The 57671-nt window shown below is 33.5% G+C and carries 53 protein-coding genes (1 of these 53 only partly in view); 34 read left to right on the forward strand and 19 right to left on the reverse strand.

The window, feature by feature from the left end; genetic code table 11:
• On the reverse strand, window positions 1-196 hold the beginning of the coding sequence (locus FNW38_RS06430; protein WP_143388449.1) for an HAD family hydrolase. It extends 407 nt beyond the left edge of the window; the window shows 196 of its 603 coding nt (coding positions 1-196); the start codon lies at window positions 194-196; its stop codon lies off the left edge, out of view.
• Complete coding sequence (ribD, locus tag FNW38_RS06435) at window positions 189-1265, reverse strand: bifunctional diaminohydroxyphosphoribosylaminopyrimidine deaminase/5-amino-6-(5-phosphoribosylamino)uracil reductase RibD (RefSeq protein WP_144064740.1); 1077 nt, start codon at window positions 1263-1265, stop codon at window positions 189-191. The genes FNW38_RS06430 and ribD overlap by 8 nt, the downstream gene beginning before the upstream one ends.
• Window positions 1266-1383: 118 nt before the next feature.
• Here ribD and FNW38_RS06440 point away from each other — a divergent pair, with 118 nt between their 5' ends.
• Entirely contained in the window at window positions 1384-1869 is a 486-nt protein-coding gene (locus FNW38_RS06440) for a GNAT family N-acetyltransferase (RefSeq protein ID WP_143388451.1), read from the forward strand.
• Between the two features lie 60 nt (window positions 1870-1929).
• On the forward strand, window positions 1930-2790 hold the full coding sequence (gene prmC, locus FNW38_RS06445) for a peptide chain release factor N(5)-glutamine methyltransferase (RefSeq protein WP_143388452.1): 861 nt from the start codon (window positions 1930-1932) through the stop codon (window positions 2788-2790).
• 74 nt (window positions 2791-2864) lie between these two features.
• Here prmC and FNW38_RS06450 read toward each other — a convergent pair whose 3' ends face one another.
• The gene (locus FNW38_RS06450) at window positions 2865-4109 is read right to left on the reverse strand and encodes an ABC transporter permease (protein WP_185963100.1); all 1245 of its coding nucleotides are present in this window, start codon (window positions 4107-4109) and stop codon (window positions 2865-2867) included.
• Window positions 4110-4404: 295 nt separating this feature from the next.
• Between FNW38_RS06450 and hisS the strand changes: the two genes are divergently transcribed.
• From hisS to FNW38_RS06500, 10 genes are all read left to right on the forward strand, one after another.
• Complete coding sequence (gene hisS / locus FNW38_RS06455) at window positions 4405-5775, forward strand: histidine--tRNA ligase (RefSeq protein WP_143388453.1); 1371 nt, start codon at window positions 4405-4407, stop codon at window positions 5773-5775.
• 303 nt (window positions 5776-6078) lie between these two features.
• On the forward strand, window positions 6079-6654 hold the full coding sequence (locus FNW38_RS06460) for a nucleotide exchange factor GrpE (RefSeq protein WP_143388454.1): 576 nt from the start codon (window positions 6079-6081) through the stop codon (window positions 6652-6654).
• Window positions 6655-6760: 106 nt separating this feature from the next.
• Complete coding sequence (dnaJ, locus tag FNW38_RS06465) at window positions 6761-7867, forward strand: molecular chaperone DnaJ (protein ID WP_143388455.1); 1107 nt, start codon at window positions 6761-6763, stop codon at window positions 7865-7867.
• A gap of 143 nt (window positions 7868-8010) precedes the next feature.
• Entirely contained in the window at window positions 8011-8931 is a 921-nt protein-coding gene (locus tag FNW38_RS06470; RefSeq protein ID WP_143388456.1) for an ABC transporter ATP-binding protein, read from the forward strand.
• A gap of 97 nt (window positions 8932-9028) precedes the next feature.
• A complete protein-coding gene (locus tag FNW38_RS06475; protein ID WP_143388457.1) occupies window positions 9029-10345 on the forward strand; it encodes an ABC transporter permease in 1317 nt (438 codons plus the stop codon).
• A gap of 140 nt (window positions 10346-10485) precedes the next feature.
• The gene (locus FNW38_RS06480; protein ID WP_143388458.1) at window positions 10486-11649 is read left to right on the forward strand and encodes a sigma-54-dependent transcriptional regulator; all 1164 of its coding nucleotides are present in this window, start codon (window positions 10486-10488) and stop codon (window positions 11647-11649) included.
• Between the two features lie 96 nt (window positions 11650-11745).
• Window positions 11746-12471 (forward strand): DEAD/DEAH box helicase, encoded by a 726-nt coding sequence (locus FNW38_RS06485; protein WP_143388459.1) that lies wholly within the window; start codon window positions 11746-11748, stop codon window positions 12469-12471.
• A 67-nt stretch (window positions 12472-12538) separates the two neighbouring features.
• Window positions 12539-13138 (forward strand): REP-associated tyrosine transposase, encoded by a 600-nt coding sequence (locus tag FNW38_RS06490; RefSeq protein WP_143388460.1) that lies wholly within the window; start codon window positions 12539-12541, stop codon window positions 13136-13138.
• Window positions 13139-13255: 117 nt separating this feature from the next.
• Window positions 13256-13474 (forward strand): DUF2007 domain-containing protein, encoded by a 219-nt coding sequence (locus FNW38_RS06495; RefSeq protein ID WP_143388461.1) that lies wholly within the window; start codon window positions 13256-13258, stop codon window positions 13472-13474.
• Window positions 13475-13497: 23 nt separating this feature from the next.
• A complete protein-coding gene (locus FNW38_RS06500; RefSeq protein WP_143388462.1) occupies window positions 13498-14295 on the forward strand; it encodes a Cof-type HAD-IIB family hydrolase in 798 nt (265 codons plus the stop codon).
• Between the two features lie 117 nt (window positions 14296-14412).
• Here FNW38_RS06500 and FNW38_RS06505 read toward each other — a convergent pair whose 3' ends face one another.
• Window positions 14413-16446 (reverse strand): S9 family peptidase, encoded by a 2034-nt coding sequence (locus tag FNW38_RS06505; protein WP_143388463.1) that lies wholly within the window; start codon window positions 16444-16446, stop codon window positions 14413-14415.
• A gap of 159 nt (window positions 16447-16605) precedes the next feature.
• Between FNW38_RS06505 and mtaB the strand changes: the two genes are divergently transcribed.
• The gene (gene mtaB / locus FNW38_RS06510) at window positions 16606-17934 is read left to right on the forward strand and encodes a tRNA (N(6)-L-threonylcarbamoyladenosine(37)-C(2))-methylthiotransferase MtaB (RefSeq protein WP_143388464.1); all 1329 of its coding nucleotides are present in this window, start codon (window positions 16606-16608) and stop codon (window positions 17932-17934) included.
• A 725-nt stretch (window positions 17935-18659) separates the two neighbouring features.
• Here mtaB and FNW38_RS06515 read toward each other — a convergent pair.
• Both FNW38_RS06515 and FNW38_RS06520 read right to left on the reverse strand, forming a co-directional pair.
• A complete protein-coding gene (locus FNW38_RS06515) occupies window positions 18660-19376 on the reverse strand; it encodes a 3-ketoacyl-ACP reductase (protein ID WP_143388465.1) in 717 nt (238 codons plus the stop codon).
• A gap of 2 nt (window positions 19377-19378) precedes the next feature.
• Window positions 19379-20215, reverse strand: a complete 837-nt coding sequence (locus FNW38_RS06520; protein ID WP_143388466.1) for a DUF6929 family protein — start codon at window positions 20213-20215, stop codon at window positions 19379-19381.
• A gap of 197 nt (window positions 20216-20412) precedes the next feature.
• On the opposite strand from FNW38_RS06520, the gene FNW38_RS06525 reads away from it, so the two are divergent.
• The 3 genes from FNW38_RS06525 to FNW38_RS06535 all read left to right on the forward strand — a co-directional run bounded on the left by FNW38_RS06525 (window position 20413) and on the right by FNW38_RS06535 (window position 24797).
• Window positions 20413-21294 (forward strand): PPK2 family polyphosphate kinase, encoded by an 882-nt coding sequence (locus FNW38_RS06525; RefSeq protein ID WP_143388467.1) that lies wholly within the window; start codon window positions 20413-20415, stop codon window positions 21292-21294.
• 182 nt (window positions 21295-21476) lie between these two features.
• Window positions 21477-22925, forward strand: a complete 1449-nt coding sequence (locus FNW38_RS06530) for a PhoX family protein (RefSeq protein WP_143388468.1) — start codon at window positions 21477-21479, stop codon at window positions 22923-22925.
• Window positions 22926-23018: 93 nt separating this feature from the next.
• Entirely contained in the window at window positions 23019-24797 is a 1779-nt protein-coding gene (locus FNW38_RS06535; RefSeq protein ID WP_143388469.1) for a cytochrome-c peroxidase, read from the forward strand.
• A 49-nt stretch (window positions 24798-24846) separates the two neighbouring features.
• On the opposite strand, the gene FNW38_RS06540 is transcribed toward FNW38_RS06535, so the two are convergent.
• On the reverse strand, window positions 24847-25317 hold the full coding sequence (locus FNW38_RS06540) for a hypothetical protein (protein ID WP_235890161.1): 471 nt from the start codon (window positions 25315-25317) through the stop codon (window positions 24847-24849).
• A 275-nt stretch (window positions 25318-25592) separates the two neighbouring features.
• Here FNW38_RS06540 and FNW38_RS06545 point away from each other — a divergent pair, with 275 nt between their 5' ends.
• The 4 genes from FNW38_RS06545 (at window position 25593) to FNW38_RS06560 (ending at window position 29441) form a co-directional block, all read left to right on the forward strand.
• Entirely contained in the window at window positions 25593-26975 is a 1383-nt protein-coding gene (locus FNW38_RS06545) for an MATE family efflux transporter (protein WP_143388471.1), read from the forward strand.
• A 68-nt stretch (window positions 26976-27043) separates the two neighbouring features.
• Window positions 27044-27952 carry a prohibitin family protein gene (locus FNW38_RS06550; RefSeq protein WP_143387714.1) on the forward strand — a complete coding sequence of 303 codons (909 nt, stop codon included), beginning with the start codon at window positions 27044-27046 and terminating at the stop codon, window positions 27950-27952.
• 81 nt (window positions 27953-28033) lie between these two features.
• Window positions 28034-28264 (forward strand): hypothetical protein, encoded by a 231-nt coding sequence (locus FNW38_RS06555; RefSeq protein WP_039110009.1) that lies wholly within the window; start codon window positions 28034-28036, stop codon window positions 28262-28264.
• 451 nt (window positions 28265-28715) lie between these two features.
• Window positions 28716-29441: a hypothetical protein gene (locus FNW38_RS06560; protein WP_143387716.1), complete on the forward strand. Its 726-nt coding sequence runs from the start codon at window positions 28716-28718 to the stop codon at window positions 29439-29441.
• A 34-nt stretch (window positions 29442-29475) separates the two neighbouring features.
• On the opposite strand, the gene meaB is transcribed toward FNW38_RS06560, so the two are convergent.
• The 3 genes from meaB to FNW38_RS06575 form a co-directional block, all read right to left on the reverse strand.
• Window positions 29476-30564, reverse strand: coding sequence for a methylmalonyl Co-A mutase-associated GTPase MeaB (gene meaB / locus FNW38_RS06565; protein ID WP_185963101.1), 1089 nt, complete (start codon window positions 30562-30564; stop codon window positions 29476-29478).
• A 96-nt stretch (window positions 30565-30660) separates the two neighbouring features.
• Entirely contained in the window at window positions 30661-31308 is a 648-nt protein-coding gene (locus FNW38_RS06570; RefSeq protein WP_143387718.1) for an NAD(P)-dependent oxidoreductase, read from the reverse strand.
• A gap of 57 nt (window positions 31309-31365) precedes the next feature.
• A complete protein-coding gene (locus tag FNW38_RS06575) occupies window positions 31366-31773 on the reverse strand; it encodes an RrF2 family transcriptional regulator (RefSeq protein ID WP_144064741.1) in 408 nt (135 codons plus the stop codon).
• Between the two features lie 145 nt (window positions 31774-31918).
• Here FNW38_RS06575 and FNW38_RS06580 point away from each other — a divergent pair, with 145 nt between their 5' ends.
• From FNW38_RS06580 to FNW38_RS06590, 3 genes are all read left to right on the forward strand, one after another.
• Complete coding sequence (locus tag FNW38_RS06580) at window positions 31919-32830, forward strand: AEC family transporter (protein ID WP_143387721.1); 912 nt, start codon at window positions 31919-31921, stop codon at window positions 32828-32830.
• Window positions 32831-32856: 26 nt separating this feature from the next.
• Complete coding sequence (locus FNW38_RS06585; RefSeq protein ID WP_144064742.1) at window positions 32857-34080, forward strand: MFS transporter; 1224 nt, start codon at window positions 32857-32859, stop codon at window positions 34078-34080.
• 82 nt (window positions 34081-34162) lie between these two features.
• A complete protein-coding gene (locus FNW38_RS06590) occupies window positions 34163-34801 on the forward strand; it encodes a peroxiredoxin (RefSeq protein WP_143387724.1) in 639 nt (212 codons plus the stop codon).
• A gap of 92 nt (window positions 34802-34893) precedes the next feature.
• Here FNW38_RS06590 and FNW38_RS06595 read toward each other — a convergent pair whose 3' ends face one another.
• From FNW38_RS06595 to FNW38_RS06620, 6 genes are all read right to left on the reverse strand, one after another.
• Window positions 34894-35775, reverse strand: coding sequence for a DMT family transporter (locus FNW38_RS06595; protein WP_143387726.1), 882 nt, complete (start codon window positions 35773-35775; stop codon window positions 34894-34896).
• 6 nt (window positions 35776-35781) lie between these two features.
• Window positions 35782-36363: a GDP-mannose pyrophosphatase NudK gene (gene nudK, locus FNW38_RS06600; RefSeq protein ID WP_143387728.1), complete on the reverse strand. Its 582-nt coding sequence runs from the start codon at window positions 36361-36363 to the stop codon at window positions 35782-35784.
• Between the two features lie 61 nt (window positions 36364-36424).
• On the reverse strand, window positions 36425-37696 hold the full coding sequence (locus FNW38_RS06605) for an adenylosuccinate synthase (protein ID WP_144064743.1): 1272 nt from the start codon (window positions 37694-37696) through the stop codon (window positions 36425-36427).
• A gap of 59 nt (window positions 37697-37755) precedes the next feature.
• Window positions 37756-38211, reverse strand: coding sequence for a Fur family transcriptional regulator (locus tag FNW38_RS06610; RefSeq protein ID WP_035670620.1), 456 nt, complete (start codon window positions 38209-38211; stop codon window positions 37756-37758).
• A 119-nt stretch (window positions 38212-38330) separates the two neighbouring features.
• On the reverse strand, window positions 38331-40553 hold the full coding sequence (locus FNW38_RS06615; protein ID WP_143387731.1) for a RelA/SpoT family protein: 2223 nt from the start codon (window positions 40551-40553) through the stop codon (window positions 38331-38333).
• A 219-nt stretch (window positions 40554-40772) separates the two neighbouring features.
• Window positions 40773-41558 carry a TrmH family RNA methyltransferase gene (locus tag FNW38_RS06620; RefSeq protein WP_143387733.1) on the reverse strand — a complete coding sequence of 262 codons (786 nt, stop codon included), beginning with the start codon at window positions 41556-41558 and terminating at the stop codon, window positions 40773-40775.
• 177 nt (window positions 41559-41735) lie between these two features.
• Here FNW38_RS06620 and FNW38_RS06625 point away from each other — a divergent pair, with 177 nt between their 5' ends.
• From FNW38_RS06625 to FNW38_RS06645, 5 genes are read left to right on the forward strand one after another with little or no spacing between them, the layout of a single operon-like run.
• Complete coding sequence (locus FNW38_RS06625; RefSeq protein WP_143387735.1) at window positions 41736-42338, forward strand: trimeric intracellular cation channel family protein; 603 nt, start codon at window positions 41736-41738, stop codon at window positions 42336-42338.
• 35 nt (window positions 42339-42373) lie between these two features.
• Window positions 42374-43324, forward strand: coding sequence for a GNAT family N-acetyltransferase (locus FNW38_RS06630; RefSeq protein ID WP_143387737.1), 951 nt, complete (start codon window positions 42374-42376; stop codon window positions 43322-43324).
• Window positions 43321-44433, forward strand: coding sequence for a DegT/DnrJ/EryC1/StrS family aminotransferase (locus FNW38_RS06635; RefSeq protein WP_143387738.1), 1113 nt, complete (start codon window positions 43321-43323; stop codon window positions 44431-44433). The genes FNW38_RS06630 and FNW38_RS06635 overlap by 4 nt, the downstream gene beginning before the upstream one ends.
• 3 nt (window positions 44434-44436) lie before the next feature.
• Window positions 44437-45924 (forward strand): oligosaccharide flippase family protein, encoded by a 1488-nt coding sequence (locus FNW38_RS06640; RefSeq protein WP_143387741.1) that lies wholly within the window; start codon window positions 44437-44439, stop codon window positions 45922-45924.
• Window positions 45917-46672, forward strand: coding sequence for an acyltransferase (locus tag FNW38_RS06645; RefSeq protein ID WP_144064744.1), 756 nt, complete (start codon window positions 45917-45919; stop codon window positions 46670-46672). Before FNW38_RS06640 ends, FNW38_RS06645 begins: the two co-directional genes overlap by 8 nt.
• Before the next feature lies 1 nt (window position 46673).
• Here the strand turns inward: FNW38_RS06645 and FNW38_RS06650 are convergent, their stop codons facing one another.
• The gene (locus FNW38_RS06650) at window positions 46674-47573 is read right to left on the reverse strand and encodes a glycosyltransferase family 2 protein (protein WP_143387743.1); all 900 of its coding nucleotides are present in this window, start codon (window positions 47571-47573) and stop codon (window positions 46674-46676) included.
• 45 nt (window positions 47574-47618) lie between these two features.
• Between FNW38_RS06650 and FNW38_RS06655 the strand changes: the two genes are divergently transcribed.
• Genes FNW38_RS06655 through FNW38_RS06665 form a run of 3 tightly spaced genes read left to right on the forward strand, consistent with a single transcriptional unit; the run spans window position 47619 to window position 50231 of the window.
• Window positions 47619-48725 (forward strand): glycosyltransferase, encoded by a 1107-nt coding sequence (locus tag FNW38_RS06655; RefSeq protein WP_143387744.1) that lies wholly within the window; start codon window positions 47619-47621, stop codon window positions 48723-48725.
• Window positions 48726-48729: 4 nt separating this feature from the next.
• Window positions 48730-49134 carry a sugar 3,4-ketoisomerase gene (locus FNW38_RS06660; protein ID WP_144064745.1) on the forward strand — a complete coding sequence of 135 codons (405 nt, stop codon included), beginning with the start codon at window positions 48730-48732 and terminating at the stop codon, window positions 49132-49134.
• A complete protein-coding gene (locus FNW38_RS06665) occupies window positions 49131-50231 on the forward strand; it encodes a glycosyltransferase family 4 protein (protein ID WP_143387746.1) in 1101 nt (366 codons plus the stop codon). Before FNW38_RS06660 ends, FNW38_RS06665 begins: the two co-directional genes overlap by 4 nt.
• A 5-nt stretch (window positions 50232-50236) precedes the next feature.
• On the opposite strand, the gene FNW38_RS06670 is transcribed toward FNW38_RS06665, so the two are convergent.
• On the reverse strand, window positions 50237-51118 hold the full coding sequence (locus FNW38_RS06670; RefSeq protein WP_144064746.1) for a glycosyltransferase family 2 protein: 882 nt from the start codon (window positions 51116-51118) through the stop codon (window positions 50237-50239).
• Window positions 51118-51801 carry a cell division ATP-binding protein FtsE gene (locus FNW38_RS06675; protein ID WP_143387748.1) on the reverse strand — a complete coding sequence of 228 codons (684 nt, stop codon included), beginning with the start codon at window positions 51799-51801 and terminating at the stop codon, window positions 51118-51120. Before FNW38_RS06675 ends, FNW38_RS06670 begins: the two co-directional genes overlap by 1 nt.
• A gap of 258 nt (window positions 51802-52059) precedes the next feature.
• Between FNW38_RS06675 and FNW38_RS06680 the strand changes: the two genes are divergently transcribed.
• The 3 genes from FNW38_RS06680 (at window position 52060) to FNW38_RS06690 (ending at window position 57570) form a co-directional block, all read left to right on the forward strand.
• Entirely contained in the window at window positions 52060-55074 is a 3015-nt protein-coding gene (locus FNW38_RS06680; RefSeq protein ID WP_144064747.1) for a tetratricopeptide repeat protein, read from the forward strand.
• Between the two features lie 91 nt (window positions 55075-55165).
• Entirely contained in the window at window positions 55166-56983 is a 1818-nt protein-coding gene (locus FNW38_RS06685; protein WP_185963102.1) for a TonB-dependent receptor, read from the forward strand.
• Between the two features lie 137 nt (window positions 56984-57120).
• A complete protein-coding gene (locus FNW38_RS06690; protein WP_143387750.1) occupies window positions 57121-57570 on the forward strand; it encodes a hypothetical protein in 450 nt (149 codons plus the stop codon).
• The last annotated feature ends 101 nt before the right edge of the window (window positions 57571-57671 follow it).

The raw sequence follows: 57671 nt of genomic DNA on the forward strand, positions 1-57671 counted from the left end.
AAGCATTTGGAACGTGCTTTTGAATGCCGAGAAGGAAATTTTCACGTGAGATTTGACCTGTTTCAAATTGAATATTCAAATGATCTAAGTCTTCATTCCACTCAGATAAGCCTAGTTTTTCTAAGGCATCCATAGTGGCTTGTTTATCTAAATTGATAAAAATATCCCCAAAATCAAAAATAATAGCATTAATCATGGTTTCTAGAAATTATAAGTTCATCATTGCTAATCGAATATTTTTCGAACGGTTTTTTATCTAGTATTGGGGCTTTTGTACCTGCAGTAAATTGAACGTTTCCAACAAAGATTCTTGCTTCGTCCCAAAGATTGGCATCAATAAAAGTCTGTACTGTTTGTCGTCCGCCTTCAATAATTACGGATTGAATTTGATGTTGATACAGCGCTTTTATTATTTGTTTTGCTATGTTTTGTTCAAAATCAATTACTTCAAAGATAGTGTTTTCTTTTTCAATTGTTGTTTTCGATTTCGAAAATAGGATAGTTTTAACCTGTTTGTCAAATATGTGACGGTCTTCCGGAATCCGATTATTTTGGTCTATAATCAATCGGATTGGATTTTTTCCAGACCAATCCCGTGCATTTAGTTTTGGATTGTCATCAATAACGGTTTGGGTTCCTACCAGAATAGCTTGCTCCTCGGTTCGCCATTTATGTACCAACTGTCTCGAATAGGAATTTGTAATCCAGAACGGTTTTTTTTCATTGTCATTCTGTCCTGAAGCTTCGGGATTACGAAGCGTCTCATCGGGTGCGATAAAACCATCCTGACTTTCGGCCCATTTTAGAATAATATAAGGTCTTTTCTTTTCGTGGAAAGTAAAAAAGCGTTTGTTCAGTTCATGACATTCCGCTTCCAGTATGCCAACCGTAACATGTATTCCGGCTTCAATTAATTTTTTGATGCCATTTCCAGCCACTTTCACATTAGGATCAACAGTACCAATTACCACATTTGGAATTTTATTTTTAATAATCAAATCGCAACAAGGCGGTGTTTTTCCAAAATGACTACACGGTTCTAAACTCACATAAATAGTCGCTTTTTTCAATAGCGATTTATCTTTTACGGAATTCACAGCATTTACTTCGGCGTGTGGTTCTCCTGCTTTTTTATGCCAGCCTTCGCCAATTATTTGGTCTTCATAAACAATTACACTGCCCACCAAAGGATTGGGATAGGTTGTTCCTAAACCATTTTTGGCTAACTGGATGCATCGTTTTATATATTTTTCATGTGTTTTCACAACACAAAAGTAGTTATTTTTGAGTTTAGCCCCGAAACTTCAGGATTAGTTTTGAAACTTTCGAAAATAACAATAAACAATTTCTACTTTTGTATGTAAAATTAGTTTCTGAAAGAAAATGGAAGATTATAGCATTAGAAAAATAAAAAAAGAAGACAATCAAGCAGTTGCACAACTAATACGAGCCGTTTTTGATGAATTGAACATTCCAAAAGTAGGAACTGCCTATGAAGATCCTTATTTGGATTTAATGTTTGAAGAGTATAATAAACCTAAATCAGTTTATTATGTTGTTGAAAAAAACGGGAAAATCATTGGTTCTGCCGGCGTTGCTCCACTTGAAAACGAAGCCGAAACTATTTGTGAATTGCAAAAAATGTATTTCCTTCCGGAAACTCGAGGCCTTGGAATTGGCAGTAAAATGATGGCTAAGTGTTTGCAGAGTGCAAAGGATTTTGGTTTTGAAAAATGTTACTTGGAAACCATGCCATTTATGCATGATGCCCAGAAATTATACAAAAAAGTAGGTTTCAAATATATTTGTTCTCCAATGGGAAGCACCGGTCATACAAGTTGTCCCGTTTGGATGTTGAAAGAGTTATAAGTTTTGAATTATGAGTTATGAATTGATAGCATTAATTCAGACAATCCAGATCCTATTAAAATGAAAATAAAAGAATACAGAACCCAATTTATTGAAGAACTCACTCCGATTTATGATGCGGGTGAAGCCGAGAGTTTTTTCTATCTGATTTTAGAGGAGAAACATCAATTAAAAAGAATTGACTTGGCGTTGCATCCTGATTTGGTTTTTTCGGAAGAGGAAATTGCGGTTTGGAATTCTATTTTGGAACCATTGCAACAGGAAATTCCAATTCAATACTTGTTGGGGAAAACCAGTTTTTATGGGTTAGATTTTGAAGTCAATGAAAACGTTTTGATTCCAAGACCGGAAACGGAAGAATTAGTCGAATGGATTATTAAAAGTAATTTAAAGATTGAAAAATTTAAAAATTTAAAGATTTTAGATATTGGAACCGGAAGCGGCTGCATTGCTATTTCATTGGCGAAAAATCTCCCCAATGCCCAAGTGTATGCAATTGATGTTTCCGAAAAGGCTTTGGCTACAGCCAAAAAAAATGCAGCAATCAACGAAGTGAATGTTACTTTTGTCAATCAAAATATTCTTGGAACCGAGGATTTGCAACAGCAATTTGATATTATCGTTTCCAATCCTCCTTATGTTCGGAATCTAGAAAAAGAGGAAATCAAGAAAAATGTTTTGGACAATGAACCGCATTTGGCTCTTTTTGTCGAAGATAATGATGCCTTGATTTTTTATAAAAAAATAGCCGAATTGGCTCAAAAAAATCTTTTGCCAAACGGACAATTGTATTTTGAAATCAATCAGTATTTAGGCAAAGAGATGGTTGATTTACTCGAAAAACTAAATTTCGCAACTATCGAATTACGAAAAGATATTTACGGAAATGACAGGATGATTAAAGGAAGTGATCAGTTCTAAGTATTCAGTATTTATAAATTGAAAACGAATCGCTGATTACTTTTTTTTAAGTTTTAGAGACTGACCACTGCAAACTACTCGTATCGCAACGCTTCAATAGGATCAAGTCTAGCTGCTTTTACCGCGGGATACAAACCAGAAACGATTGCCACGATAAAACTTGTAATAAAAGCTGCCATAATAGCGCCCCACGGAATTACAAACACAAAACTCATTGCGGTAGCGACTCCAAATCCAATTAAGATTCCAAAAATAATTCCGACCAATCCGCCTAATTGGCCGATAAGTAATGTTTCTATGAAAAACTGAAAAGCAATCGTAGTTTTTTTGGCTCCCAAGGCTTTTCGAACTCCAATTTCTCTAGTGCGTTCCGTTACCGAAACAATCATGATATTCATCAAAGCGATCGAAGAACCAAGAACGGTGATAATACCAATAAGCCAGGATGCAAGTCCAAGATATTTAGTAATTCCAAGGATTCTATTGATCAAGTCATCACTACGGACGACTCCAAAATTATTGTCTTTCACAGGACTTAATTTACGAACTCTGCGCATAGTGCTTGTTGCGTTGTCAATCGCCTGATCCAGTAATTCTTTTTTGGCAACCATAACGCTCATCGTGTAGTTTATGTCAGGTGTCGTAAACAAGGAACGAGCTACCTGAATGGGAATTAAAACCCGTAAATCCTGGCTGTTCCCAAAGGTGGATCCCTTTTCTTTCAGTACGCCGATAACTTTAAATTTAGCGCCACGAATAGAAATTATTTTATCAATAGGATTCACATCTTTCAACAATCCTTTTTCAAAATCAGACCCCACAACACAAACATAAGAATTGTTGTCGATATCAAATCCGGTAAAATTTCGTCCCAAATTGGTTTCTAAACCGGAATTAGTAATAAAATGCTGATCAACACCTAAGATGCTAATTTCGGGATCGGTTTCTGTGGCTTCATATTTCACTTCGGCAGTAGAAGTTGCCGTAAAAGAAACTGAGGTTTCGGTAAAAGGATAGTTGAATTTATTTTGGAAAGCAACAGCTTCGGGATAGGAAATGATTGGATTTATAATTTCACGTTCCTGTCCACCGCGATTTCTTATTTCGTTTTCATACTGATTGATATTAAAAGTATTGGCTCCCATCGAAGCAAAATCAGATGAAATAGTATTTTCTAAAGCAGAAACAACGGTTAGGATTCCGACTAAAGCGGTAATTCCAATCGCAATAATCAGCACTGTAAGTATGGTTCGTAACAATTGTGTTCTGATAGAACCAAATGCAATCCGAATATTTTCTTTGAATAATTTTAGCATCATACGAGTTTGACACGAAAATACAATTTTTGTTACAAGTTTTCTTTTCAAAAATTCTAATTTATTCCAATCTCTTTTTCCTTGGATCTATTTCCAGCTTTTCACTACAATCTGTCAGTAAAAACAATATTATTTTTACTTCTATATTTTCGCTTCACTGTGGGCTAGTCATTATGCAATAAAATGCGGGAATTTGTAAACAGATTTATTTTAAAAATAAGATATTTGCAAAGAATCAGAATTTGGAATTTTTCAACAATTCCTAAATCTGAAAATCTAAAAATCCAATAATCAAAAAATGGCATCAAAACCGAGCATTCCAAAAGGGACTAGAGATTTTTCACCAACTGAGGTGGCAAAACGTCAATATATCATTCAGATTATAAAAAGTAATTTCGAGAAATTTGGTTTCCAACCTATAGAAACGCCTTCATTCGAAAATTCCGAAACCTTAATGGGAAAATACGGAGAAGAAGGCGATCGATTGATTTTCAAAATATTAAATTCCGGAGATTATTTGGCGAAAGCCAATGCAACTCATTTAGAAAATAAAGATAGTACTAAATTGACGCCAAGTATTTCTGAAAAAGCCTTGCGTTATGATTTAACTGTTCCGTTTGCTCGTTATGTAGTACAACATCAAAATGAAATTGAATTTCCATTCAAAAGATACCAAATTCAACCCGTTTGGCGTGCAGACCGTCCACAAAAAGGACGTTTTAGAGAATTTTTTCAATGTGATGCTGATGTCGTGGGTTCAAAATCCTTGTGGCAGGAAGTAGAATTAGTTCAGTTGTATGATACTGTTTTTTCGGCTTTGGGTTTAAATGGAGTAACCATCAAAATCAATAACAGAAAAATTTTATCTGGGATTGCTGAAGTGATTGGCGCGTCAGATAAATTAATAGATTTCACTGTTGCGTTGGACAAACTAGATAAAATAGGTGAGGATGGCGTGAAAAAAGAAATGATGGAGAAAGGCATTTCTGAAAAAGCTATTGAAAAAGTACAACCGTTATTTAATTTCACTGGAACCATTTCGGAAAAAATAAGCCAACTTTCGGTTTTGCTTGCGGAATCCAGTGAAGGAATGAAAGGCGTGGAAGAGTTGCGTTTTATTTGTGACAACGTGATGAAACTTGGATTAAACACTTCCATTTTAGATTTGGATGTGACACTGGCGAGAGGTTTAAATTATTATACAGGAGCTATTTTTGAAGTGGCTCCGCCAAAATCAGTTGCCATGGGATCTATTGGCGGCGGTGGAAGATATGATGATTTGACTGGAATTTTCGGACTCAAAAACATGAGTGGAGTTGGAATTTCTTTTGGATTGGACCGAATCTATTTGGTTATCGAAGAATTGAATTTATTTCCTGAAACCGTAACAGCAACTTCCAAAGCGTTGTTTATTAATTATGGTGACACAGAAGCTTTTTATGGATTGCAAGCCATACAAAAATTAAGAGCTTCCGGAATAAAAGTTGAATTGTACCCGGATAATGCGAAGGTGGCCAAACAGTTTCAACATGCGGATAAACGAGGAATTCCTTTTGCTGTAATTGTAGGGGAGCAAGAAATGGATTCTAATTCTTTTTCGCTTAAAAATTTAGTGACAGGAGAACAGGTTTTGCTGGATTTTGGAGGTCTTAAAAACGCACTTTCATAAGTGAGATTTAAAACATAAAAAAAGCTTCGTTTTATAAAACGAAGCTTTTTTTAATATAGGGTAATATGAATTAATAATTTTTTAGTGGGCAACCTTTTGTGTTTTCTTCAAAAAAACATTAACAAATTTATGTAATTTATATCGAGATAGTCTTAAAATTATATTAAATTTTTAGCGCGACGCATTAAAATTATTTTGTTGTAATTAATTAAAAATAAAAGAGTGTTTCAATATTAAGATGACAATTTGACATTTTATAAGATTTGGCAGTACTTTTGCAGTCCAAAGAAAAGAATAAAAACGATGTTTAAGAATTTTTTTAAAAATACAAGTAATATGACTACTGAAAATACAGAAATCGATCAAGAAATAGACGAAGTAACATTAGAAAAAAATGCGAATGGTGAGCAGCTTATTATTGAGGAATTAAGTGTTGAAGAGCAATTAACTCAAGACTTAGCCAAAGAAAAAGATAAGTATTTACGATTATTTGCTGAATTTGAAAATTACAAACGAAGAACTTCTAAAGAACGTATTGAGTTGTTTAAAACAGCAAATCAAGAAGTTTTACTTGCGATGTTGCCTGTTTTAGATGATTTTGACAGAGCTATTGTGGAAATAAGCAAATCTGAAGATGAAATTTTATTGAAAGGGGTGGAGCTTATTCATGAGAAATTAAAAAACACATTAGTTTCTAAAGGATTAGAACAAGTTGAGGTTAAAGCTGGAGATCCTTTTGATGCGGATTTTGCCGAAGCAATAACTCAAATTCCTGCGCCGTCAGCCAAGATGAAAGGTAAAATTGTTGATGTTCTTGAAAAAGGATACAAATTGGGAGACAAAATCATTCGTTTTCCAAAAGTTGTTATTGGACAATAAAGACGCGATTTATCATGTCTTAAGTTTAGGAAAGAAGCAATCTACCGCGTCTTAATATAGGGCAGTTACGCGATTTATCACGTGTCTGTTTCATAAAAAATTAAAAATGAAAAAAGATTTTTACGAAATATTAGGCATTTCAAAAAATGCTGATGCAGCCGAAATTAAAAAAGCATATAGAAAACAAGCAATAGCACATCATCCTGACAAAAATCCTGGAGACAAATCGGCAGAAGAAAAATTTAAATTAGCAGCCGAGGCATACGAAATACTAAGTGATCCTCAGAAAAAAGCCAAATACGATCAATACGGTCATCAAGCTTTTGATGGTTCAGGCGGTTTTGGTGGAGGCGGTCACGGCGGAATGAATATGGATGATATTTTCAGTCAGTTTGGTGATATTTTCGGAGGCGGTTTTGGTGGTTTCGGAGGTGGCGGAGTTCGTCGTGCTAAAGGAAGCAACCTTCGTATCAAAGTAAAATTGACATTGGAAGAAATTGCTAATGGAGTAGAGAAAAAAGTAAAAGTAAAACGTAAGGTTCAAGCACCTGGAGTTACTTATAAAACATGTTCTACCTGTAATGGTCAAGGACAGGTAATGCGTGTTACCAATACGATTTTAGGTAGAATGCAATCCGCTTCAACTTGTCCAACTTGTAGTGGTTCAGGTCAAATTTTAGATAAAAAACCAGCAAATGCGGATTCACAAGGGATGATTCTTGAAGACGAAACCGTTTCAATAAAAATACCTGCAGGTGTAGTTGACGGAATGCAATTAAAAGTTTCCAATAAAGGGAATGATGCTCCGGGGAATAGTATTCCAGGAGATTTAATTGTAGCTATTGAAGAGATTGAGCATGAATTTTTGAAACGTGAAGGGGAGAATTTGCATTATGATTTATACATCAGTTTTGCTGAAGCAGTATTAGGAATTTCAAAAGATATTGAAGCCATAAACGGAAAAGTCAGAATTAAACTGGAAGAAGGAATTCAGTCGGGTAAAATTCTAAGACTTAAAGGAAAAGGAATTCCGAGTTTAAACGGATATGGTAACGGAGATTTACTGGTACATGTTAATGTTTGGACACCGAAAATACTAAACAAAGACCAAAAACAGTTTTTTGAAAAAAATCTTACCGATGAGAATTTTATTCCAAATCCTGAAAAATCAGACAAATCATTTTTCGAGAAAGTAAAAGATATGTTTTCATAATAAAACACGTAGAGATGCGATTTATCGCGTCTGATTAAGAAATATAATCCCCATCCTTGTTAAAATAAGGATGGGTTTTTTATGAAACAATTCTAAGTATTTCGGTACTAATTATTTACTTTTACACAAATTAAAAAATGAGCATGAGTAACATACTTGAAGTTAATAAAGTCGTGAAGCAATACGGTGATTATGTGGCGCTTAACGAAGTTTCATTAACTGTTCCTAAAGGGAGTATCTACGGGCTTTTAGGTCCAAATGGAGCAGGAAAAACATCACTTATCCGAATAATAAATCAAATTACTTTACCTGATAGTGGCGAAATTATTCTGGACGGTGAAAAACTGCAACCCAAACATGTTCAATACATAGGTTATTTACCCGAAGAAAGAGGATTGTACAACACGATGAAAGTGGGTGAACAATGCTTGTATTTGGCTCAAATGAAAGGACTTTCTAAGGCTGAAGCCAAGAAACAACTCGAATATTGGTTTGATAGATTAGAAATTCAAGGGTGGTGGAACAAGAAAATTCAGGAACTTTCTAAAGGAATGGCACAGAAAATTCAGTTTGTAGTTTGTGTTTTGCACAAACCAAAACTGTTGATCTTTGACGAACCATTTTCGGGTTTTGATCCTGTAAATGCTACTATTATCAAAGATGAAATTCTGGCGTTAAGAGAAGAAGGAGCTACTATAATTTTCTCGACACACCGCATGGAAAGTGTAGAAGAATTATGTGATCATATTGCGCTGATCCATAAATCGAATAAACTGATTGAAGGAAAACTGGACGATGTCAAAAGACAATTTAAAGCCAATAGTTTTGAAGTGGGCATTTTATCGGATAATGTAGAAGGTTTGATGTATGCTATTACACAAAAATTCACTGTTGGACCGGCTAATTTTAAATCACTGAACAACGAATTAAAACTGGAAATTCAACTCGGAAATGCCACGCCAAATGAGTTGTTGAATATCCTTACACAACGTGGACAAGTAACGCACTTTGTAGAAAAAATACCAAGTGTAAATGATATTTTCATCCAAACAGTAACACAATAGATTGTTAGACTTCTTAGATTGTTAGGCTTTTTTGTAATCTTCTAATCTAATTGTTCTAAATAATCTAAGTAATCTAAAAATCTAAGCAGTCTAAAAAATGAGCATCATTTCATTAATCATAAAAAGAGAATTTATTGCCAAGGTGCGTAATAAATCTTTTATTGTTATGACTTTTTTAAGTCCGTTACTATTTGTGGGAATAGCAGCGTTTGTAGGTTATTTAAGCTCTATGAAAGCCGATACCAAACGAATAGCCATCCATGATGAATCGGGTTTGTTTGTCAAAGAATTTACTTCTAAAAATGATGTAAAAAGCGAGTACAAATACCTTGATTTGTCTTTAATAGATTTAAAATTCCTGAAAGACAGTATTGCAAACGAAAGTTATCAAGGATTGCTATATATCCCAAAAGCCAACAGCACGAAGGATTTTGAAAATAAAATCCAATTTATTTCGAATAACAGCCCAAGTATTTCATTTATTGAAAATATTCAGGATATAGTTGCAAGTAAACTCACCAAAACCAATTTGGTAAATGCACATCTGGATACACTAGCTATTAAAAATGCAGAATCTAAAGTGAATATTAGTTTGACAAAAGCATCAGGCGAAGAAAGTGTAAAAGGACTTAACGAAATCAAAATAGGCATTGGCGGAGCTTTTGGATATTTGATTATGATGTTTATTATCATCTATGGAAACATGGTGATGCGCAGCGTCATCGAAGAAAAAACCAGTCGAATTGTAGAAATCATTATTTCCTCAGTAAAACCATTTCAACTGATGATGGGAAAAATTATAGGAACTGCATTAGCAGGATTGCTGCAATTCTTTATTTGGGCAATAATCGGACTATCATTAATGTTTGCTGCTTCGGTGTTTTTTGGCATAAATGTGGGGCCAACAGCTAGAATTTCACCCGAATTAATGCAAGCAGCGCAACAAGAAATGACTGGAACTGCCCAAATGTACATTAAAGAATTGTGGAATTTGCCTATTGCAAGCATCTTGATTGGATTTGTGATTTATTTCATAGGCGGCTATTTTCTGTACAGTTCATTTTATGCGGCAATTGGGGCTGCAGTCGACAATCAAACCGACTCACAACAATTTCTGTTACCTATCATCATGCCATTAATGTTGAGTGTTTATGTAGGATTTTTTACAGTTATAAATGATCCACACGGGACAATCGCCGTTATCTTTTCAATGATTCCGCTTACCTCCCCAATCGTAATGCTGATGCGAATTCCGTTTGGCGTACCTTTGTGGCAAATTGCAATATCAGTAACATTATTATTCGGTACCTTCTTTTCAGTGGTTTGGTTTGCCGCCAAAATATATCGAGTAGGAATACTCATGTACGGCAAAAAACCAACATGGAACGAATTGTACCGATGGTTGAAATATTAATAACTTGGGTTGTTTCAGTATCCGTTAAAATTTAATTAATTTATGGAGCTATTTCCCGCTTTCCGTTGCAATCTTTTTATTTTTAAAGAAAAATAAAAAGGATTTCCACTATAATCGGATCGGGGCTAAAAAATAAAAATATGTCAAAAATACTAATCATAGAAGACGAGGCCGCTATTCGTAGAGTACTCACAAAAATACTCTCCGAAGAAAACGACACCTATCAGGTTGAAGAAGCCGAAGATGGTGCTGCAGGTTTTGAAAAAATAAAAAATAACGATTACGATTTGGTTTTGTGTGATATCAAAATGCCAAAAATGGATGGTGTTGAAGTATTGGAAGCAGTCAAAAAAATCAAACCTGAAATTCCTATGGTTATGATTTCTGGTCATGGCGATATGGAAACGGCCATCAATACGATGCGTTTGGGTGCATTTGATTACATCTCAAAACCGCCAGATTTGAATCGATTATTGAATACGGTTCGTAATGCTTTAGACAAAAAACAACTCGTAGTTGAAAATAAAATTCTGAAGAAAAAAGTCAGTAAAAACTACGAAATGATTGGCGAAAGCGAAGCTATCAATCATATCAAACTGATGATTGACAAAGTGGCACAAACTGAAGCCAGAGTTTTAATCACGGGGCCAAACGGAACCGGAAAAGAACTCGTTGCCCATCAATTACACGAAAGAAGTGAAAGAGCTAATTTCCCGTTAATCGAAGTGAATTGTGCAGCTATTCCATCTGAATTGATAGAAAGCGAATTATTCGGCCACGTAAAAGGGGCCTTTACATCGGCCGTAAAAGATCGCGCAGGAAAATTTGAAGCAGCTGATAAAGGAACTATTTTCCTGGATGAAATTGGTGACATGAGCCTTTCGGCGCAAGCCAAAGTATTACGTGCTTTACAAGAAAGCATGATTACCAGAGTGGGAGCGGATAAAGATATTAAAGTTGATGTTCGTGTGGTTGCAGCTACCAATAAAGATTTGAAAAAAGAAATTGCTGAAGGGCGTTTCCGTGAGGATTTATACCATCGTTTGGCTGTTATCCTGATAAAAGTACCATCATTGAATGACAGACGAGAAGATATTCCGATGTTGATTTCACATTTTGCCGATAAAATTGCTTCTGAGCAAGGAAACGCTATAAAAAAGTTTTCAAAAGAAGCGATTCATTTATTGCAAGAATACGATTGGACAGGAAATATCCGTGAATTACGAAATGTAGTAGAACGCTTGATTATCCTTGGCGGAAGCGAAATTTCCGAAAATGATGTGAAGTTATTCGCAAGTAAATAAAACTAATTTAATGATTTAAAAATTTAATGATTTAAAGATTTGGCATCTGTTTTAATCTTTCAATCTTTTCATTTTTTAATCTTTCAATCATAAGAAATGAAACTAAAAAAAATAAACGAAAAGTTACAGCAAGCCTTAATTGAAAACGGTTTAACCGAGGCCAATGCAATGCAACAAGAAACCTTTTCGACCTTAAAAAGTGGGGCAGATTGTATTATTATTGCACCAAAAGGAAGCGGAAAATCAACTACAATTGTGCTGAATGTAATCCAACAATTGGTTCGTGAAGGAGAAGAATCGCCTCGTGCTTTGATAATTGTTGAAGATAAAGCCAAAGTGCTGGAAATGGAAGAGCTTTTCGAGAAGTTTGGAAATTATACGGATTTGAGAGTATATGGTGTGCATGACAAAGGCGATATGGAATATGATAAAAATTATATTTCTACCGGAATAGATGTGTTGATTGGGACTCCAAATAAATTAAGCGAAATGTTTACCACTGCCGGTTATAATGTAAATCGATTGAAAATGTTTATTTTGGATGATGCAGACCCAATTTTGAAATTGCGTCATGAAACTAAAATCATGCGTATTTCGAATAGTATCACTAGAACGCAACGCATTATTTTCTCGGAACAATTCACAGAGCGAATAGAAATTCTTGCTGAAAAAATGTTGGTGGAGCCTTTTGAATTCGATTTTGATGGAAATGAAGAGGATGAAGACGAAGATGAAGATTTTGAGGATGAAGAAGATTTCGAACCTGAAGCAGGAGATGACTTCGAGGAGCAAGAAGGTGATGAAGAAAATGGTAATAAATAATTTATGCTCCGCAAAGTTTTCAACTTTGAGGAAGTGAAATTCAGTCTTAGACTGAAATAATTACAATATGAAAGAAGGCTACATTATCCGGGATCAATCAAAACCTCATTTTATAACGGCAACGGTTGTAGATTGGGTAGATGTGTTTTCTAGAAAAAATTATAAAGATTGCATTATTGAAAGTTTAGATTTTTGCATAAAAAACAAAGGGATGATTTTGTACGGATACGTAATTATGTCCAATCATATTCATTTGATTATTCAATCAGAAGAAAGTAAATTATCTGATTTGATTAGAGATTTCAAAAAGTTTACGGCAAAAACTATTTTAAATAAAATAGAAAACGGACCAGAAAGTAGGGCGGACTGGATGTTGAAACGATTTGAATTTGCCTGTAAGAGTCATACACGTAATGAAAAGTATCAGTTTTGGCAATATGGTAGCCATCCGGAAGAAATATTTTCCGAAAAATTCATGTGGTCTAAATTAGATTACATTCATATGAATCCAATTCGGACTGGAATAGTTTCAAAGGCTTCGCATTATAGTTATTCTAGTGCATCTAATTACGTTAATGATGAAGGAATCATAGAAATTACAAAAGTCGACAATCCGATAATTGACGTTTTAAAACCGTCTTCAATTACGAATAATTATATTTGGTAATGGGTTCAGAATAAAACTGAAAATAGTATTAAGTTAAAAAATAAAAAGGTCAGGAGACCTTTTACACATCCTCAAAGTTAGAAGCTTTGCGGAGCTAAAAAATTAAATATAAATAAGATGGGATTAATGAAAGTGTTTTCGGGAAGTGAAGTTTTAGCTTTAGCGTTGCAAGAGAGAATTGAAGCAATAGGAGTAGATACCGTTTTAAAAAACAACATACAATCAGCTCGATTGGGAGGTTTTGGAAATTCAGATTTAGCAGTGGAATTATTCGTTCAGGAAACGGAATTTGCAAAAGTGAATCCAGTTATTGAAGAATTCAGAATGAGTATTTAAAGATATTCGCAATAAAAAATATAATGAAATATAAAATGTTAGTTTTGGACATGGATGACACTTTGTTAGCCGATGACCATACCATTTCAAACGAGAATAAAGAAATGCTGCTTAAAGCACAGGAATTGGGTGTGCATATTATTCTGGCTTCCGGTAGGCCAACACCGGCAATGACTGCTTATGCCAAAGAATTACAACTGCATAATTCGTATATGATATCTTATAATGGCGCTGTTATTACGGATCTAAAAGAAGATAAAGTCATTTTCGAGCAAACCTTGACTCAGGAACAAATCCATGATTTATACGATTACAGTTTAAAAAGTAAAACACATATTATTACTTATTTAGATGGGAAAATTGTCAGCGAAACGGATTCTGAATATATTGAAATTGAAAAAAACATCACAGGTTTAGAACACAATAAAGTGCTTAGTTTTAAAGATGAGGTTAAATCCGCAGCTGTAAAATGTATTTTATTAGAAGAGCCAAGTTATCTAAAACAAGTAGAGGAAGATTTGAAAATTGCCATGCCACATCTTAGTGTAAGTATGTCAAAACCCTTTTTTCTTGAAGTAGCACAAAATGGGATTGATAAAGGAGCCAGTATAAAATTTTTGGCAGAAAAACTGAACATTCTTCAAAGTGAAATTATAGCTGTCGGAAACGCGGGTAATGATTTAACGATGATCCAATATGCAGGATTGGGTGTTTGGGTCGATAATGTAGATCCGAAATTGAGAGATAAAGGAGATGTTATTGTTGCCTCAAATAATAATCATGGCGTGGCTGAAGTAGTACGCCGATTTATTTTAAACTAAAAATTTCTTATACTAAATGACCTGATTTTAACTACACGCAATTGGGTTAGTATAATTAAAAAGAAGAAGGAGTTGTACCAAATAATAACTCCTTCTTGCTGATTAATTTAAAAGATTTTATTCCTTTTTAGATTCGTAAGTTACCATGTTAATATCAACAGTAATTTCCTTTAATCTTTTTGCAACTTTCTCAGGCATTTCTTCTTGAAATTGCCCACCTAAAACTCCTGCTAAGAATTTTTCGGTTTCGGCATACATTGCCATTCTGTTTATCGGTTTTGCAAATCCATGACCCTCATCATCGGCTAAAAGATAGGAAACTTGTTTTCCTTTGTCTCTCAAAGCTATAGCAATTTGATCTGCTTCTGCTTTTTTAACTCTTGGGTCGTTTGCCCCCTGAATAATTAGTAGTGGTTTTACAATTTTATCGGCACTAAATAAAGGGCTTGCTTCATGCATTCTTTTTTTACCTTCTTCTGTATTTGGATCACCAACCATTCCGTATAAAAATGCTCTGCCAGATTCCCAATAAGCTGGTATTGACTCTAATAATGTAAAGATATTACTTGGTCCAACAATATCAACACCACATGCATATAAATCTGGAGTAAAAGCTAAACCAGCCAAAGTAGCATAACCTCCGTAGCTTCCTCCCATAATAGCCACTTTGTCTTTATTTGCAATACCTTCAGAAATTAAATGCTTAACACCCCAAGTAATATCGTCCTGCATCAGTTTCCCCCATTGTAAATCACCAGCATTTAAAAATTCTTTTCCATAACCGCCACTAGCTCTAAAGTTAGGTTGTAGAACGGCATATCCTCTATTGGCTAAAAATTGTGCCTCAGCATCATAACCCCAAGTATCTCTTGGCCCTTTTGGTCCACCATGAACTAAAATTACTGTTGGTAAATTCATACTGCTTTTTCCAACGGGTAAAGTTAAATATCCTGTAATTTCTAAACCATCGCTACTTTTATAACGAATCGATTTCATTGGAGCTAAATATTGTTCAGCCTTTTTTAAAGCAGGTCTTGGTACATATTGTGAAAGTAATTCTTTGGTTTCTGAATTAAAAAAATAAACTTCAGGCGCATATTTGTCTCCCCAAACTGCTACCAAAAATTTCTTTTCGTCTTTAGTTTTGCTTTGAAAATCTACTTCTCTACCTGGAAATTTTGATTGTAAGAATTTGTAATTTTCTTTCCATTTTTTATCTTTCCATGTATAAACGGTTTTGTCATCGGTATAGGATGTAGAAATTAATTTTCGGGTTAATTCACTAACGTTTAGATTTCCGAAATCGACTCTGTTTTTCGGATCACTTTCTATTTTGGTCATTTTTTGAGTGTCCAAATCCATTAAAAACAGGGTTGAAAGATTTAAATCACCTTTATTGGTTACAAAATAGGCTTGTTTGTTGTCAGGTGTCCAGCTGGCGATATAAGCTTGTTCTGTTACTGATGTTTCATAAATCTGAGTGAGTTTATCTCCTTCTTTTTTAAATATTGTTGTAGTTCCTTTGTTATCGGTTTTAGAAAGTACTCTTAAATTTTCGTCCCAGTCAAAGTCATAACCTGTAACCCTGTCTTTGTTTTCGTATATTTTAGTAAGTTCGCCTGTAGAAATTTTAAGTTGGTATAAATCGTGCCAAGCCTTATCTCTATCATTTAAAGAAACCATCATCAAATCTGGATTTTTCTTGCTAACCAAGTTTATTTGTGCTGTAATTTCTTTTAAGGGGGTTAGATTTCTAGAAACAGGAACCGTGTTTACTTCTGCTGTTGTCATTGGGTCAACGGCAAAGACATTAACGTTTTCGTCGCCATTTTCATCTTTTACATACAAGATATATTTGCCATCGTTCGACCAGAAATAGCCATACATTGGACGTTTGCTATTGGTAAGCGGACGTGCTTTTTCAAAAGGTTCGTCAAATTTTTTAACCCAAATATTCATTATCCCTTCATATACTTTCATAAAAGAAATCCATTTTCCATCTGGGCTTAATTGTCCGCCAGAAATTTCGGGATTACCAAAAAATAATTCTCTGTCTAAAACTGGAATTGTTGTTTGATTTGTTTCGGTTTGAGCCATCATACTACTAATAGTGATTAGGAATACAAAGAGGCATAAGGTTTGTTTTTTCATAAAATAAAGTTTTAAATGGTTTAAAGGTTAGTCACTGTTGTAAAAAAAAAGTTACAAAATTTTATCTTTTTATTTCTAGGGTTTTCTTTGTAAATTTGCAAACTATACTTACATGGATATAAATATAATAATAAATTATGTAAGTAGTTGATTACCATTATGGGAAATAGAAAAAAAGTTGCTTTTTATACACTTGGTTGCAAACTGAATTTTTCAGAAACTTCTACGATTGCTCGTAATTTACAAGACGAGGGTTTTGATCGTGTAGATTTTGAGGAAGTGGCTGATATGTATGTTATTAATACGTGTTCAGTGACGGAAAATGCAGATAAGCAATTCAAGCAAGTGGTGCGAAAAGCAATGAAATTGAATGATAAGGCCTTTGTTGCTGCGGTAGGTTGTTATGCACAATTGAAACCGGAAGAATTAGCGGCAGTTGATGGTGTGGATTTAGTTCTTGGTGCAACTGAAAAATTTAAATTGGCGGATTATATCAATGATTTGTCTAAAAATGATTTTGGGGAAGTGCATTCTTGCGAGATTGCTGAAGCCGATTTTTATGTAGGTAGTTACTCGATTGGGGATAGAACACGTGCTTTCTTGAAAGTGCAGGATGGTTGTGATTATAAATGTACCTATTGTACGATTCCATTGGCGAGAGGAATTTCGCGAAGTGATGAACTCGAAAATGTGTTGAAAAACGCTAAAGATATTTCGGGACAAAATATTAAAGAAATTGTTCTTACTGGAGTAAATATTGGAGATTATGGTAAAGGAGAATTTGGAAATAAAAAACACGAACACACTTTCTTGGAATTGGTTCAGGAATTAGACAAAGTGGAAGGAATCGAAAGATTGCGAATTTCGTCGATTGAACCGAATTTATTGAAAAATGAAACCATAGAATTTGTGTCGAAAAGCAGAACTTTTGTACCGCATTTTCACATTCCGTTGCAATCCGGAAGCAATGATATTCTGAAGTTGATGAAGCGTCGTTACCAACGGGAAGTATATACCGAAAGAGTGAATAAAATACGGGAGGTAATGCCACACGCTTGTATTGGTGTGGATGTGATTGTTGGTTTTCCTGGTGAAACTGACGAACATTTCTTGGAAACTTATCATTTCTTGAATGATATGGATATTTCGTATTTGCATGTTTTTACGTATTCGGAACGTGAGAATACGGAAGCTGCAGCAATGGAAGGTGTTGTTCCCGCTAATGTTCGTGCGAAACGTAGCAAAATGTTGCGTGGTTTGTCTGTTAAAAAACGTCGTGCTTTTTATGAAAGTCAGGTAGGAACCAATAGAACAGTTTTGTTTGAAAGCGAAAACAAAGAAGGGTATATTCACGGTTTTACTGAAAATTACGTGAAAGTAAAAACACCTTGGAATCCGGAATTAGTAAATACCTTGCATGAAATTAATTTGACAAAAATTGATGAAGATGGAAGTGTACGAATGGATTTTGTAAATGTTTTAGTTTAAAAAAATTAAACACGAATTTCGTAATTCTATAGTTTAAATACAATTTAAACCATATAAGAAATATAAGTTCATTTAAGTATTGACTTAAATGAACTTATATTTCTTATATGGTTAACTAGTTAAGTCTCTTTTTTTAGTGTTCCGTTTGCCGGTACACAAAAAAGACAGTAAACTTATTTTTATATTATAACCTGTTGGGTGTAATTAGTTTTTAATTTTAATTTTCGTCAGTTCAGTGATTTTCATCAGAAAATTATATCGAGAACTAGAAAATTATTATTAAAAACGGTTCTCGATACATTTTTTGTTCCGTTTTACTCCACAAAAACACTACCATTGACGTTTTTATTTAATGTATTGAAAATTAATAATTTAACAAAATTAACATGCAAGAATAATACGTCATTTTATATTGCTTTTTTTGTAAAAAAATTAAGCCTCGAACTGACGTTTTGAATAATTGCACCCAACGGGTTATCTAAATATAAATAATAGTTTTGATTCATTCTTTTTTAGATTGAAATCTGCGTAAATCTGTAAAATCTGCGTGCAATTTTCACGCAGATTTTACAGATTTACGCAGAAAAAAAATTATAATTCTACTTCATTCAAAAAAAGATCTAAAAGTATTTGACTTAATCATTAAGTGCTTAATATTCTTAATTTATTTCAATGGTTTAGAAGTAAATAAAATATTTTTAAAGATTCAAAAAACGGTAAATAATTTAAGGATTCGTAGACCAAATACTGCTGTTTTTTATAAAAACGCGTCGGTTTAATTTGAGTTGTGCGATGATTAATTCGGCCATATCTTCTGATTGCATTACTTTTTCGGGATTTCCATCGGTCAATTTTAAATCTTTGGCCATATCAGTGGCAACCGTACTTGGCGTTAGAGCCGTTACTCGAATATTGTGTTTGCGCACTTCTTGCATCAACGATTCCGTTAATCCTAAAACGGCAAATTTTGAGGCACTATAGGCACTGGTTAAAGCATTTCCGCTTAATCCTGCTGTTGAGGAAATATTGATAATATCCCCTGTTTGTCTTTCAATCATATTAGGCAAAACAGCACGTGTTACATAATACGTTCCCATTAAATTTACTTGAATGATGCGTTCCCAAGCAGCTGGCTCTAATTCTAAAAAATTTCCAAAAGCGGCAATTCCTGCATTATTGATTAAGATATCAACGGTTTTGAAATCGTCTAACGCTTTTTCAACAGCTGAGTTTACAGAATTGATATCAGCAACATCGGCGGTTAATGCCAATGATTTTACTCCCAAAGCATTTACTTCTTGAGCTACTTCATCTAAATCAGCTTGCGTTCGTGCCAATAAAATAACATTTACACCTTCTTTTGCCAAAGCAATGGCAACTGCTTTTCCAATTCCTTTCCCTGCGCCAGTAATCAGGGCATTTTTATTTTTTAAGTCGTTCATCTTTATTTTTTATCTAATGTTAATTTATAAATATCCGTTTCTAATACATCAATATCCTTGTCTTCACAGAGCAGGAACTCGATTTTTTCATTGGAGTTTTTGAATAAAGTCAATCCTTCGAATTTATGGGTGCTACTGATTTTTTCAGTAAAATCGATTTCCATGGTTTTCAGGTTAATACTACCAATAAGACTTCCTAAAACTTCGCCGTCATCATAAGTGGATTGAGTGTCTTCGGCTGTTGCCAAAAAATAAATTTTATTATCCACTAAAACCGCATCTGTAAAACTGCTGCGAACTCCTATTATTTTAGGGAGTTTATATTCGTTTGAAAGAATATTGAAATCGTTTATCAAATTTTCTCCTTCGATAGTGAAAAGGACGTTTTTATTTGAGCTTCCGTTTCCTCTATTGAATAAAAACCAGCTTTCGCCATTATAAATTGCGCCTTCGATGTTAAAATCTTCGGGTTTTATTTTTCCGAAACTTTGCATGACTAAATACAAGTCAGCCAAATCAGTTGTGGTAATTACTTTTTTATTTTCGGAGTTAACTTGCACCATTTTGTTTCTTTTTTCGGTGGAACCGGAACCAAAAACATACAGGTTATCACCGAAATGCGTAATCGACTCAAAATCTGGTTTTTCTTTTTTAAGAATGTTTTCAGAAGGATTTTCTATTAATGGATGTCGTTTTAAATCGCCGGAATCAACATAATATTCATAAAGAAAACCGCTGTTGTCCCCAATAATCAGAAGGGTATTGTCTTTGTAAATGAGTCCTGAAGCAGAACCAATTCCGATGATTTGAAATAGTAATTCGAGTGTGAATTTTTCCATTGTATTTGTTTTGTAAACGAGTGCCTAGCCCAGATTACTTCACTTAATTTCTATTTTCATCGGAGTTCAGTGAACTCCGTTTGCAGTGGAAATCTTTTTATTATTTTTCTTTAAAATAATAAAAAATTGAAACGAATAGCTGGAAAATGCTCCTTATTATTTGTTATATTTGAGTTAACAAAGATAAATTATTTCTTATGAAGTCCATAAATCCAGATGATTTTAAAGTGGTTGGCAAAATTGATTTGTCCAGCATTCCGACTAACCTATTTAATGGGAACAGTGATGATGAAAAGGAAGATAAATTAGATAAAGTTCAAGTGAAATTGAGTGAAATACAAGATGTGATGTATGCTCACAATCGGTATGGCGTTTTGATTTGTCTTCAAGGCATGGATACATCAGGAAAGGATAGTTTGATTCGGGAAGTTTTTAAGGAATTTAATTCGCGCGGTGTCGTGGTACATAGTTTTAAAACGCCTAACCCAAGTGAATTAGAACATGATTATTTATGGAGGCATTATTTGGTTTTGCCTGAAAAAGGAAAATTTACGGTTTTTAACAGATCGCATTATGAAAATGTTTTGGTAACACGTGTACATCCAGAATATATACTGAATGAAAATTTGCCGGGAATTGAAAATGTTTCCGCTATTACGCCACAGTTTTGGGAAAATAGAATGGAACAAATCAATAATTTCGAAAAGCACATTACTCAAAATGGAATTATCATGCTGAAATTCTTTTTACACATGAGTAAAGAAGAACAAAGACAACGCTTGTTACGTCGATTAGAAGAACAAAAGCACAACTGGAAATTCTCTACTGGTGATTTGAAAGAGAGAGAACGTTGGGGTGATTATATGCATTGTTACGAAGAAGCAATTAATAAAACATCTACTGAATATGCGCCTTGGTATATTATTCCTGCTGACGATAAGGAAATGGCTCGTTATATTGTAGCCGAAATTATTTTGGAAGAAATGCAAAAACACACTGATATTCAGGAACCTGAAATGGATGAAAAAATCAGGGGAAATATTGAAATATATAAAGAAATGTTGAAGAAAGAAAAGTAAAATGTTTTTTTGTATAAAGTTAATTCAAGTTCATGATTGCATTACTATAAAGTTAGCAAGTAAATTAATTATTTTTTTGAATAGAAAAACAATCGAATTCTTAGTTTTTTCTTAATATTCTATTCATTTAAAGTTAAAATTCAGCGCATTTCTTTGCATTGAATTTAAAACTATTTACCAAAATGAAAAGAATTATTTTACCAATGTTATTTTTAGCTTCATTAATCTCTTGTGAAAATGATGCTAAATCTTCGATTGAAACTACAAGTGTGGTTTTAGCCAACCAATCTGGAACTCCGGTATTATTAAAAAAGCAAGCTGGTTTTGAAAGCTTGGAACTTTTTTCACTTATTACTTCGGATGATGTTTTGGCTGGAAGTCCAAATTTTGTTTTTGGAGGATCTGCTGATGGATCAGGATTATTAAAAAATGCTGATGGAACTTTTACTTTTTTGGTGAACCATGAAGACAATTTTGCCGTATCAAGAGTCACATTTGACAAAACATTCAAACCTACAAAAGGGGAGTATTTATTGAATTCAAATGGAGGAACTTGGAGATTATGTGGCGCATCAATGGCAACGGTTGCTGAGAATGGTTTTGGGCCATTGTATTTAACTTGTGGAGAGTCAGGGGAAGAATCCCGCACACATGCTGTAAATCCTTTTGGTGATGTAGGTTCGGCATCAGTTTCTAAAGAATTACCGGGTTTAGGACGATTAAGTGCTGAAAATGCTTTGCCATTGAAAGCGACTGCTTTTGCTGAAAAAACAGTGGTTGTTATTGGGGATGATGATTCTGGGACAAATGGAGGTCAAGTATTTATGTATGTATCAAACACTATTGGGGATTTAGCGGATGGTTCTTTGTATATGATGAAAAGAACGGATAACAACCAGAGAGAAAAAGATATGGTTGCTAATCAAACCTACAGCGTATCTTTTGTGAAAATTGATAATCATACTACTATGACTGGAGCTGCCATAAATGCATCAGTAAATACATTGAAAGGAATCAAATTTGGTAGAGTAGAGGATTTGGATTATAAGAAAGGTACCGATGCCGGAGCGAGAGAAATTTATTTTAACGTTACAGGTCAGAATACTACCGGATCAAATGCTGATGCTTCAAGAACGAAATATGGTAGAGTTTACAAATTGAACTTGGATGCAAATAATCCTTTAGCAGGGACTCTTGAAGTAATTCTTGATGGTGATGACCGTACTGGAATTGCAGGGAAATTTCAAAATCCAGATAATATTTGTGTGACAAAAAACTACGTCTATGTTCAGGAAGATGCTAATGGATATGGCGATGAAACTCACGATGCTTATATCTATCAATACAATATGGCTACAAAACAATTGAAAGTGGTTGTGGAATTAGACCACCGTCGTACTGCTACTGATGCTGCTAAGTATAATGTAGGTGGAACTTCAGAATTTGGTGATTGGGAATATGGTGCAATGATCGATGTTTCCGAACAATTAGGAATTGATGATACTTTTTTATTAAGTGTTCAGCCTCATACTTGGAGAGGAACAAAATACAAAGGAGTTGATGGAGGAACCAATCGTCCAAATGAAGATCAGGCAAGTCAAATCGTTTTAATCAAAGGATTAGCGAGATAATAAACCCAATCAAATAGTTACAAATATCCACGGTTTCTTATTGGGAATCGTGGTTTTTGTTTTTACAATTTTTTAAAGTTATTAGAATTTATCATGAAAAACAGTTGCATTTTATTGATTCTAATTTTATTGGTCTCTTGCCAGAATACTATCCCTAAGCATGAAGCAGTAAATAATTTATTCAAATCAGATATTCTAAAAGTTATAGATGAAGTTTCTAAGCTGGAGCATTTAATTGAATTGAATTCCTCAACATCTCAACTTCAAAAACAATTTCTGAAAGCTCATACTAGTTACAAACAAGTGGAAATGATCAGTGAATATTATTTTCCAGTTGTTTCTAAAGCTATAAATGGTCCAGCTTTGGCAGAATTTGAAGAGAACGACGGGAAGACTTTGCCTCCAGAAGGATTTCAAGTGATTGAAGAATTTATTTTCCCAACTTATAATTCCCAGACAAAAGCTGAATTATTGAAGGAAATGGGTATTCTTTCTGCCAATTTAAAGCGATTGGACAAAGTGTCACAAACGAACGAATTAACTGATTCCCATGTTTTTGATGCGATGCGTTTGGAAGTTTTTAGAATTATAACCTTGGGAATAACTGGGTTTGATTCTCCAATTGCACAGAATTCTATTCCTGAAGCATTGTCAGCATTAGAAAATATAGAAAAGTACAATCAAATTTATACTGAAAATTCAGAAGATGTATCTTTTCAAGGTGTTTTAAAAACTATTGAACAAGCTAAAGAGTATTTAAAAAAGAATACCAAGTTTAATGAATTTGACCGAGCAGTTTTTATTCGGGAAATGGCGAATCCGTTAGGTAAGGGCCTATATAAAAGCCAAGTGAGCTTGAAAATTCCTTTTATCAAAGAAACGAGAGGATTAAAGACAACTGCCCAAACACTTTTTGACAAAAACGTTTTTGACGTTGAGGCATTTTCAGCATTTCCAGATTATGAAACGACCCCAGAAAAAATCGAGTTAGGGAAATTATTGTTCAACGATCCTATTTTGTCCGGAAATAATTCTCGTTCCTGTGCTTTCTGTCATCATGCTGACAAAGCTTTTACCGACGGATTAGAAAAAGCAGTTTCATTAGATGGACAATCGTTGGTTAAAAGGAATACGCCAACGCTGTCTAATATCGCTTTTCAACGTGTTTTCTTTTCCGATTCCAGAGTCAATTATCTGGAAGACCAAGCAGTAGCTGTAATTACAAATGAAAATGAAATGCACGGTTCTTTGAAAAAGTCAGTTTTGGCTTTAAAAAAGAATGCGAATTATTGTATCAAATTTAAAAAAGCATTTCCAAAAACCGCAATAGATGAATTTGCAATTAAAAATGCATTAGCTTCTTATATCAGGTCTTTGAGTGATTACGATTCAAAATTTGATGAATACATGCGGGGAGATAAAACGTTTAATTTGGATGAAATCGCTGGATTTAATCTTTTTGCCGGAAAAGCAAAATGTGCGACCTGTCATTTTATTCCATTAACAAACGGAACGGTGCCGCCAAGTTTTATGAAATCAGAAAGCGAGGTATTGGGCGTTCCTGATAAGCATAAAAAATTAGATCCTGATTTAGGAAAATTCGAGTTGACGAAAGCCGAAATTCATAGAAATTCTTTTAAAACACCGACTATTAGAAATATTGAATTGACAGCACCTTACATGCACAATGGTGTTTTTAAAACGCTGGAAGAGGTCATTGATTTTTATAATGATGGCGGTGGGAATGGTTTGGGGTTCAAATTAGAGAACCAAACTCTGCCTGAAGATAAACTAAACCTGACAGTCTTAGAAAAAAAGCAACTTATTGCCTTTATGAAAACGTTAGCTGATACAAAGTATTCACAATATTAAACAAAAAATGCGCTGAATTTCAGCGCATTTTTTTAAGAATTATGTGTTTTTATAGTTTGAAACCATAAGCTACACGAAGTGCAATTTGATCTGTGTCGTATTCTGTATAAGCTTCATAACGTAAACTTATGTCGATATCTTTACCTGCATATCCAATTCCGGGAGCCCATAAGTAAGTGTCTTGTTTGTAACCATTAGTTACTGCAATACCACCACCAATTTCACCTAAAACATAGAATTGATCTTCCCAAACGAAAGCTTTGAAACCAGCTTTTACTGGAATAAAACCTAAATCTTTTACATCATTATCAATAAATAAATTTGTAAAACCTGTAGTTAAAGTTAAAGAAGTTCTCTTTGTTAAATCATATTGAAGTCTAACATCTCCACCTAATGACCAGTTGTATAGGTCATTGTCAGTAGGTAGGCCACCATTTATACCAATTCCTAAACGGAATCCTTGATCGTAATTTTCAACTTCTGTTGTTTCTTGTGCTTCTACGTTGCTAGCAAACATCATTGAGATTGCTAATACAAATACTGTTTTAATTTTTCCTGCGATTTCCATAATTGTTTTTTTTAAATAATTTTTGTCGTCATTCTGATTTTTTAATTGGCACAAAACAACGTTACAAATGTATAGCCCGCAATTGCTCGAAATGTTACAGAATTATTTGGTTTTGTTATAGAATTCCTTGTTTTGTTCAAAAAACCAATAAAAAAGGGGTGTTATATATGCAATAGTATCGATAGAATTGAAAGCTTCTAATTATCTTTGCCTACAAAAAAACAAAAGTGAATTTATCTCAATATACCAAAGAGTTTTCTTATAATATTAAATTAGCATATCCTGTTATTTTAGGAATGCTCGGTCATACTTTGATAGGAATAGTCGATAATTTTATGGTTGGGAAATTGGGTTCTACGGAGTTGGCGGCCGTTTCTCTGGGTAACAGCTTTATATTCATAGCTTTATCTTTAGGAATAGGATTTTCTACTGCAATCACTCCGTTGACTGCTGAGGCTGATGCCGAAAACGATGATAAAAAAATTCGTTCTACTTTTCATCATGGATTGCTTTTGTGTACGGTTCTAGGAGTTGCACTATTCATTTTGACAGTGTTATCCAAACAAATCATGTACTTAATGCACCAACCCAAAGCAGTGGCTGATCTCGCTGCTCCTTATATTGATTGGGTTGCGTTTTCTTTAATTCCAGTGATTATGTATCAGGGGTACAAACAATTTGCTGATGGCTTAGCCAAAACAAAATATTCGATGTACGCTATTTTTATGGCAAATGTGGTGCACGTATTTTTTAATTATGTACTGATTTACGGAATTTGGATTTTCCCCAAATTAGGGATTCTAGGTGCAGCATTAGGAACAGTACTGTCAAGGATAATGATGGTAGTTTTTATGCATTATCTTATGAAAAGAAATGCAGTGTTGGAAAAATATTTTAAGAATTTTAGTTTTAAAGAAATACGAAAATCAGTTTTAAAAAAAATCATCAATCTTGGTTTGCCTTCGGCGATGCAAATGTTGTTTGAAGTAACCTTGTTTACAGCTGCGATTTGGCTTTCAGGTTCTTTAGGAAAAAACAGTCAGGCAGCCAATCAAATTGCACTTATTCTGGCATCATCTACCTTTATGGTAGCTATGGGTTTGAGCGTTACGGCAATGATCAGAGTAAGTCATACCAAAGGAATGTATGATTATAAAAATTTGATTATAGTAGCGAGATCTATTTTTCTATTAGCCATTATTCTGGAAACCTTTTTTGCAATAATTTTTGTGGTATTCCATAATTTTTTACCGCATTTGTTCCTAAATATGTCCGATTCAGCTCAAATGGTAGACAACAAAGAAATTATCATCATAACTTCAAAATTACTTTTGATAGCAGCTATTTTCCAAATTTCCGATGGTATCCAAGTCGTTGTTCTGGGTGCATTACGTGGTTTGCAAGATGTGAAAATACCAATGTATATAACGTTTGTGGCGTATTGGATTATAGGTTTTCCAATTTCGTATTATTTAGGAAAATACACGGAACTGAAAGCGGTGGGGATTTGGATAGGACTTTTAGCAGGATTAACAGCAGCCGCTTTATTTTTGTATATTCGCTTTGCGGGATTAACAAGAAAATTGGTTTTAAAGAATCATAAAAACTAATATTGTTCTTATGTAATTTCTAATTTCTTTACTCGTATAATAAGCGTACAAACCAATCAAACAAAAAAATGATACTATTTATTATTCTTGGAATAATTTTATTAATTTTAAGTTTTACATTAAAAAGCAATGTAAATCCGTTTTCTAAATTTGCGAATACTCTTAAAATTATTGGAGTTTTACTAATCGCTTTGGGACTTTTTTCTTCAATGTTTAAACAAATTGATGCTGGTAAAGTGGGAGTTAAATCGCTGTACGGAAGTGTACAGCCCGATGTTCTGGAAAGTGGTTTACATTTAATAAATCCATTATTGGATGTTACTGAATTTGATATTCAAACCCAAAACTACACCATGTCAGCAGTCCACGGAGAAGGTGTTCAAGAAGGTGATGATGCGATTCGTGTTTTGTCAAATGACGGTCTGGAAGTGGTGATTGATTTGACAGTTTTGTTCCGTGTTTCACCAGAATCAGCGCCGAAAATTTTCAAACAAATTGGAGTAAATTATTCGGATAAAATTGTTCGTCCCGTAACAAGAACCCGTATTCGTGATAACGCGGTTTATTATGATGCAGTAGCCTTATATTCTACCAAAAGGAATGAATTTCAACAACGAATTTTCAAAACTATTGAGGCCGATTTTAAAACTAGAGGATTAGTTTTAGAGCAATTATTAATTAGAAATATCAATCTTCCTACTTCTGTAAAAACAACTATTGAAAGTAAAATAAATGCCGAACAAGATGCACAAAAAATGACTTTCGTACTTCAAAAAGAAAAGCAGGAAGCAGAACGAAAAAGAGTGGAAGCTCAAGGTATTGCGGATTACCAAAGAATTATTTCGACAGGTTTGTCAGATAAACAATTGCAATATGAACAAATAAAAGCACAAAAAGAACTAGCAGCTTCTCCTAATACTAAAATCATTTTTATGAATGGTAGAGGAAATGCTCCAGTTATTCTTTCTGATAAATAAATTTTTAAAAAGTTTATCCGGTTAATCGTCAATTCGTATAACCGATTAAACAAATAACCAAATTAACGATTAAACAACACTATGGAATTACCAAAATTTTTACTAGGCGACAATACTGATTTTCCCGAAGATATTTTCATCATACACCTTGATTATCCTCGATTTATAATCAATCTGAAAGATGACGAAGTTGAGTTCATGGAAGAAGCGGAAGATCTTGATGAAGGGGAATTGAATGCAGAAATGGAAGGATTAATAGTTCTTGCCAATGAGTTTTACGACAGGGAAATGGAACGTTACGAAAAAGAGTAAGTTTATTTTTAAATATGTTTTCAATAATAGTGGGGGCGGTTGCAAAGGATGAAATTTCATCATTTGCACCGTTTTTTTATTTTCGTTTAATTTTGTTTTTGATGATTCTAGTTATAAATAATATTAACCTGAATTCGATTATTATTTTACTACTAATAAATTGTATATCATTAATTTGCGGTTAACTGGTTTTCCTGCAAGGTCTTTTTTTGACCTTGGAGGTATGTAAATCTAAAAAATGATACCTACAAGGTTTTGGAAACCTTGCAGGATTATAAACGGTAATAAAAATCAATACTTTAATAATCAAACTCAGGTTATTAGTTTAACTTTAATGTTTTAATTTTGAGATAGTTTCGTTTTGTTTTTTTTGGATAAAAAAATAAAACTTTGGGTAACAAAAACTAACCTTTATTGATATAGTACTATAAACCATTAAATTTAAACTGTGATGAAAAATACAAAAACAATTTCAAAAGTTCTTATCGTTCTGCTTTTGTTGACGCAAAATAGTTTTGCTCAGGTAAAAGGAGGAACGATAGTAAATGCAAAAAGCAATATAAACAACATAAATGGGGGGATGCCAAACAGGATTTCGATGAATGTTACCGTCCCAAAACAAACACAAGGCGCAACATTTGGCGAAAAAGTAAATGCTGGTAAAATAAATGTAGCATTAATTGAAGGTGGTTGTGTTGTTTTATTTCCTTCTGCTACAGGATACAAAATTAATACAGCTAATAGTAGCATTGTTGAATTGTCGAGAAATGAGAGTCTCGCTTTTGGTGAAAAAGTAAATCAAGGGCTACATGCTGCTGGTAGTGCGCTATCACAAGGTGCTTCGTTATTGGGTGGGGCTTTGCCCGGTGGTGCTATTATTTCGGCTGCAGTTTCGAGTGTGGGTAATTTAGCAGGAGGGGCCGGGGGTGGTGCAGCTGCAGCCTCCTATGCAAGAACCGGAAAACTGGTCTGGAAAATGGAAGATAAGGATAGTAGTGATTCGATGTTGGAATTGCAAGATGGTGAATTTGAATTATCATTTGTTATAGTTGAAAAAGCGACTTCTGGATTAAAAGACACCTTAAAAACTCAGGTTCGCGTTGGTTTTACTATAGAAAATGGGGTTTTAAAAACGAAACATGATACGGCTAAAAATTCCGTGGGTAACATTCGTTAAAAAATAATATTTCTAAAATTTGAGCTATTCGTGACTAAAATTTAAAATACTTTTCCAATAATAATTTAGCGGCTGCAAAGGGTGAAGTTTCATCATTTTGCACCGCTTTTTTAGTTGAATCCAATAATTGCTGAATTTCAGGATGATTGTAAAAATTCAATTTCAACTGTTCGTTGATAGTTTCCAGCATCCAATATTGGTTTTGCTCTTTTCGCTTTTCAAAGAAATAATTATTGTCTTTTGTCAGCTCCAGAAATTGCTCAATAGTTTTCCAAACATCACTTATTCCTTCATGAGTAATCGCACTGCAAGTGGCAGTTGAGGGAATCCAACCTGATTTTTTTGCGGGAAAAAGATGCAGTGCTCTGTTGAATTCTAGTTTTGCTAAATTGGCTTTTCTAATATTGTCACCATCTGCTTTATTGATGACAATGGCGTCGGCCATTTCCATAATGCCGCGTTTAATGCCTTGTAATTCATCACCAGCACCAGAGATTTTTAATAATAAAAAAAAGTCAACCATGCTGTGAACCGCAGTTTCGCTTTGTCCAACACCAACGGTTTCTATAATAATCGTGTCAAAACCTGCTGCTTCACAAAGGGTAATCGTTTCTCTGGTTTTTCGTGCAACGCCACCCAATGTTTCCCCCGATGCTGAAGGACGAATAAAAGCATTTTCATCTTTAACTAATTCTTCCATTCGGGTTTTGTCACCCAAAATACTTCCATGCGATATGGTGCTGCTGGGATCAACAGCCAAAACAGCCACTTTCTTGCCTAAACTGGTCAAATATTTTCCAAAAGCTTCAATAAAAGTACTTTTTCCAACACCTGGAACTCCTGTAACTCCTATTCTTACGGATTTATTAGCGTGAGGTAAACAAGCATTTATTACTTCATTGGCTTTCGCCAAATGATTGCTATTTGTGCTTTCAACCAGTGTAATCGCTCGACTCAACGCTGTTATGTTTCCTGCTAAAATTCCACCGACCAATTCTTGAGAAGAAGGCTGAACTTTTCTAATTTTTTTGATGTTCTCAACAGCAATTGGACTGATAATTTCAGGGGGAGAAATTCCAGGTTTTTCGTGTAAGGCGCTAGGGTGATTTTTTTTATTCGACAAAACTATTTTTTTGAAAAGTAAAAGTAGTGAAAACAAAAACAGTTTCAAAAAGCGATTGCCTTATGAAACTGTTTTATTTAAAAATGATAATCCAAATTAGTAAGCAGCTGTAAAGCGAACCTGATGATGTTTTGGATTTTCAACTTCATCAGCAATAACAACTGCTAAATCTTCTACAGATAAAATACTTCTTTGATTTTCATCAAAAACAGGATTGTCTAATCCCAAACGATATTTCCCGGTTCTTCCTGTAGTAATTCCTTGGTGCATTTCAAAAGCCGGACTAAAAAATGCCCAGTCTAAATCTTTTTCTTCTTTAATGATGTTTAAATAATCCCTTGCTGCTGTTGCTCCTGCATAATATTCTTTTGGAAAATCGGGTGTGTCTACTGCTTGTAGATTTGGAGCAACAAACAAACTTCCTCCACCGCCAATGGTAATAAATCGTTTGACTCCTGATTTTTTAACCGCTTCTTGAATCGCTTTTGAACCTTCAAGAAAATCAGTGTATAAATTTGGATTGGTCCATCCAGCATTGAAAGCACTTATTACCACATCATTTCCTGCAATAATTTTAGATAGTTTTTCAACGTTATTTATGTCTGCTTTCTCCCATTTGACAGTTGCGTTTTCATCATTTTTAGGATTTCTTGCTATGGCAGTAACCTCGTGATTGCGACTTGCTAATTCATTTAAAATGGTTGAACCTACAAATCCTGTGGCTCCGATAATTGCGATTTTCATAATTGTATGTATTTAAAAGTAATAAAAAATGTTACAGTTTAATTCAAAAAAATAGTTTTAAAATTTATTAGAAAAATCTTCCAAGGAAATACCACTTAATTGCAAACTGATTTTTTCGTTGATGTTTTCATATAAGTTTTCTAAGTTTTTATTGATTTGTTTTCCAACAGGGCAATCTGGATTGGGTTCGTTTTTAGAAAAACCTAAAGTAACCGTGTCAAAAGTCATTTTAAAAATGGCATCCAATGAAATATTTGAGGCGGATTTCAACAATCTTGTTCCGCCATTTTTGCCTTCTTTACTTTCTACAATATTGTTTTTCTTCAAGTTTGCTATTTCCTTTCTTACCAAAACAGGATGTAAATTCATGCTTCCCGCTATAAATTCAGAAGATAAATATTCGTCTGGAAATTTAGAGAGTAAAGTAAGAATATGTATGGTTATTGCAAATTTACCTGAAATCATACTGTAATAAAATATATTACAAATTTACAATTAAAAATGGAATTACCAAGTTTTTTATTTTTTTAACATAATGGAAAAATCAAAATGATGATTTCACTCTTTTCTAAATAAATTTAAGTGGTATTTTTGCATTCAATTCTACACTATGAATAACATTATTTTAATCTTCGTTTGTTTATTTCTTGGAATCGTATTGCAAAAGGTGAAACGTTTTCCGTCCAATACTTACAAGGTGTTAAATAATGTGGTTATTTATTTTTGTCTTCCCGCCTTAGCCTTATATTATATTCCAAAAATTGAATGGAATAATAAGCTGTTGTATCCAATCGGCGTAACATGGATTGGTTTTATAGTTTCGTATTTGTTTTTTAGCTTTTTAGGAAATAAATTGGGTTGGTCAAAAAAACTTACGGGTTGTTTAATTATAACTGCCGGTTTAGGCAATACTTCATTTTTAGGGTTTCCAATTATCCAAGCTTTATATGGCGAAGAAGGTTTAAAGACCGCAATTCTGGTAGATCAGCCGGGTACTTTTGTAGTGCTTTCAACCTTAGGAATTCTTGTGGCAACTTTGTATTCTTCTGGAAGTCCAAGTGGATTTCATATTGCAAAAAAAATAGTGTTCTTCCCTCCATTTATTACTTTTCTGTTGGCTTGTTTAATGAATGTCTTCAATTTTGATTTCCACGAATATATTCAGTTTGTTTTACAAAAAACTGGAAGTTTAATGACTCCCTTGGCAATGCTTTCCGTTGGATTGCAATTACGATTTGATAGGAAAAGCCAACATTGGAAATTTTTAGGATTGGGACTTTTGTATAAATTAATGTTGACTCCGGCTCTAATATATTTATTGTATGTTGTAATTTTAGACCAAAATTCAAAAACGATTCAAGTATCCATAATGGAAGCTGCTATGGCTCCAATGATTACAGCAAGTATTCTAGCCACTTCTCATGGTTTAAAACCCAGATTGAGTAGCATGATGATTGGTTTTGGCATACCATTATCTTTCGTAACATTGGTGTTTTGGTATTTCGTGGCACAGTTTATTTAATTTTCAGCACCTTTTATTATTAGAATATGAATATTTCCTCAGCAACAGTATCACAAACCATCAACGCTCCAATTGTTCAAAAAACAGTTTATTCTGTCTTATTTTCAATAGCTTTTGCACATTTGTTAAATGATTTAATGCAGTCGGTTATCCCTTCGACCTATCCAATATTAAAAGAAAATTTTAATCTTAGTTTCACTCAAATTGGATTGATAACATTCGTTTTTCAACTTACAGCTTCTATTTTACAACCTTTTATAGGTTTTTATACGGATAAATATCCAAAACCGTATTCTTTAGTAATTGCGATGTTATTTACTATTACTGGATTGGGATTTTTATCGATTTCAACTTCTTTTTGGATGTTGTTGGTGTCAGTTGCATTTGTAGGAATTGGTTCTTCCATATTTCATCCGGAAGCGTCTCGTGTTGCTTATTTAGGATCAGGAGGAAAGCGAGGTTTGGCACAATCTATTTTTCAATTGGGTGGGAATTCAGGAAGTGCAATTGGTCCTTTATTAGTCGCTTTAATTGTTGCTCCTTTTGGACAATCGAATATAATATGGTTTGTAATAGTGGGTATTTTAGGAATCATTATTTTGTCCCAAATTGCGCTGTGGTATCAAAATCATTTGAATCTTCGAGCTGCAAAAAAAATAGTTGCTGAAGATGTTGCTGTCCCCTTATCCAAAAGAAAAATTAATATAGCATTAGCAGTTTTATTGTTGTTGATATTTTCCAAGTTTTTCTATATGGCGAGTATGTCAAGTTATTTTACTTTTTATCTCATGCATAAATTTGGGCTTACGATACAAGAATCGCAGTTTCATTTGTTTCTGTTTTTAGCTTCGGTAGCTGCAGGAACATTGATTGGTGGGCCTTTGGGAGATCGTTTTGGTAGAAAGTATATCATTTGGATTTCGATACTTGGAGCAGCGCCATTCACTTTATTATTGCCTTATGCTGATTTATTTTGGACAGGAGTATTATCGGTTATCATTGGAATCGTTATCGCTTCAGCGTTTTCAGCAATTTTAGTTTTTGCACAAGAATTAATGCCAGGAAAAGTTGGAATGATTTCCGGACTTTTTTTCGGTTTTGCCTTTGGAATGGGAGGTTTAGGTTCTGCAATTCTTGGTTATGTTGCAGATCAAACCAGTATTGAATACGTTTATAAATTAAGTTCTTTTCTACCGCTGATTGGCGTTTTTACTTATTTCTTGCCCAATATGAAAAAGAAAGCTGCTTAAGTTAATTTATACTTTATTTATAATTTTCATTGTAGGTGCTATTGTTTTTTTATTTAATTTTAAAAGATAAAAACAAAAACTCATGGCAACATTACGATTAGGAGATATAGCTCCAGATTTTGAGGCAGAAACTACTCAAGGAAAAATAAAATTTCATGAATGGCTAGGTAATTCTTGGGGCGTGTTATTTTCGCACCCTGCTGATTTTACACCTGTTTGTACCACTGAATTAGGGACTGTGGCTAATTATTATCCTGAATTTGAAAAGAGAAATGTAAAAGTGATCGCGTTGAGCGTTGACGGATTAGATTCTCATATGGAATGGATTAAAGACATAAACGAAACTCAAAACACCACAGTTAACTTTCCAATTATTGCCGATGAAGATAAGCATGTAGCAAAATTGTATGATATGATTCATCCCAATGCCAATGAGAACTTTACGGTTCGTTCCGTTTTTATAATTGGACCTGACAAAAAAATAAAATTAACGCTCACTTATCCTGCATCAACCGGAAGAAATTTTGATGAATTACTTCGTGTAATTGATAGTTTACAGCTGACAGCACATTATAGCGTTGCGACCCCTGCAAACTGGAAAGATGGAGAAAAAGTGGTTATTTCAACAGCTGTTAAAGATGAAGATATTGCCGAAAAATTCCCAAAAGGATATGAAAGAGTAAAACCGTATTTAAGAATGACTCCGCAGCCTAATAGGTAATTATTTTTCTGGAATACTAATTTGAGCATAAAAAAAGTGCAATGAGAATATTTTCATTGCACTTTTTTTATTTCTATTGAGCCATGAAACAGTTACTTCCGATTGGTTATCAATAAACCGCTAATAATGATTCCCATGCTTATAATCTGCGTTATTACAATAGCCTGGCCCAGAAAAAAATAAGCTAAAATTCCACTGAATACAGGAATTAAATAATAAATCAATGCTGTTTTCGAGGTCCCTATCAACCGAATCGCTTCATTCCATAAATAGAAAGAAACTAGGGAAGCAAAGATGCCAACATACGTGGTAATCAGTACTGTTTTAGAATCAAAAATCACCTTTTTATAGAGAATATGTTCCCAAATATAAAAAGGAAACAGCATAATAGTACCGATTACAAAAACACTAAATAAAAATACTTTTGGGGTTAACCCATCTGGTTTTTGTCGGACTAATATGGTGTAACAGGCAAAAAAGAAACAAGACACGAGCATCAATACATCTCCAATTGTAAAGTTAATATGCAGCAATGCTTGTAGGGAACCTTTGGTAATAAGAACCAAAACTCCTGTAATTATGGTTACAATTCCAATTATTTTTATAGTGGACACTTTTTCTTTAAAAGCAATTCTGGAGAGGACGACAATAAATAGCGGAATCGAAATGGCTATTAAAGATAAATTGACGGCACTTGTTGTTTTTCCTGCAAAATAGATTAACGTGTTAAAAATAGTGATGCCTAATACCGCCGTAAGCATAAGATAACGAATGTGTTTCTTTATAATGGTAAAACTTTCAATAGTACTTTTAATTGCTAATGGAGCCAAAACGATACAAGCAATTGTCCAGCGCCAAAAAGCCAATCCAATTGGAGGAATGTGCCCTTTAATACCGCTGGCAATTACCATATTTACTGACCAAAGTAAAGTGGCTAATAAGGCAAAAAATACCCCTTTAGTTTGATTGTTCATCGTTAATTAAACGAGATTTTTTATTTTGGCGTACTGTAACAACATAATGGTCTTGGCATCTTTTATTTCCCCAGATTCAATCATTGCGTAGGCTTCGTCATAGGACATTTCGATGACATCTATATTTTCCTCTTCGTGTTCGACTCCACCACCGTCACTGACTTTCATGGATTCGTCATATTCTCCAACAAACAGGTATAGGATTTCGGTTACTGCTCCGGGAGACATATACGTTTCCATTACTTTATCAACTTTAGTAATGCGGTATCCTGTTTCTTCTTCGGTTTCTCGAATGATGCATTGTTCGGGATGGTCTTCGTCTAAAAGTCCTGCACAAACTTCAATCATCATTCCAGTTTCATTTCCGTTAAGGTAAGTTGGCAAGCGAAACTGACGCGTTAGAATAACTGTTTTTTGTTGTGCGTTGTAAAGTAAAATGGCAGCACCATTTCCTCGATCATAAACTTCCCTTTTTTGGGTAATCCAGGAATCGTCTTTTTTTTGATAATCAAAAGTTACTTTGTTTAAGATGTACCAATTGTCAGAAAGTAATTCGGTTTTTTGTATTTTAATAGCTGGGTTTTTCATTCGTTGGGATTGGTTTATGAACTAAAAAAAACGCTCTGAATTTTCAGAGCGTTTAGTAATCTTATTTTAGAATAGTTTGCTTTCTGTCTGGTCCTACAGAAACTATTTTGATAGGAACTTCCACTTCTTTTTCTATGAATTCAATGTATTCTTTCAATTCGCTTGGTAATTCATCATAAGTAGTCATACCGGTTAAATCTTGATGCCATCCTTTGAAATCCTGATACACTGGAGTTACATTTTCCGGTTCGATGTTATAAGGGAAGTGAGAGATGTTTTTTCCTTTATAGTTGTATTCTGTACACACTTTTAAAGTTTCAAATCCTGAAAGGACATCGCCTTTCATCATCATTAATTGTGTTACACCATTTACTTGAACAGCATATTTAAGTGCTACTAAGTCTAACCAGCCACAACGTCTTTGTCTTCCTGTAACAGATCCAAATTCATTTCCTACACGAGCCATAGTTGCACCATCTTGGTCAAAAAGTTCAGTTGGGAATGGACCACTTCCTACGCGAGTTACGTAAGCTTTGAAAATTCCGTACACTTCTTTTATTTTATTTGGAGCAATTCCTAAACCAGTACAAGCACCAGCGGCAGTTGTATTGGACGAAGTTACAAATGGATACGTTCCAAAATCAACATCCAATAATGAACCTTGAGCTCCTTCACATAATATTGATTTTCCAGCTTTTTGTGCTTGGTGTAAATATTCTTCACTATCAATAAAATCTAATTTTTTTAATTCTTCGATAGCTTCAAAAAATTCTTTTTCTAATTCTTCTAAGTTATATTGGATAGCAACATCGTAGAATTTAATCATGGCTTCGTGCTTGTCAGCCAAAGCTCTGTAACGATCTGCAAAATCTTCCAATTCGATATCACCCACACGAAGACCATTTCTTCCTGTTTTGTCCATATAAGTTGGACCAATACCTTTTAATGTAGAGCCTATTTTTGCTTTACCTTTAGATGCCTCAGAAGCTGCGTCTAATAAACGGTGCGTAGGTAAAATTAAATGCGCTTTTCTTGAAATGATTAATTTGCTTTTGATGTCTAAATTAAATTTTTCAAGACCTTCGATTTCTTTTTGAAAAACAACAGGATCGATTACTACTCCGTTTCCAATGATATTTACGGCAGTTTTATGAAAAATACCTGAAGGAATAGTTCTAAGAACATGTTTTATTCCATCAAATTCCAAAGTATGTCCTGCATTTGGACCTCCTTGAAAACGAGCAATAATATCATAATTTGAAGTAAGAACATCAACAATTTTTCCTTTTCCTTCATCTCCCCATTGTAATCCTAGTAATAAATCTACGGTCATTCTATCTGTTATTTGTAGTTAGTTATATTATTCAAAGGACAACTAATAAGCTGTCCGTATTATTTTTGCTTTTTTATTCCATATAGATATAAGGAATGGTTTGTGATTTCTATATCGAATATTTCTTCGATTGTTTTTTTGATACTTTGAATTCTAGGATCACAAAACTCGATTACTTCGCCAGTATCGGTCATGATAATATGATCGTGCTGTTTGTCAAAGTATGATTTTTCGTAATGTGCCTGATTTTGTCCAAATTGGTGTTTACGGACTAAAGCGCAGTCCAATAGCAATTCAATAGTATTGTAAAGCGTTGCTCTACTGACACGATAGTTTTTATTTTTCATTTTGATATAAAGATTTTCTACATCAAAATGTTCTTCACTATCGTATATTTCCTGAAGGATAGCATAACGCTCAGGAGTTTTGCGATGTCCTTTTTTTTCAAGATACATTGTAAATACATTTTTTACAATTTCTTGGTTTTTGGTGTTATCTGTGGAAATGAGTGTCATATGCTGGCAAAGATAAATTTTTTAGTTTAAAGTTTAAAGTTTCAGGTTTGTTTAGTTTTAAGTTTTTTTAGTCTCAAGCGAGTAATCTGAAGCCTGAAACAAAAAAACTCGAAACTTTTCTAAGTTTTATAAACTCTTGTGACCTTATCGATTCCGTCAATTTTTTTAATATTATTGATCATTTTTTTCAAAATTGTATTATTTTGAACAATTACCGTCACTTGACCATGAAATATTCCTGCATCTGTATTCAACGAAATGCTCTGAATATTAACATGCATATTGTTTGAAATCACTTTTGTTAACTGGTTCGTAAGCCCTAAAACATCCATTCCAGTTATGTTTATTATGGCTTTGAATTCTTCTTGTGAAGAGTCAATCCATTTGGCAGTCATTATTCTGTAAGCATAGTTGGATTGCATTCCAATGGCATTTGGACAATCTTTTTTATGCACTTTTATCCCTTCGTTGATGGTTACAAATCCAAATACATCATCTCCAGGAATCGGATTACAGCAAGGGGATAATTTGTAATCCAGTTTGTCATGTTCCTTTCCAAAAACAAGTAAATCATAGTTACTGCTTATTATTGGTTTATGAATATCTTCATCGGCTGTACTACTTGCGGAACGTTTTATTTTATTTTTGAAAAAATTAATAAAAGTGTTACTTTTTTGAGCAGCATAATCTTTGAGTTGCTGATTTTCTATGGCGCCAATTCCCACTCTGTAAAATAAATCTAAACTCGTTTTTAATTTGAAAAAGTTAACCAATTCATTAACAACGGATTCGTTTAAAGTTATTTTTAAATGTTTTAACTTTCGGGTAAGTATTTCTTTTCCTTCTTCGCCAATTTTCTTGGTGTTTTCGTTTAAAACGTTTTTAATTTTCGTTTTTGCTCTCGAAGTCGTTACATAATCGAGCCAGTTAGAAGTCGGTTTTTGATGTTGTGAGGTGATAACTTCAATTTGATCCCCGCTTTTTAATTCGAAGTTCAAAGGAACTAATTTGCCATTGACACGCGTTCCTCTGGTGCGAATTCCTATTTCGGAGTGAATGCTGAAAGCAAAATCTAGTGAAGTTGCTCCTTTAGGCAATGATTTTATTTCCCCTTTTGGAGTAAAGACAAAGATTTCTTTTGAATATAAATTCATTTTGAAATCTTCCACAAAATCTACCGCGTTGGTTTCTGAACTTTCTAAGGCTTCTTTTAGTAAATTCAGCCACACATCCAGTTCACTTTCCTCAGTAGCTCCATTTTTATATTTGTAATGTGCAGCGTATCCTTTTTCTGCAATTTCATCCATACGTTCGCTTCGTACCTGAACTTCTACCCAGCGGCCTTTTGGTCCCATAACGGTAATGTGCAGGGCTTCATAACCAGTAGATTTAGGCGAAGAAATCCAATCCCGTAAACGACTGGGACTCGGTCTGTAATAATCAGTTACTATGGAATAGATTTTCCAAGCAAGGAATTTTTCTTCGTGCGGAGTTGATTTATATACGATGCGAAGTGCAAACTTATCATAAACTTCATCGAAGCTTACGTTTTGCGCTTTCATTTTTCTGCGAATGGAGTAAATGGATTTTGGACGACCTTTTATGACATAATCGATTCCTTCAGCATCCAATGCTGTTTTTAACACATCTGAAATATCTTTTATATAGGCATCCTGTTCTTCTTTGGTCTCTTTTATTTTACTTACAATTTCATTGTAAATGGCAGGTTCCGTATATTTTAATCCTAAATCTTCGAGTTTTGTTTTAATGTTGTATAGACCCAATCGGTGTGCTAATGGGGCATATATGTATAAAGTTTCAGATGCAATTTTGGTTTGTTTGTCTTCTTGCATCGAATCCATCGTTTGCATATTGTGCAAACGATCGGCTAATTTTATAAGAATTACACGTACATCATCATTGAGGGTTAATATCATTTTACGGAAGTTTTCCGCTTGTATTGAGGCATTTAAATCCTTTTGCACCATTGAAATTTTTGTCAATCCATCAACAAGTTGTGCTACTTTAGGATTGAATAAGCGTTCAATGTCTTGCACTGTCATGAGCGTATCTTCGACTACGTCGTGCAATAATGCAGCAGCAATAGACGTGGCTCCCAAACCTATTTCTGAAGCGACAATTTTTGCCACAGCAATAGGATGAAAAATGTAGGCTTCGCCTGATTTTCTTCGTTGTTCTTTATGGGCATCAACTGCAACATCAAAAGCTTTACGGATGAGTTTTTTATCTTCATCAGTCAGGGTTTGATAACTTATGCGGAGTAGCTCTTTGTATTCTTGAGCAATTGCTTTGTTTTCTTTTTCTATATCTATTTCAATCATAACGGCATGGTTCAATTCCTAAAAATAGAAATTAGTTAGGAGATATGCAAGTAAAAAAGGTTTCTGAGGCTAAAACCCGAAATAAAATCATTAAGATTTGTATTGGACTCTTTTGAAATCCAAATCCTGAAAATCATAACTAAAATCGGTTGATTCAGGTATTGGACTCATTTTTAGGTTAATTTATTTTTTTATTTTCTGCAATTTAAAATCTTAAATCTAAAACCCTCTCTGTCTTTTGGCTTCAAAAATCAAAATCGCTGCGGCAACCGAAACATTCATAGAATCGATTTCGCCTTGCATTGGAATAATAATATTTTGGGTTGCTTCTTTTCTCCATTCTTCAGTCAATCCAGTGGCTTCAGTTCCCACGACCAGCGCCGTTGGCGTCGTGTAATCCTGTGTATGATAAGAGGTCGAATTTTGCAAAGTAGCACAATAAAAATTGATTTTTCTTTCTTTCAAAAAAGCAATAATTTCCGATGTGGTTCCGGTAGCAATTTGGTTGGTAAATAAACAACCCACGCTGGAACGCACAATATTTGGATTGTATAAATCGCTTTTTGGATTGGCAATAATTACGGCGTCCAGATTAGCAGCATCGGCAGTTCGTAATAAAGCCCCAATATTGCCTGGTTTTTCGGGCGCTTCGGCAACAAGAATCAATGGGTTTTCAGATAATTTTAAATCGGATAATTGCAACGATTTGGTTTTGGCTACAGCCAAAACACCTTCAGTAGTATCCCGATACGCCAGTTTTTGATACACTTCCTTGTTGATTTCTATCAGTTCAGCATTTTTAGATAATTGTCTGGCTTCGGCTTCGGAACAAATTTCAGGTAAAAATAATAGCGTTTCCATTTCATAACCGCCTTTAATGGCAATTGAAATTTCACGTTTTCCCTCAATTAAAAATGTTCCGGATTGTTTCCGTGCTTTTGCTTTTTCCTGCAATAACACTAAAGATTTTATAAATGGATTTTGTATCGAAGTGATTTGTTTCAAGACTTTCAACTATTTAATTAATAGCTACAAAGATACATAGAGAAAATTCAGTTTTTCTTATTCGATTCGAATATTTATTTGTCGGGAATACGTCGATTAATTATAGGTGTTTCAGGTCGGTTTCACGAGTATTTTCTTTATTTTTGTCAAAATCGAAATTCAAAAATCCCAATTCAAATGTTTCATTTATTAGACATCATCGGTACGATGGCTTTTGCCATGTCAGGCGCATTGACCGCCATGAGTAAAAAACTGGATCCTTTTGGTGTGTTTATCATTGCATTTGTAACTGCGGTTGGCGGAGGAACGTTGCGGGATATCATGATTGGCAGAACGCCCGTGGGATGGATGCTGGACTTGAAGTACGTTTATGTAATCATTATTGGCTTTGTCCTGGCCATTATTTTTAGAAAAAAATTCGACCGATTACGAACTTCTTTGTTTTTATTTGACACCATTGGATTGGGTGTTTTTACTTTAATTGGTCTTGAAAAAGGAATAAATATTGGACTTCATCCTGTTATTTGTATTGCATTAGGAACAATGACGGCCTGTTTTGGAGGCGTTATCCGCGATATTTTATGTACCGAAATACCTGTTATTTTCAGAAGGGAAATTTACGCCACGATTTGTATTTTGGGCGGAATTGTTTTTTTTCTACTTCGAAAATTGAATTTGGAGAACGATGTTTTATACTTAACAACTTCACTGGTTATCATTTCGGTTCGCTTGATGGCCGTGAAATTCAAATGGTATTTGCCCACTTTAGAACATAAATAAAAATTGATTACTTTCACAAAGTTTAAAATCGAATAGTGAATAAGTACTTTGTCAAGCAATATCAGAAAACTGATTATACGAATTGGAATGCCTTTATTGGTCAGGCCAAAAATGCTACTTTCTTATTCCATCGTGATTTTATGGAATATCATAAGGATCGATTTGAGGATTTCTCGTTGATGATTTTTGAGACTGAAAAGTTGGTTGCAGTTTTACCGGCAAATAGGGTTGGAGATGCAGTTTATTCACATCAAGGATTGACCTATGGAGGGTTGGTTTATTCCCATAAAATTAATGGAGAAAGAGTAGAAGGGATTTTAGACTCTCTTTTAAATTTTCTTAAAGAAAATTTGATAAAATCATTTTATTTTAAACCAATTCCTTTATTTTATTCTTCAAAAGGCAACGCTGAAATGGATTTTTTCGTGCTTAAAAAAGGAGCTTTTTTGGACAAAAAAGAAATGAATTTAGCTATTAATCTAGTGATGCCTTTAGCGATTTCAAAAAGTAAATTAAAGCATTTTAGAAAAATTGAAGGGCTTGATTTACAACTAGTAGAAGAAGCTCGGTTTGAATCTTTTTGGGAATTGGTTTTAGAGCCAAGACTATTGGAAAAATACAATGTAAAACCAGTTCACACTTTACAAGAAATCACAAAACTAAAGGAAAATTTTCCGAATAATATTAAACAATATTCAGTGTATTATGATGATGCTATTATTGCTGGAGTGACAATTTTTGAAACCGAAAATGTTGTAAAATCACAATATGGAGCCACTTCTAAAAAAGGGGAAGAGTTAAGAGCATTGGATTTTTTATTCATTAGTTTAATAGAAAAATACAAGAGAGAAGGGAAGTTTTTTTTTGATATGGGTATCGTTAATGATGACAATGAAAAAGGGTATCACGCAGGACTTTTGAAACAAAAAGAAGAATTAGGTTGCTCTGTTTATAGTCAGGATTTTTATAAAATGAATCTTATATGATACCATTTCTTGATTTAAAAAAAATAAACGAGTCTTATGAAACCGCTTTTCAAGAAAAATTGAAATCGGTTTTAGAAACGGGTCGGTATATTTTAGGGAATGAAGTCAAAGAATTTGAAACCAATTTTGCCAAGTATTGCGGAACAGCATATTGTATCGGAACAGGAAATGGTTTTGATGCTTTAGTTCTGATTTTTAAAGCCTACATTCAACTCGGAAAATTACAAAAAGGCGATGAAGTTATTGTTCCAGCAAACACTTACATTGCCAGTATTCTAGCTATTTTACAAGCAGATTTAATTCCTGTTTTAGTCGAGCCAAGGCTGGAAACCTACAACATCAATCCTGATTTAATGTTAGAAAAAATTACTTCGAAAACAAAAGCAATTTTAGCGGTTCATCTTTACGGACAACTGGCTGAAATGGATGCGATAAATGAAATTGCTGTTGCAAATGATTTACTGGTTATTGAAGATGCGGCTCAGGCTCATGGAACAATCAGAAATCAAGAATCAAAAATCAAGAATCAAAAATCAAGCGTAGCGTATAGTTTTTATCCCGGAAAAAATTTGGGAGCATTAGGTGATGGCGGTGCTGTTACCACAAATGATTCTGAATTGGCCAAAACCATTCAGTCGCTTAGAAATTATGGTTCAGAAACGAAATATCACAATGATCATATTGGTGTAAATTCAAGACTGGACGAATTACAAGCCGCTTTTCTGAATGTAAAATTACCCAATTTAGACACTGAAAATGAAAAGCGAAGAGTAATTGCTAAACGCTATTTATCTGAAATTAATAATGATAAAATAATTCTTCCAACAGTGTCATTGCGAGGAACGAAGCAATCTAATCATGTTTTTCATTTGTTTGTTATTCGAACGCAAAACAGAACCAATTTACAAGACTATTTATATCAAAATGGTATCCAAACGGTAATACACTATCCCATTCCGCCACACAATCAAAAAGCTTTGTCATTATGGAACCATTTGTCTTTTCCTATTACCCAAAAAATTCATGATGAAGTGTTGAGTTTGCCTATAAGCCCAGTTTTGACAATGGATGAGGTATGTTTTGTTATTGCTGTTTTAAATAAATATTAAATAGTGTCTGATAGTAAAACGTCATATCATCAAATTGTAAAAACGACCTCGCTTTTTGGCGGAGTTCAATTTCTCACTATTATTATTTCTATAATTCGTACCAAATTAATTGCCGTCTTTATTGGTCCTACGGGAATGGGAATTGTTTCTTTATTGAATTCGGCTATCAATATTATTGGTGGCGTTACAAACTTAGGGATTGAAACCAGTGGTGTAAAACATATTTCGAGTAATTATAAAAATAATGACTTAAAAAATGTTTCGACCCTTGTTGCAATAGTAAAAAAACTGACATTAGCAACCGGAATTTTAGGATGTATAGTTGCTATCATTTTTTCTCGTTGGTTAAGTCAATTAACTTTTGGGAATTCAAATCATATCTTTTCGTTTGTTTTTATTTCGATTACCTTGTTATTTAGGCAATTAATGATAGGACAATTGGTCGTTTTACAGGGTCTAAGGAGAATGAAGCTTTTGGCGAAAGCCAATTTTTACGGAAATTCATTTGGGTTGTTATTTTCAATTCCATTGTACTATTATTACCGAATTGACGCAATAGTTCCCTCAATTATTGTCGCTTCATTAGCATCATTGTTGTTTTCTTTTTATTATTCGAAAAAGATACAATTCGAAAAAATTATAGTTTCCAATAAACAATTAACCACCGCAGGAAAAAGCATAATTAAACTAGGAATACTATTGACATTAAGTGGTTTGTTGACTTTGGTGACAACATATTTAATTCAAATTTATGTTGGAAAACAGGGAGGTATTGAACAAGTTGGGTTTTATAATGCGGGTTTTACCTTGTTGAATTCTTATGTTGGAATAATTTTCACGGCAATGAGTACCGATTATTTTCCAAGATTAGCTTCAATTAGTGATGAGAATGAAAAAGTCAGAACCAGTGTTATTCAGCAATCTTTCATTTCGATTCTGATTATAACACCTATAATAATTCTGTTTTTAACGTTGATTCCGCTTATCGTGAAAATTATTTACACTCCAGCTTTCATTTCTATTATCCCAATGGTTTGTTTTGGAATATTGGCGATGTTGTTTAAAGCGGTTTCCTGGTCGATGGGTTATATTTTGATTGCCAAAGGAGATTCGAAAATGTTCATGAAAACCGCTGTTGGTTTCAATATCATATCTTTATTTTTAAATGTTTTAGGATATTATTATTATGGATTAGAAGGACTTGGATTTAGTTTTTTTGTCTATTATTTGATTCATTTTTTTGGTTTAAAAATAATTACTAAAAAAAGATATGATTTTTATTTTGACAATGATTTTTATAAAATATATTTAATTTGCATCCTAATGTGTATAGCGACTTTTTTGTTTCGATACATTCCGGATCCAATTTTAAAGTACAGTTTAATGTCAGCAATGGTACTAATTTCGTTTGTTTTTGTTTTATTTCAAATGAATAAAATGATGGAATTAAAGGGGTTGTTCAATGCTATAATTAAGAGAAAGAATGATTGAAATTTTAAAAAATAACTATAGAAAAGCAAGGTCAAGTTATCAAAAACTTAAATTTTATTATTCCGTAAACTGGACAAAAACGCTGTGTTTTAATTTCAAAAAATTCCCTTTGAGTATTGCCAAAAAACTTCCTGTCTTTTTTTATGGAAAAGTAAAATTTGCCTCGATAACTGGTAAAATTGAAATTAAAGGAGAAATTAAAAAAGGAATGATTGGTTTTGGACAACGGTATGAAATGAACACGCTTCACAAAGGAATTGCCGAAATTAATATTTTAGGAACTCTGGTTTTCAAGGGCCACGTTCAATTTGGTAAAGATTATTTTATCTACATTGGCGAGAATGGGTACTGTGAATTTGGTCACATGGCCTCTTTGGCTTCCAATGCTAAATTGATTTGCATGGAACGAATTGTATTGGGTAATTATGCCCGTTTTGGTTCGGAATCTCAAATCATGGATACTAATTTCCATCAAATGATTGATACCCAAACTGGCAAAAAGTTTAAAATGACAGATCCAATTTTAATCGGAAATTACAATTACGCAGCAAGCAGAGTTACTGTCATGCAAAATACTAAAACGCCGGATTATTGTACGATAGCTTCTAATAGTTTGTGTAATACCGATTATACTTCATTTGGTTCGAATGTTTTAATAGGAGGTATTCCGGCAAAATTCATAAAAGATTCAGTTTCTAGAGATTGGGAAGGGGAAAAAACAGCGTTAGATGATTATTTAATAGTGTAGTTTATGAAATCAGTAAATGGAATATCAGCTTAATTTCCAGAATAATATACTTCAATAATAATGCGCTGTTTGAAGTTTTATATGCTAGAATCATCTCAAAATGAATGCGTTTCAAAATAGCTTTATTCTCTTTTTTTGTTTCATTCAGCCCAATGGCTTTTTTTAATATCAAATACGTGGAGTGATTGATTTTTTTTGCTCTGGAATCATTTTTCTTAAAAAAATCCGTTCCTAAAGAATTCATGACTATCCTTTTCTGGATTAGGATTTCATCGATAAAATCAAAGTCATAAACTCGGGAAGCACGAATCCAAAAATCCAAATCCTCGTAAGCCAGTGTTTCGTCATAACCATTTAAATGATCAAATACCGATTTTTTTACCATCGAAGAAACCGAACAAATGCTATCTCCACCAGAAAGAACTGATTCATAAATGTCACCCGTTATTCTCTCGGTAATTACTTTTTTAGAATGATCCACAGGGAAATAATGAGAGTCAAATGCGCCGTTTTCAGTAATTAAAGAGGTATTTCCATATACAATTCCAAGATTTTTATACGATGTATTCTTGAAAGCATTCACTTGTGAAGTAACACAATTGGGCAATAAAACATCATCGGCAGCCAAGTCAATAATGAATTCTCCTTTAGCTCTTTTTAAAGCTTTGTTGAATGATTTTGTATTTCCCAAATTAGTTTCATTCGCAATAAACAGAATTTCGGGATGATCAATACCCCATTTTTCGATTACTATTTTAGAATTATCGGTACTGTAATCGTCAACAATAATGAGCTCTACAGCAGGGTAATCCAGATTGATAACAGAAAATAAACTCTCCAAGACATATTCTTCCTGGTTGTAACACAAGCAAATAATGGTAACCAGTGGATTGTCTTGCATATTTTTTAAAAGAGTTATATTTGATACGAAAATAACAAATCGATAATGATATTGCCTAACAAAAAAATTAAAATTGCTTTAGTTGGTTATCGATTAAGTCGTGGTGGAGCCGAAAAGGTTATGGCGGTCTTGTCTCAATTTTTTGAAAAACAAGGAGTAGAGGTTCACAACATTATTGTTCTCGATGAAGTTTCTTATTCGTATTCAGGGAAATTGGTCAATTTAGGCAAGATGAAAAATGCTTCTAATGGCCTTTTTAATAAATGGAATCGGTTTGTGTTTCTTAAAAAATACCTTGACGAAAATGAGTTTGATTTCATTATAGATTTCCGATTCAGGATAAAACCCATTCAAGAAGTATTGATAGCAAAATGGCTTTATAAAACGAAAACTATTTTTACAGTTCATAGTTTTTTGATTGATCATTACATGCCTAATTGGTCTTTTCTTACCCGTTTTATCTACGGAAATTGCTATAAATTAGTCAGTATTACAGATGAATCCAAAGCATTAATAGAAAATAAACATCATCTGAAAAATGTTGTCCGAATTTATAATCCAATCGATATTGATGAAATTGCTGTAAAAGGCAAAGCTTTAAATGAACTTCAGTATGATTATATTATTGGCGTAGGCCAAATGGAAACGAACATTAAACAATTCGATAAACTGATCGAAGCATATTCGGAATCAGTTTTGCCAGCAAACAATATTCATCTGGTTTTATTGGGTGATGGTGAACGAAAAAGAATACTCCAAAATGTAGTTAAAGAAAGAAAAATAGAAGATAAAGTGCATTTTTTAGGGTATCAAAACAATCCATTTAAATATTTGAAAAAAGCAAGATTTTTTGTTTTAAGTAGTTTGAATGAAGGTTTACCAAACGTTATTTTGGAATCGTTGGCTTGTGAAACTCCTGTTGTTGCGTTTGATTGCTCCTCAGGACCAAGTGAAATGATTCAACATAAAGAAAATGGATTGCTGGTTGCCAATCAAAATATTGAAAAACTTTCTGAAGCAATGAATTTATTCGTGGAAGACGAGAATTTATATCGATATTGCAAACAAAATGCGTTGCAAAGTGTGCAATCATTTTCTGTTTCAGCTATTGGGAAACAATGGTTGGATGTAATGAAAATCAGTTTAGACTAGAATTATGACAACATTAAAAGATATACAATTACTTAAATTGCCTGTTGTAGAAGATACTCGCGGAAATCTGGCATTTATTCAAAATGATGTTTTGCCATTTGAATTTAAGCGCGTTTATTATCTTTTTGACGTGCCCAGTAATTCTTTTCGAGGCAGTCATTCTCATATCAATCAAAGTGAAGTTCTAATTGCTTTGAGTGGAAGTTTTGAAGTTGTTCTAAACGACGGATTCGAAAAAAAATCATTTTTTTTGAATAAACCCAATATTGGATTGTATATCCCAACAGGAATGTGGCGTGAGTTAGAAAATTTTTCATCCGGTTCGGTTTGTCTGGTTTTTGCATCTGATGTTTATAATGAAGACGATTACATCAGAGATTTTGATGAATTTTTGGCATCCAAAAAATGAAGCTTCTTTATATAGTTCCAAATATAAATAACGAAGGCGGTGTAGCCAGAGTCCTTTCGATAAAAGCCAATTATCTAGTTGAAAAATTAGGATATGAAGTCCATATTTTGACTCAAAATGAAGGTTTTTCCCCTTTGTTTTATTCTTTTAATTCCAATATTATTTTTCACGATATGATCTTGAAAGGCAATGTCTTTCAGTTTTTTAATTCTTTTGCAAAAGCCTTAAAAAGTAAAATTAAAACAATACAACCGGATGTTATTATTGTTTGTGATAATGGTTTAAAGGCATATTCTATTCCTTTTATTTTAAAAAATAAAACCCCTCTTATTTTAGAAATACACAGTTCTAAATTTATCGAGGAAAGAGAATCAAAAAAAAATATTTTGACGAAAGTAGCGTCTAATTGTATTCATCTTTTTAAAAGAATAGGAATAAAGAAATACGATCGATTTGTCGTTGAAACGAGCGGAAGCATTTCAGAATGGAACATAAATAATACAATTGTAATTCCGAATCCCTTATGGTTTGCTTCAGAAAAATCCAGTGATTTAGAAAGTAAAAAAGTAATTGCTGTTGGACGGCATACGTATGAAAAAGGATTTGACAGAATGTTGCAAATCTGGAAAAAAGTAGTTGCCAAACATCCGGATTGGATATTGGAAATTTACGGAAAATCAAATGAAAATATTGATTTAAGATTGTTGGCTGAAAACCTAAATGTTTCGAATAATGTTGTTTTTCACGAACCGATCCAAAATATTGACGAAAAATATTTAGAAGCTTCTTTTTATCTGATGACATCTCGATTTGAAGGTTTTGGAATGGTCTTAATTGAGGCGATGGCTTCGGGATTACCTTGTGTTGCTTACGATTGTCCGTGTGGACCAAGAGGCGTTTTGTCTCAAAACGAAGACAGTTTTTTAATTGAAAATAGAAACGAAACGGAATATATCAAAGCAGTTGAGACTTTAATCGAAAATGCGACATTAAGAAAAGAAATGGGAAAAAAGGCAAAGTTGTCTAGCGAAAAATACAATATTGACGAAATTATGCAAACCTGGAATCAACTATTTATTGGAATCAAAAAGAGTTAGATTTTCTAATTTATCGTACACAAATACCCGACTCTAAACATATTAAAAGCTAATAAATTAGGATTGTTTCCTGTCAAATTTTTTAATAATGATTTTTCAAAAACAGCATATAATTTCGAAATAATAAAAACTGATTTTGTTTTTTTTAAAAAATAATACAGTTGAATCAATCGTACAAATTCAACATCTATTTTCTCTTCTTGGTATAACGAAATCAAATTTTCTAACGACTCTTTTGTTTTGTTTAAATAATCCAAATTAGTGTCAATATCTCCGTGTTCAACTGGGTTTTCTATATGATTTATTTTGACTTGTAATAAATTTAATTGATACGAAAGTTGGGTGTCATCATGACCGTATTTTTTTATGTTTTTATCAAATTTTACTTTGTTGAAACAGTCTTTTTTAATTACGGTATTATTGAATAGTAATGATTTATAGGGCTTTTTTCTTCTGTTTTCAGAAGTTTTATCTTCAATGAATCTTCCGTATTTCCAACGTAGTTTTTGATTTTCGGATGGACATTTTTCAGGATGCAACCGGCCGCCATAAATAACATCAAAATCAGGAAGATTGTCGATGTATTTTTTTATATAATTGTTGTCAATAATAATGGAGTCGCCATCAATAAAAAGTAAATATTGATATTTTGCTTGTTCGGCAAGGGAATTTCTGTTTTCGCGATGGGCGATGTTTTCTTTTAATGAAACAAAACTGCAATCCGATAACGCATTTACATTTTTATTGAATATATTCAAATTCGATTGTGAAGCATCATCCTGGCATAAAATCTCAAAATTTATTCCGCAATCCGAACATTGTTTGTGCAACTCTAAAACAAGAGGATAAACGTTGCAATTGTATATTGGAACAAGAATGGAAATCATTATGCAGTTCTTTGAACTACTTCAAAAATTTTGGCATCTTCACATTTCAATGTTTTTGAAGGGAATTTCATCAATAATGCGTAATCGTGCGTTGCCATAATGATTGTTTTTCCGTTGGCATTAATTTTTTTTAATACTTCCAATACTTCGGCACTCGTTTGTGGATCAAGGTTTCCGGTAGGTTCATCAGCAAGAATTAGTTCTGGATCGTTAAGCAAAGCTCTGGCTATCGCCACACGTTGCTGTTCACCACCAGAAAGTTGATGTGGCATTTTATTGCCAAATTCTTTCATGCCGACTTTATTTAAAACTTCATCGATTTTTGTTTGCATTTCTACATTGTCTGTCCATCCTGTTGCTTTAAGTACAAACAACATATTGTTATTTACAGTACGATCTGGAAGTAATTTGAAATCCTGAAAAACAATTCCAATCTTTCTTCTCAAAAACGGAATGTCATCTTCTTTTAAAGTGGCTAAATCAAAATCTACAATGTTTCCTTCACCTTCTGTCAAAGGTAAATCGCCATATAAGGTTTTCATTAAACTACTTTTTCCGGAGCCTGTTTTTCCAATGATGTAAAGGAATTCACCATGTTTTACATCCAAGTTTACCTCAGATAAAATAGTTTTTTCTTCTTGATAAATGGTAACGTTTTTTAAAGACAGTACGGATTGTGACATAATTTGCATTTGTTTATGGGGTAAAAGTAATAAGATAACGGTTCTATTCAAAATAAATTCTATTCAATTAAATAGAATTCGGGTAATTACAAATAATATACGTAAGTCATATAGTTTACGACGATAAATATTGTATGAATGTATTGCAATGAAAGTTAAATTTTACAGTGTTTAAAAAAATGTTCATAATAAAAACGAATTGCGATTCGTTATAGAGTTCAGAATATGATACATTTGAATTCTTAAAATAAAATTGCAATGCGTAAAATTTCCTGGGGCTACTTCTTTTTCTTTTTTATTATAACTGCTACCATTTCGGCACAAAAATCTACCATTTACACTCACGATTCAAAAGATTTTAATAAAGCAGTTTCGTTGTTTAAAGATGCACAATATGCATCAGCACAAATTATTTTTAATAAAGTAAAAGAGACGGCGACTACTGAAGAACTAAAATCGGATTGTGCGTATTATGCCGCTAATTGTGCTATTCGAACCAATCAATCCAACGCTGATGAATTGATGGAACGTTTTGTTTCGGATTATCCTACGAGTGTAAAACAAAACCAAGCTTATATTGAAGTAGCGCATTATCATTTTAATCAGGGGAATTATCCGCAAGCGTTGCAATGGTTTGATAAAGTAGACGAAAGCAGTTTAAGCAGAAATGACCAGAATAAATTCAATTTCCAGAAAGGGTATAGTTTTTTTAATGCCAAAAAGAAAAAAGAAGCCGCGGTCTATTTGAATAAAGTGGTGAATTCAGCGGAATATGGTTCACAAGCCAAGTATTATTTGGGATTCATGGCATACGAAGGAGATGATTATAAGCGAGCCACAAAATATTTTGACGAAGTTTCAGGTGAAGAAAAGTACAAAGAAAAGCTTTCGTATTATCAAGCCGACATGAATTTCAAATTGGGAAATTTCCAAAAAGCAATTGATTTGGGCGAAAAAGCGATGGCTAAATCCACTGTTTTAGAAAAATCAGAATTGAATAAAATCATTGGTGAAAGCTATTTTAATTTAAACAAATATGATAAAGCAATTCCGTATTTAGTTGCTTATAAAGGGAAAAAAGGAAGATGGAATAACACTGATTTTTACCAATTGGGTTATGCTTATTACAAACAAAAAGACTATGAAAACGCAATTTCTCAGTTTAATAAAATTATAGGCGGAAAAGATTTCGTGGCGCAAAATGCCTATTATCATTTGGGAGAAAGTTACCTGAATACTGATAAAAAACAACAAGCTTTGAATGCTTTTAAAAATGCTTCTGAAATGGAGTTTGACGCCGCAATTCAGGAAGACGCGAGTTTGAATTATGCGAAATTGAGTTACGAATTAGGGAATTCTTATCAAAGTGTACCGGCAGTTTTACAGGCTTTTTTGAAAAAATATCCTGATAACGCAAACCGTTCAGAGATTGAAAGATTGTTGATTGATTCATATATTTCGTCTAAAAACTACAAGGAAGCGTTTGCTTTATTGGAAAAAAATAAAACTCCCGAAAATAAATTAGCGTATCAAAAAGTAACATTTTACAGAGGGTTGGAATTGTATACGGATGGAAATTATCCGGAAGCTTTGAAAATGTTCACCAAATCTATAAACGAACAAAAAGATGCTGTTTTTACTGCACGAGCCACTTTCTGGAAAGGAGAAACCGAATATGTTTTAAATGATTTTAAAGATGCCTTGTTGAGTTTTAAACAATTTGCAGGTTTGGCTCAGGGATCAACAACGCCAGAATACAAAAATCACAATTACAATATTGCCTACGCATATTTTAAATTGAAAGAGTACGATCAGGCTGGGAATTATTTCCAAAGCCAAATAGAAAAAGTGAAGGACAATAAAGCGCGTTTGAATGATTCGTATTTACGTTTAGCGGATTGTCGTTTTGTAACTTCAAAATACGGACCAGCGATGGATGCGTATACTAAAGTGATTGAATCCAAAAGTGTTGATGCGGATTATGCGTATTTCCAAAAAGCAATTTCCTATGGTTTTATTTCTAAAAATGATAAGAAAATTGATGAGCTAAATGCTTTTTTACAGTTGTATCCAAAGTCAGCTTATCGTGATGATGCGCTTTTTGAACTTGGAAATACTTACGTAGCTGAGAATAAAAATGACCTAGCGATAAAAACGTACGATCGATTGAATCTCGAATTTAAAAAGAGTTCTTTTACTTCAAAATCTATTTTGCGTCAGGGATTAATTTATTATAATTCAGATAAAGATGATCAGGCATTATTGAAATTTAAAAAAGTAGCCGCAGATTTTCCTAGAACTCCGGAAGCATTAGAAGCCGTTGCCACCGCGCGATTGATTTATGTAGACAATGGAAGAGTAGATGAATATGCTAATTGGGTGCGTACTTTAGATTTTGTTGCCGTTACAGATGCAGAACTTGATAATGATACCTATGAAGCTGCTGAAAAACAATTTCAACAAAATAACACCAAGCAGGCTATTGCAGGATTTAGTGGTTATATTTCTAGTTTTCCAAGAGGAATTCATGCTTTACATGCTAATTTTTACCTTGCGCAATCCTATTTTTCTGAAGGATCTGAAAGTAAATCGATTCCCAATTATGAATATGTGGTTGCTCAACCCAGAAGTGAATTTACAGAACAATCTTTGTCGAGATTGGCGCAAATTTTTCTTAAAAACAAAGACTACAACAAAGCAATTCCGGTATTATCTCGTTTAGAAGATGAAGCTGATATTTCCCAGAATAAAACATTTGCACAATCCAATCTGATGAAATTATACTATGATAAAAAAGATTATCCAAATTCGGTAATTTATGCGGAGAAAGTTTTGATGAATCCAAAAACGGATGATAATGTAAAAAGTGACGCGCAAATTATAATAGCACGTGCGGCAATGCAAACGGGGGATGAAAACAAAGCGCGAGTTGCTTACGCAAAAGTTATGACGATTGCCAAAGGAGAATTGGCAGCCGAAGCTTTGTATTATGATGCCTATTTTAAAAATAAAGACGAAAAGTTTGAAGCTTCTAATACTGCAGTTCAAAAATTGGCAAAGAATTATTCGAGCTATAAATATTTTGGAGCCAAAGGATTAATCTTGATGGCGAAAAACTTTTACGGACTGAAGGACAGTTATCAGGCCACATATATTTTAGAAAATGTGATTCAAAATTTCACTGATTTTCCAGATGTTATTTCAGAAGCGCAAACAGAATTGGACGCTATTAAATCCGAAGAATCTAAAACAAACTCATCGATTACAAAATAGATAATTGAAGTTCGGAATTTAGATAATAGACAAATAGATAATAGAATAAAGAATAGGGAGTGAAATTCTTTCTGTTTAAAAAAACATAAAAATGACAATCAAAAAAACATCTTCATTTACAGATATATCAACGTTCTCGGCTCCCTCCCCTTCGGGGAGGGTTGGGGTGGGGATTAGGTTAGGGATTCTATTTCTTTTACTCTCTCAATTTTCGTTTGCACAAAAAAAGGATCAAATTGGAACAGAAACAGTAAATGTTGTGAAGCCTTATACGCCAACTATTTCGGATGCTTTCAAAGTGAAGGAAACGCCTTCGCTTGATGAAGAAGGAAACACTAAAAAAGAAACAGTAAAATATACCATTTTCTCTTTTCCGGTAGCTTCGACTTTTACTCCGTCTAAAGGAAAGGCGGAAGGAGTGGAGAAAGAAAAACAAGAACATTTATTTAAAAACTATGCGACTTTTGGAGTTGGAAATTACGGAACTTTTATCGGTGAATTGTTCGTAAATCATGATCTTAATAATACAGATTATGTAGGTGGAATGTTTCGTCACCATTCGTCACAAGGAGGGATTAAAAAGGTAGAATTAGATGATCGTTTTTATGACACATCGATTGATTTGATGTATGGTTCAAACCAAGACGATCTTTCCTGGAATGTAGATTTGGGATACCAAAATCAAATTTACAACTGGTATGGATTGCCAGCTGGTTTTGGTAGTGCTTTGTCAACTCAGGACAGGTTGATTCTAGTTAATGGTATAAAACCACAGCAAGTATATAGCACAATATCATTAGGAGGGAATGTAGCGTTTAACGAAAGTATTTTTAATAAAATGAGCCTTAAATTCAGTCATTTTTCGGATACTTTTGAGTCTTCAGAAAATAGATTTTATGCTAAGCCAACAGTGCAATTTGATATCATGGATAGTGCTGTGAAAACAGATATAATTGTTGATTATGTTGGTGGCAGTTTCAAAGAGAATTATTCAAATACGAATATGGAACCTGTGAAATATGGTTATACTAATTTTGGTATTGCGCCAAGTTTTGTAATGCAAAAAGAGGATTGGACACTGAATATTGGCGCGGCTGTGTTTTATAGTTTGGACAATCAAAACAGCAATAATAAATTTTTAGTTTATCCAAAATTCAATGCTTCTTACAAAGTTGTTGGTGATTTGATGATTTTCTACGCCGGAGCCGAAGGAAACTTGGAACAAAACTCATATCAGGATTTTGTCAATGAAAATCCATTTTTATCTCCAACGTTAAATATTGGACCAACGGACAAGCAATATGATATTTTTGCAGGATTAAAAGGGAAATTAACTAACAATGTAAGTTATAATATCAAAGGTTCGTATGTGAATGAAAGAAATAAAGCGTTGTTTAAAAGCAATGATTATAATGAAACCCAAACGAATCAGAATTACGCTTTTGGAAATTCCTTTCAAGTGGTGTATGACGATATGAGAACATTAAGTTTCTATGGAGAATTAAAAGCTGATTTTTCCAAGAATGTATCTTTTGGAATTAATGGGACTTTCAACAGTTATACGAATGATTTTCAAGCTGAAGCCTGGAATTTACCGACCGTAAAAATAAATTCAAATATTAATTTTAATATTACACCAAAATGGTTCACTGGCGCAAATGTATTTTACGTAGGCGAGCGTAAAGATCAAAAGTTGAATACTGATGTAGTATATCTAGTTCAGCCGAGTCCTTTTATTTTACCTTCCTATTTTGATGTAAATGCAAATGTTGGATTCAAATACAGCGATCGATTGACTGCTTTTTTAAGAGCTAATAATATTACCAATAAAGCCTATGAAAAATGGTTGAATTATCCGGTTCAAGGTTTTCAAGTGATTATAGGAGCGAACTATAAATTTGATTTTTAATTTTTTTTTAACCACAAAAGGCACAAAGTTTAACACAAAAGACACAAAAAGATAATTCAAAATAACGAAACAATCTTTGTGCCTTTTTTAATTCCTTTGTGCCTTTTGTGGTGATTTTTTTATTTTCTCATTTAACTATGACTTTCAAACAAAAAATACATACCCATTATCTGCAATTAGTTCAGGATCGAATCGATGTTTTCAAGGACATGATTGTTGCGCTTACCGAAGACTCTAAGAACGATGCCAAAGGTTCTGCTGGTGATAAACACGAAACCGCCTTGTCTATGATGCATATTGAACAAGAGAAACTCAATAGTAAACTTAGAGAAGTGTTGACTCAAAAAGCTGTTTTAAATAAAATAGATGCTACCACAATTGCCGAAACAATTATCGTGGGGAGTTTAGTAAAAGCGAACGGAATCTATTTATACCTGAGTGTGGCGCTTCCTAAAATTAACATTGAAGGAATTAACGTTATTGCATTATCACCACAATCACCTTTGGGAAATAAACTAATGGGTAATCAAGAAGGGTTTACTTTTGAGATTAATACTACAAAGTATTTGATAGAAGAGATTCTATAAAATACAATTGATTTAGCTTGTTTTGGATACGTTAGGTTTTAATAAAGCAGTTTTGATTGGGATTAAATTAAATTTTTCAACTTCAAAACTATTTTTGTTAT

This window comes from Flavobacterium gawalongense (genome assembly GCF_007097265.1).
Lineage (GTDB): Bacteria > Bacteroidota > Bacteroidia > Flavobacteriales > Flavobacteriaceae > Flavobacterium > Flavobacterium gawalongense.

Excerpts from the sequence above, each read along its gene's own strand:
- FNW38_RS06440 (WP_143388451.1), top strand. The coding sequence starts at position 1,384 with ATGGAAGATTATAGCATTAGAAAAATAAAAAAAGAAGACAATCAAGCA.
- prmC (WP_143388452.1), top strand. The coding sequence starts at position 1,930 with ATGAAAATAAAAGAATACAGAACCCAATTTATTGAAGAACTCACTCCG.
- FNW38_RS06450 (WP_185963100.1), bottom strand. The coding sequence starts at position 4,109 with ATGATGCTAAAATTATTCAAAGAAAATATTCGGATTGCATTTGGTTCT.
- hisS (WP_143388453.1), top strand. The coding sequence starts at position 4,405 with ATGGCATCAAAACCGAGCATTCCAAAAGGGACTAGAGATTTTTCACCA.
- FNW38_RS06460 (WP_143388454.1), top strand. The coding sequence starts at position 6,079 with ATGTTTAAGAATTTTTTTAAAAATACAAGTAATATGACTACTGAAAAT.
- dnaJ (WP_143388455.1), top strand. The coding sequence starts at position 6,761 with ATGAAAAAAGATTTTTACGAAATATTAGGCATTTCAAAAAATGCTGAT.
- FNW38_RS06470 (WP_143388456.1), top strand. The coding sequence starts at position 8,011 with ATGAGTAACATACTTGAAGTTAATAAAGTCGTGAAGCAATACGGTGAT.
- FNW38_RS06475 (WP_143388457.1), top strand. The coding sequence starts at position 9,029 with ATGAGCATCATTTCATTAATCATAAAAAGAGAATTTATTGCCAAGGTG.
- FNW38_RS06480 (WP_143388458.1), top strand. The coding sequence starts at position 10,486 with ATGTCAAAAATACTAATCATAGAAGACGAGGCCGCTATTCGTAGAGTA.
- FNW38_RS06485 (WP_143388459.1), top strand. The coding sequence starts at position 11,746 with ATGAAACTAAAAAAAATAAACGAAAAGTTACAGCAAGCCTTAATTGAA.
- FNW38_RS06490 (WP_143388460.1), top strand. The coding sequence starts at position 12,539 with ATGAAAGAAGGCTACATTATCCGGGATCAATCAAAACCTCATTTTATA.
- FNW38_RS06495 (WP_143388461.1), top strand. The coding sequence starts at position 13,256 with ATGGGATTAATGAAAGTGTTTTCGGGAAGTGAAGTTTTAGCTTTAGCG.
- FNW38_RS06500 (WP_143388462.1), top strand. The coding sequence starts at position 13,498 with ATGAAATATAAAATGTTAGTTTTGGACATGGATGACACTTTGTTAGCC.
- FNW38_RS06505 (WP_143388463.1), bottom strand. The coding sequence starts at position 16,446 with ATGAAAAAACAAACCTTATGCCTCTTTGTATTCCTAATCACTATTAGT.
- mtaB (WP_143388464.1), top strand. The coding sequence starts at position 16,606 with ATGGGAAATAGAAAAAAAGTTGCTTTTTATACACTTGGTTGCAAACTG.
- FNW38_RS06515 (WP_143388465.1), bottom strand. The coding sequence starts at position 19,376 with ATGAACGACTTAAAAAATAAAAATGCCCTGATTACTGGCGCAGGGAAA.
- FNW38_RS06520 (WP_143388466.1), bottom strand. The coding sequence starts at position 20,215 with ATGGAAAAATTCACACTCGAATTACTATTTCAAATCATCGGAATTGGT.
- FNW38_RS06525 (WP_143388467.1), top strand. The coding sequence starts at position 20,413 with ATGAAGTCCATAAATCCAGATGATTTTAAAGTGGTTGGCAAAATTGAT.
- FNW38_RS06530 (WP_143388468.1), top strand. The coding sequence starts at position 21,477 with ATGAAAAGAATTATTTTACCAATGTTATTTTTAGCTTCATTAATCTCT.
- FNW38_RS06535 (WP_143388469.1), top strand. The coding sequence starts at position 23,019 with ATGAAAAACAGTTGCATTTTATTGATTCTAATTTTATTGGTCTCTTGC.
- FNW38_RS06540 (WP_235890161.1), bottom strand. The coding sequence starts at position 25,317 with ATGATGTTTGCTAGCAACGTAGAAGCACAAGAAACAACAGAAGTTGAA.
- FNW38_RS06550 (WP_143387714.1), top strand. The coding sequence starts at position 27,044 with ATGATACTATTTATTATTCTTGGAATAATTTTATTAATTTTAAGTTTT.
- FNW38_RS06555 (WP_039110009.1), top strand. The coding sequence starts at position 28,034 with ATGGAATTACCAAAATTTTTACTAGGCGACAATACTGATTTTCCCGAA.
- FNW38_RS06560 (WP_143387716.1), top strand. The coding sequence starts at position 28,716 with ATGAAAAATACAAAAACAATTTCAAAAGTTCTTATCGTTCTGCTTTTG.
- FNW38_RS06570 (WP_143387718.1), bottom strand. The coding sequence starts at position 31,308 with ATGAAAATCGCAATTATCGGAGCCACAGGATTTGTAGGTTCAACCATT.
- FNW38_RS06575 (WP_144064741.1), bottom strand. The coding sequence starts at position 31,773 with ATGATTTCAGGTAAATTTGCAATAACCATACATATTCTTACTTTACTC.
- FNW38_RS06580 (WP_143387721.1), top strand. The coding sequence starts at position 31,919 with ATGAATAACATTATTTTAATCTTCGTTTGTTTATTTCTTGGAATCGTA.
- FNW38_RS06585 (WP_144064742.1), top strand. The coding sequence starts at position 32,857 with ATGAATATTTCCTCAGCAACAGTATCACAAACCATCAACGCTCCAATT.
- FNW38_RS06590 (WP_143387724.1), top strand. The coding sequence starts at position 34,163 with ATGGCAACATTACGATTAGGAGATATAGCTCCAGATTTTGAGGCAGAA.
- FNW38_RS06595 (WP_143387726.1), bottom strand. The coding sequence starts at position 35,775 with ATGAACAATCAAACTAAAGGGGTATTTTTTGCCTTATTAGCCACTTTA.
- nudK (WP_143387728.1), bottom strand. The coding sequence starts at position 36,363 with ATGAAAAACCCAGCTATTAAAATACAAAAAACCGAATTACTTTCTGAC.
- FNW38_RS06605 (WP_144064743.1), bottom strand. The coding sequence starts at position 37,696 with ATGACCGTAGATTTATTACTAGGATTACAATGGGGAGATGAAGGAAAA.
- FNW38_RS06610 (WP_035670620.1), bottom strand. The coding sequence starts at position 38,211 with ATGACACTCATTTCCACAGATAACACCAAAAACCAAGAAATTGTAAAA.
- FNW38_RS06615 (WP_143387731.1), bottom strand. The coding sequence starts at position 40,553 with ATGATTGAAATAGATATAGAAAAAGAAAACAAAGCAATTGCTCAAGAA.
- FNW38_RS06625 (WP_143387735.1), top strand. The coding sequence starts at position 41,736 with ATGTTTCATTTATTAGACATCATCGGTACGATGGCTTTTGCCATGTCA.
- FNW38_RS06635 (WP_143387738.1), top strand. The coding sequence starts at position 43,321 with ATGATACCATTTCTTGATTTAAAAAAAATAAACGAGTCTTATGAAACC.
- FNW38_RS06645 (WP_144064744.1), top strand. The coding sequence starts at position 45,917 with ATGATTGAAATTTTAAAAAATAACTATAGAAAAGCAAGGTCAAGTTAT.
- FNW38_RS06650 (WP_143387743.1), bottom strand. The coding sequence starts at position 47,573 with ATGCAAGACAATCCACTGGTTACCATTATTTGCTTGTGTTACAACCAG.
- FNW38_RS06655 (WP_143387744.1), top strand. The coding sequence starts at position 47,619 with ATGATATTGCCTAACAAAAAAATTAAAATTGCTTTAGTTGGTTATCGA.
- FNW38_RS06660 (WP_144064745.1), top strand. The coding sequence starts at position 48,730 with ATGACAACATTAAAAGATATACAATTACTTAAATTGCCTGTTGTAGAA.
- FNW38_RS06665 (WP_143387746.1), top strand. The coding sequence starts at position 49,131 with ATGAAGCTTCTTTATATAGTTCCAAATATAAATAACGAAGGCGGTGTA.
- FNW38_RS06670 (WP_144064746.1), bottom strand. The coding sequence starts at position 51,118 with ATGATTTCCATTCTTGTTCCAATATACAATTGCAACGTTTATCCTCTT.
- FNW38_RS06675 (WP_143387748.1), bottom strand. The coding sequence starts at position 51,801 with ATGTCACAATCCGTACTGTCTTTAAAAAACGTTACCATTTATCAAGAA.
- FNW38_RS06680 (WP_144064747.1), top strand. The coding sequence starts at position 52,060 with ATGCGTAAAATTTCCTGGGGCTACTTCTTTTTCTTTTTTATTATAACT.
- FNW38_RS06685 (WP_185963102.1), top strand. The coding sequence starts at position 55,166 with ATGACAATCAAAAAAACATCTTCATTTACAGATATATCAACGTTCTCG.
- FNW38_RS06690 (WP_143387750.1), top strand. The coding sequence starts at position 57,121 with ATGACTTTCAAACAAAAAATACATACCCATTATCTGCAATTAGTTCAG.